This is a genomic window from Cupriavidus sp. UGS-1, from assembly GCF_021213615.1.
Taxonomy (GTDB): Bacteria; Pseudomonadota; Gammaproteobacteria; order Burkholderiales; family Burkholderiaceae; genus Cupriavidus.
Window position 1 is genome coordinate 115,344 of record NZ_JAJQJF010000012.1, and the last position, 57,671, is coordinate 173,014.

46 protein-coding genes and 4 tRNA genes (2 of these 50 cut by a window edge) are annotated in these 57,671 nt (G+C 67.8%); 17 read left to right on the forward strand and 33 right to left on the reverse strand.

The window, feature by feature from the left end:
* The 5 genes from LRR16_RS16395 to LRR16_RS16420 form a co-directional block, all read left to right on the forward strand.
* A protein-coding gene (locus tag LRR16_RS16395) for a helix-turn-helix transcriptional regulator (RefSeq protein ID WP_232206535.1) crosses the window boundary here: on the forward strand, positions 1-901 show its 3' portion. The gene continues 65 nt to the left of window position 1, outside the view; 901 of the gene's 966 nt are visible here — the last part of the coding sequence; its start codon lies off the left edge, out of view; its stop codon occupies positions 899-901.
* A gap of 293 nt (positions 902-1,194) precedes the next feature.
* On the forward strand, positions 1,195-7,449 hold the full coding sequence (locus tag LRR16_RS16405; RefSeq protein WP_304524540.1) for an Ig-like domain-containing protein: 6,255 nt from the start codon (positions 1,195-1,197) through the stop codon (positions 7,447-7,449).
* 235 nt (positions 7,450-7,684) lie between these two features.
* Positions 7,685-9,154, forward strand: a complete 1,470-nt coding sequence (locus tag LRR16_RS16410) for a TolC family protein (protein ID WP_006579429.1) — start codon at positions 7,685-7,687, stop codon at positions 9,152-9,154.
* A complete protein-coding gene (locus LRR16_RS16415) occupies positions 9,147-11,447 on the forward strand; it encodes a type I secretion system permease/ATPase (RefSeq protein ID WP_232206536.1) in 2,301 nt (766 codons plus the stop codon). The genes LRR16_RS16410 and LRR16_RS16415 overlap by 8 nt, the downstream gene beginning before the upstream one ends.
* A 4-nt stretch (positions 11,448-11,451) precedes the next feature.
* Positions 11,452-12,624, forward strand: a complete 1,173-nt coding sequence (locus LRR16_RS16420; RefSeq protein ID WP_232206537.1) for an HlyD family efflux transporter periplasmic adaptor subunit — start codon at positions 11,452-11,454, stop codon at positions 12,622-12,624.
* Positions 12,625-12,648: 24 nt separating this feature from the next.
* Here LRR16_RS16420 and LRR16_RS16425 read toward each other — a convergent pair whose 3' ends face one another.
* Both LRR16_RS16425 and acs read right to left on the reverse strand, forming a co-directional pair.
* Positions 12,649-14,700, reverse strand: a complete 2,052-nt coding sequence (locus LRR16_RS16425) for a VC_2705 family sodium/solute symporter (RefSeq protein ID WP_232206538.1) — start codon at positions 14,698-14,700, stop codon at positions 12,649-12,651.
* A 95-nt stretch (positions 14,701-14,795) separates the two neighbouring features.
* Positions 14,796-16,778 carry an acetate--CoA ligase gene (gene acs, locus LRR16_RS16430; RefSeq protein WP_232206539.1) on the reverse strand — a complete coding sequence of 661 codons (1,983 nt, stop codon included), beginning with the start codon at positions 16,776-16,778 and terminating at the stop codon, positions 14,796-14,798.
* Between the two features lie 401 nt (positions 16,779-17,179).
* On the opposite strand from acs, the gene LRR16_RS16435 reads away from it, so the two are divergent.
* The 4 genes from LRR16_RS16435 (at position 17,180) to murI (ending at position 21,691) form a co-directional block, all read left to right on the forward strand.
* Positions 17,180-18,205 (forward strand): DMT family transporter, encoded by a 1,026-nt coding sequence (locus tag LRR16_RS16435; protein WP_370646832.1) that lies wholly within the window; start codon positions 17,180-17,182, stop codon positions 18,203-18,205.
* 87 nt (positions 18,206-18,292) lie between these two features.
* Complete coding sequence (locus LRR16_RS16440) at positions 18,293-18,841, forward strand: TIGR00645 family protein (protein WP_043441654.1); 549 nt, start codon at positions 18,293-18,295, stop codon at positions 18,839-18,841.
* Positions 18,842-19,058: 217 nt separating this feature from the next.
* Complete coding sequence (locus LRR16_RS16445; RefSeq protein WP_006576876.1) at positions 19,059-20,582, forward strand: fumarate hydratase; 1,524 nt, start codon at positions 19,059-19,061, stop codon at positions 20,580-20,582.
* Positions 20,583-20,854: 272 nt separating this feature from the next.
* The gene (gene murI / locus LRR16_RS16450) at positions 20,855-21,691 is read left to right on the forward strand and encodes a glutamate racemase (protein WP_232206540.1); all 837 of its coding nucleotides are present in this window, start codon (positions 20,855-20,857) and stop codon (positions 21,689-21,691) included.
* Between the two features lie 64 nt (positions 21,692-21,755).
* Here the strand turns inward: murI and LRR16_RS16455 are convergent, their stop codons facing one another.
* Positions 21,756-24,056, reverse strand: coding sequence for an AAA family ATPase (locus LRR16_RS16455; protein ID WP_006576874.1), 2,301 nt, complete (start codon positions 24,054-24,056; stop codon positions 21,756-21,758).
* A gap of 590 nt (positions 24,057-24,646) precedes the next feature.
* Here LRR16_RS16455 and LRR16_RS16460 point away from each other — a divergent pair.
* The 4 genes from LRR16_RS16460 (at position 24,647) to LRR16_RS16475 (ending at position 27,135) form a co-directional block, all read left to right on the forward strand.
* Positions 24,647-25,312 (forward strand): energy transducer TonB, encoded by a 666-nt coding sequence (locus LRR16_RS16460; RefSeq protein ID WP_064576004.1) that lies wholly within the window; start codon positions 24,647-24,649, stop codon positions 25,310-25,312.
* A gap of 46 nt (positions 25,313-25,358) precedes the next feature.
* Positions 25,359-26,087, forward strand: a complete 729-nt coding sequence (locus tag LRR16_RS16465; protein ID WP_023263789.1) for a MotA/TolQ/ExbB proton channel family protein — start codon at positions 25,359-25,361, stop codon at positions 26,085-26,087.
* Positions 26,088-26,125: 38 nt separating this feature from the next.
* The gene (locus LRR16_RS16470; RefSeq protein WP_006579474.1) at positions 26,126-26,539 is read left to right on the forward strand and encodes a biopolymer transporter ExbD; all 414 of its coding nucleotides are present in this window, start codon (positions 26,126-26,128) and stop codon (positions 26,537-26,539) included.
* A gap of 239 nt (positions 26,540-26,778) precedes the next feature.
* Positions 26,779-27,135: a hemin uptake protein HemP gene (locus LRR16_RS16475; RefSeq protein ID WP_043437977.1), complete on the forward strand. Its 357-nt coding sequence runs from the start codon at positions 26,779-26,781 to the stop codon at positions 27,133-27,135.
* Between the two features lie 127 nt (positions 27,136-27,262).
* Here the strand turns inward: LRR16_RS16475 and LRR16_RS16480 are convergent, their stop codons facing one another.
* On the reverse strand, positions 27,263-27,670 hold the full coding sequence (locus tag LRR16_RS16480; protein WP_006578772.1) for a heme-binding protein: 408 nt from the start codon (positions 27,668-27,670) through the stop codon (positions 27,263-27,265).
* A gap of 168 nt (positions 27,671-27,838) precedes the next feature.
* On the reverse strand, positions 27,839-28,195 hold the full coding sequence (locus tag LRR16_RS16485; RefSeq protein ID WP_006578771.1) for a hypothetical protein: 357 nt from the start codon (positions 28,193-28,195) through the stop codon (positions 27,839-27,841).
* Between the two features lie 180 nt (positions 28,196-28,375).
* Here LRR16_RS16485 and LRR16_RS16490 point away from each other — a divergent pair.
* A tRNA-Leu gene (locus LRR16_RS16490) sits at positions 28,376-28,462 on the forward strand.
* A 43-nt stretch (positions 28,463-28,505) separates the two neighbouring features.
* Here the strand turns inward: LRR16_RS16490 and LRR16_RS16495 are convergent.
* The gene (locus tag LRR16_RS16495) at positions 28,506-29,594 is read right to left on the reverse strand and encodes a YeiH family protein (RefSeq protein ID WP_232206541.1); all 1,089 of its coding nucleotides are present in this window, start codon (positions 29,592-29,594) and stop codon (positions 28,506-28,508) included.
* Between the two features lie 102 nt (positions 29,595-29,696).
* On the opposite strand from LRR16_RS16495, the gene LRR16_RS16500 reads away from it, so the two are divergent.
* Complete coding sequence (locus tag LRR16_RS16500) at positions 29,697-30,635, forward strand: LysR family transcriptional regulator (RefSeq protein WP_023263791.1); 939 nt, start codon at positions 29,697-29,699, stop codon at positions 30,633-30,635.
* Between the two features lie 36 nt (positions 30,636-30,671).
* Here the strand turns inward: LRR16_RS16500 and ybaL are convergent, their stop codons facing one another.
* The 6 genes from ybaL to uvrC all read right to left on the reverse strand — a co-directional run bounded on the left by ybaL (position 30,672) and on the right by uvrC (position 35,709).
* Positions 30,672-31,904 (reverse strand): YbaL family putative K(+) efflux transporter, encoded by a 1,233-nt coding sequence (gene ybaL, locus LRR16_RS16505; RefSeq protein ID WP_232206542.1) that lies wholly within the window; start codon positions 31,902-31,904, stop codon positions 30,672-30,674.
* 353 nt (positions 31,905-32,257) lie between these two features.
* Positions 32,258-32,331: transfer RNA gene (locus tag LRR16_RS16510), tRNA-Cys, on the reverse strand.
* Positions 32,332-32,435: 104 nt separating this feature from the next.
* Positions 32,436-32,511, reverse strand: a tRNA-Gly gene (locus LRR16_RS16515).
* Between the two features lie 54 nt (positions 32,512-32,565).
* A tRNA-Gly gene (locus LRR16_RS16520) sits at positions 32,566-32,641 on the reverse strand.
* Between the two features lie 159 nt (positions 32,642-32,800).
* The gene (gene pgsA / locus LRR16_RS16525; RefSeq protein ID WP_006578767.1) at positions 32,801-33,400 is read right to left on the reverse strand and encodes a CDP-diacylglycerol--glycerol-3-phosphate 3-phosphatidyltransferase; all 600 of its coding nucleotides are present in this window, start codon (positions 33,398-33,400) and stop codon (positions 32,801-32,803) included.
* Between the two features lie 170 nt (positions 33,401-33,570).
* Positions 33,571-35,709 (reverse strand): excinuclease ABC subunit UvrC, encoded by a 2,139-nt coding sequence (gene uvrC / locus LRR16_RS16530; RefSeq protein WP_232206543.1) that lies wholly within the window; start codon positions 35,707-35,709, stop codon positions 33,571-33,573.
* Positions 35,710-35,822: 113 nt separating this feature from the next.
* On the opposite strand from uvrC, the gene earP reads away from it, so the two are divergent.
* On the forward strand, positions 35,823-37,010 hold the full coding sequence (earP, locus tag LRR16_RS16535; RefSeq protein WP_232206544.1) for an elongation factor P maturation arginine rhamnosyltransferase EarP: 1,188 nt from the start codon (positions 35,823-35,825) through the stop codon (positions 37,008-37,010).
* Positions 37,011-37,185: 175 nt separating this feature from the next.
* Positions 37,186-37,746, forward strand: coding sequence for an elongation factor P (gene efp / locus LRR16_RS16540; protein ID WP_006578548.1), 561 nt, complete (start codon positions 37,186-37,188; stop codon positions 37,744-37,746).
* Between the two features lie 150 nt (positions 37,747-37,896).
* Here efp and nagZ read toward each other — a convergent pair whose 3' ends face one another.
* From nagZ to LRR16_RS16645, 21 genes are all read right to left on the reverse strand, one after another.
* A complete protein-coding gene (gene nagZ, locus LRR16_RS16545; RefSeq protein WP_064575996.1) occupies positions 37,897-38,946 on the reverse strand; it encodes a beta-N-acetylhexosaminidase in 1,050 nt (349 codons plus the stop codon).
* Positions 38,947-38,973: 27 nt separating this feature from the next.
* Positions 38,974-39,402: a holo-ACP synthase gene (gene acpS / locus LRR16_RS16550; protein WP_232206545.1), complete on the reverse strand. Its 429-nt coding sequence runs from the start codon at positions 39,400-39,402 to the stop codon at positions 38,974-38,976.
* Positions 39,399-40,193, reverse strand: coding sequence for a pyridoxine 5'-phosphate synthase (pdxJ, locus tag LRR16_RS16555; protein WP_232206546.1), 795 nt, complete (start codon positions 40,191-40,193; stop codon positions 39,399-39,401). The genes acpS and pdxJ overlap by 4 nt, the downstream gene beginning before the upstream one ends.
* 7 nt (positions 40,194-40,200) lie before the next feature.
* A complete protein-coding gene (gene recO, locus LRR16_RS16560; protein WP_006578552.1) occupies positions 40,201-41,088 on the reverse strand; it encodes a DNA repair protein RecO in 888 nt (295 codons plus the stop codon).
* The gene (era, locus tag LRR16_RS16565) at positions 41,081-42,031 is read right to left on the reverse strand and encodes a GTPase Era (protein WP_232206547.1); all 951 of its coding nucleotides are present in this window, start codon (positions 42,029-42,031) and stop codon (positions 41,081-41,083) included. The genes recO and era overlap by 8 nt, the downstream gene beginning before the upstream one ends.
* Positions 42,028-42,798, reverse strand: a complete 771-nt coding sequence (gene rnc, locus LRR16_RS16570; protein ID WP_006578554.1) for a ribonuclease III — start codon at positions 42,796-42,798, stop codon at positions 42,028-42,030. Before rnc ends, era begins: the two co-directional genes overlap by 4 nt.
* 59 nt (positions 42,799-42,857) lie before the next feature.
* Entirely contained in the window at positions 42,858-43,757 is a 900-nt protein-coding gene (lepB, locus tag LRR16_RS16575) for a signal peptidase I (RefSeq protein WP_006578555.1), read from the reverse strand.
* A 98-nt stretch (positions 43,758-43,855) separates the two neighbouring features.
* Entirely contained in the window at positions 43,856-45,649 is a 1,794-nt protein-coding gene (lepA, locus tag LRR16_RS16580; RefSeq protein WP_006578556.1) for a translation elongation factor 4, read from the reverse strand.
* Between the two features lie 386 nt (positions 45,650-46,035).
* On the reverse strand, positions 46,036-47,520 hold the full coding sequence (locus LRR16_RS16585) for a DegQ family serine endoprotease (RefSeq protein ID WP_064575983.1): 1,485 nt from the start codon (positions 47,518-47,520) through the stop codon (positions 46,036-46,038).
* 146 nt (positions 47,521-47,666) lie between these two features.
* Positions 47,667-48,740 carry a MucB/RseB C-terminal domain-containing protein gene (locus LRR16_RS16590; RefSeq protein ID WP_043436864.1) on the reverse strand — a complete coding sequence of 358 codons (1,074 nt, stop codon included), beginning with the start codon at positions 48,738-48,740 and terminating at the stop codon, positions 47,667-47,669.
* 8 nt (positions 48,741-48,748) lie between these two features.
* On the reverse strand, positions 48,749-49,387 hold the full coding sequence (locus tag LRR16_RS16595) for a sigma-E factor negative regulatory protein (RefSeq protein WP_232206548.1): 639 nt from the start codon (positions 49,385-49,387) through the stop codon (positions 48,749-48,751).
* A gap of 108 nt (positions 49,388-49,495) precedes the next feature.
* On the reverse strand, positions 49,496-50,095 hold the full coding sequence (gene rpoE / locus LRR16_RS16600; RefSeq protein ID WP_006578764.1) for an RNA polymerase sigma factor RpoE: 600 nt from the start codon (positions 50,093-50,095) through the stop codon (positions 49,496-49,498).
* A gap of 173 nt (positions 50,096-50,268) precedes the next feature.
* Positions 50,269-50,679 (reverse strand): hypothetical protein, encoded by a 411-nt coding sequence (locus LRR16_RS16605; RefSeq protein WP_232206549.1) that lies wholly within the window; start codon positions 50,677-50,679, stop codon positions 50,269-50,271.
* 97 nt (positions 50,680-50,776) lie between these two features.
* Positions 50,777-52,009, reverse strand: a complete 1,233-nt coding sequence (gene fabF / locus LRR16_RS16610; RefSeq protein ID WP_006577663.1) for a beta-ketoacyl-ACP synthase II — start codon at positions 52,007-52,009, stop codon at positions 50,777-50,779.
* 297 nt (positions 52,010-52,306) lie between these two features.
* Positions 52,307-52,546, reverse strand: coding sequence for an acyl carrier protein (gene acpP, locus LRR16_RS16615; RefSeq protein ID WP_006577662.1), 240 nt, complete (start codon positions 52,544-52,546; stop codon positions 52,307-52,309).
* A 139-nt stretch (positions 52,547-52,685) separates the two neighbouring features.
* Entirely contained in the window at positions 52,686-53,435 is a 750-nt protein-coding gene (fabG, locus tag LRR16_RS16620; protein ID WP_006577661.1) for a 3-oxoacyl-ACP reductase FabG, read from the reverse strand.
* A 33-nt stretch (positions 53,436-53,468) separates the two neighbouring features.
* Complete coding sequence (gene fabD / locus LRR16_RS16625) at positions 53,469-54,401, reverse strand: ACP S-malonyltransferase (protein ID WP_232206550.1); 933 nt, start codon at positions 54,399-54,401, stop codon at positions 53,469-53,471.
* Positions 54,402-54,500: 99 nt separating this feature from the next.
* Complete coding sequence (locus LRR16_RS16630) at positions 54,501-55,481, reverse strand: beta-ketoacyl-ACP synthase III (RefSeq protein ID WP_006577659.1); 981 nt, start codon at positions 55,479-55,481, stop codon at positions 54,501-54,503.
* Between the two features lie 132 nt (positions 55,482-55,613).
* Positions 55,614-56,693, reverse strand: a complete 1,080-nt coding sequence (gene plsX / locus LRR16_RS16635) for a phosphate acyltransferase PlsX (RefSeq protein ID WP_023263341.1) — start codon at positions 56,691-56,693, stop codon at positions 55,614-55,616.
* A gap of 174 nt (positions 56,694-56,867) precedes the next feature.
* Positions 56,868-57,047 (reverse strand): 50S ribosomal protein L32, encoded by a 180-nt coding sequence (rpmF, locus tag LRR16_RS16640; RefSeq protein ID WP_006577657.1) that lies wholly within the window; start codon positions 57,045-57,047, stop codon positions 56,868-56,870.
* A gap of 133 nt (positions 57,048-57,180) precedes the next feature.
* A protein-coding gene (locus tag LRR16_RS16645) for a DUF177 domain-containing protein (protein WP_006577656.1) crosses the window boundary here: on the reverse strand, positions 57,181-57,671 show its 3' portion. The gene runs 106 nt beyond the window's last position; 491 of the gene's 597 nt are visible here — the last part of the coding sequence; its start codon lies beyond the right edge, outside the window; its stop codon occupies positions 57,181-57,183.

Genomic DNA, 57,671 nt, shown 5'->3' on the forward strand with positions numbered 1-57,671 from the left:
GCTCGCCCGCCACTATCCCGGCATCACGATCGAGGCCGATGGCGCCCAGCTCCGGCTCGAAATCCAGATCGACTATCTCGACGGCATGGCCGTGCATACGCTGGCCACCGACACCGCGCTGTGCCTGCGGCTGCCTTGCCAGCACGACGGCTATCTGTTGTACACACAGGCCGAAGGCCAGCTCGCCCTCGCCACCGAGCAGGACGGGCTGCGGACCTTGCCGGCCGGCACCACCGTCGCCGACGCCAGGCGGGTCACCGCCTGGGGCTTCGGCCCGGGCCGCTACGAAGCCATCCTGATCGATGCGGCGAGCCTGCACGGGCGGCTATCGCAGTCGATCGAACGGCCGGTGACGCAACGCGTGAAATTCGCCCCGCCGGAAGGCAACGTGCCGTCCGGCGTGCGCTTCGCGGGTGAGCTGGTGCGGGCGGCGCGGCGCTATTCGAACGCGGACGGCAGCCCGCACGCGATCGCCCCGGACATCGTGCAAAGCCTGCAGGACGCCGTGATCTTCGCCATGCTCAAGGAGATTCCGCACAATTATTCGGTCTACCTGGCGCGCCGCCATGCCGGCCCGTCGCCGCGGCATGTGCGCCGGGCCATCGAGTACATCCACGCCAACGCGACGGCGGCGCTCGGACTGGCCGACATCGCGATGGCTGCCCGCGTCAGCATCCGCACGCTGCAGGCCGGCTTCGCCAAGTTCAAGGGCTTCACGCCGATGGGCTATGTCAAGCGGGTGCGCCTGGAAGGCGCGCACGCGGACCTGCGTACCGCCAGCGCGGAACAGTCGATCGCCGACATCGCGCGGCGCTGGGGCTTCAGCCACCTCGGGCAATTCGCTCGGGACTACCGCATGGCCTTTGGCGAAACCCCGTCCGAAACGCGCCGCGGAGATTGACGGCAGCGCCGGCTGGAATTGTCGACAACAAAATAAATAGCGCTTAAATCAGATTTAATTGAATTTGTAATTTAATACCCCTGCGCCTACCGGCGTAGGGGTATTTTCTTTTATAAATCCCCGCCCGCATTAATGCCTTCTCCGCAATTCATTATCAAAAAAACGCAGGCCATATCAATCGCACGCACTATATCGCTTGCCGCACAGACGAAGACATACCGCCACTTGGGAATCACTTATACGCTCCACTTCCAATAGTGAGCAGTAGTTCCGATCGACCCAAGGAGATAGGCATGGCTTCGTCAGCTGTTCTGCAAAACCACATCGATGTCGCGGTGCCCGCGGGGACCAGGACCGTCGCGGCGCCGGAGGGTGCCGCCAATTTCCTGGTCGCCGGCAACAAGGACAACGTCGCCAACTATGCGCGCGAAGGCAACGACCTGCTGATCGAGTTCAAGGATGGGCAAACGGTGCGCATCCAGGGCTTCTTCGCCAATGGCGTCAACTTCAACAACCTGGTGTTCGTCGACGGCGAGTCGCGCTGGCTCGCGACCTTCGACCAGGCGCTGATGGCAGGCGGCGACAACGTCCTCGAATCGGCGGTGGTCTACGAGCCGATCGCCGATGGCAGCGCGGCGCTGCTGGGCATCCTTGGCCTGGCCGCTGGCGCCGGCGTGATCGCCGCGGCCGCGGGCGGCGGCGGCGGTGGTGGAGGCGGCGATGACCGCCAGCCGACGGCGGCGCGTCCGACGGTCAGCCTGATCGACGACCAGGCGCCGGTCACCGGCGCGATCGCCAATGGCAGCGCAACCAATGACGCCACGCCGACGCTGCAGGGCACCGGCGCCATACCCAACGGCCGCATCCAGATCTCGATCGACGGCCAGCCGCCGGTGACCATCAACGCCGACGCCAACGGCAACTGGAGCTACACGCCACCCGCACTGCCGTCGGGCCAGCATCAGATCGTCGTCACGCAGACCGGCAGCGATGGCAAGACCAGCGAGCCCACGGTGATCGACGTGACGATCGACACCACGGCGCCCGCCACGCCGACGCTCAACCCCAGCAATGGCGCGACGCTCAGCGGGACCGCCGAGGCCGGCAGCACGGTCGGCATCGACCTGAACGGCGACGGCACGCCCGATGCCACGGTCGTCGCCGATGGCAACGGCAACTGGACCTATACCCCGACCTCGCCGCTGCCGGACGGCACCAAGGTGACCGTGGTCGCCACCGACCCGGCCGGCAATACCAGCGAGCCCGCGACGACGACCGTCGACGCCCAGCCCCCGGCCACCCCGACCGTCAATCCGACCAACGGCACCACGCTGAGCGGCACCGCGGAAGCGGGCAGCACCGTCGGCATCGACCTGAACGGCGACGGCTCACCGGACGCCACCGTCACCACCGACGGCGGCGGCAACTGGACGTACACGCCGACCTCGCCGCTGCCGGACGGCACCACGGTCACCGTCACGGCAACGGACCCGGCCGGCAATACCAGCGGCCCCGCGACGACGACCGTCGACGCGGCCGCGCCTGCCGCGCCGGCGATTTCCGGCGTCACCGACGACACCGACCCGGTCAGCGGTCCGCTGACCTCGGGCGGCAGCACCAACGACACCACGCCGACGATCGCCGGTACCGCGGAAGCGAACAGCACCGTGCAGATCTTCAACGGCGCCACGCTGCTCGGCACCGTGACCGCCGACGGCATCGGCAACTGGACCTTCACGCCGACCACGCCGCTGGCCGACGGCAGCTATTCGTTGACGGCGACGGTGACCGATGCGGTCGGCAATGTCAGCGGACCGGGAACCGCCTTCGTCCTCACCGTCGATACCGCCGCTCCTGCCGCCCCGGCCATCACGCAGGCCACCGGCACCACACTGGCCGGCACGGCCGAAGCCGGCAGCACCATTGCGATCGACCTGAACGGCGACGGCACGCCCGATGCCACGGTCACCGCCGATGGCGGCGGCAACTGGAGCTATACCCCCGCCACGCCGCTGGCCGACGGCACCACCGTCAGCGTGACCGCCCTCGATGCCGCCGGCAACAGCAGCGGGCCCGTCACCGCCACCATCGACTCCGTCGCGCCGACGGCACCGTCGATCGGCAGCGTCACCGACGACGTGGACCCGGCCAGCGGCCCGCTGACCTCGGGCGGCAGCACCAACGACGCCACGCCGACGATCGCCGGCACCGCGGAAGCCAACAGCACCGTGCAGATCTTCAACGGCACCGCGCTGCTCGGCACGGTCACCGCCGACGGCAGCGGCAACTGGACCTTCACGCCGACCACGCCGCTGGCCGACGGCAGCTATTCGCTGACGGCCGTTGCCACCGACGCCGCCGGCAACACCAGCCCGGCCAGCGCCGCATTCGACTTCACACTCGATACTGCCGCCCCTGCCGTACCGGTCATCGCGCAGGCCAATGGCACCACGATCATCGGCACCGCGGAGGCATACAGCACCATCGCGATCGATACCAATGGCGACGGCACTGCCGACGGCACCGTGACGGCCGATGGCCAGGGCAACTGGAGCTTTACGCCGGGCGTACCGCTGGCCGACGGCACCGTGGTCAGCGTCACCGCAACGGACGCCGCGGGCAACGTCAGCGCGCCGGCCGACGAGACGGTCGACGCGGCGCCGCCCGCCGTGCCGACCATCGATCCGACCAACGGCACGGTGCTCCAGGGCACCGCCGAGGCCAACAGCACTGTCCGGATCGACACCAACGGCGACGGCACGGCCGACGCCACGGTCACGGCCGATGGCGCGGGCAACTGGACCTACACGCCGGCCACGCCGCTGGCCGACGGCACCGTGGTCAGCGTCACCGCGACGGACGCCGCGGGCAACACCAGCGCGCCGGCGACCGAAACCGTCGATGCCGCGCCGCCCGCACTGCCGACCATCGACCCGACCAACGGCACGGTTCTGCAGGGTACGGCCGAAGCGGACAGCACGGTCAATATCGACACCAATGGCGACGGCACGCCCGATGCCACCGTCACGGCCGATGGCAGCGGCAACTGGAGCTACACGCCAGCCACGCCGCTGCCCGACGGCACCGTCGTCACCGTCACGGCGACCGATGCCGCCGGCAACACCAGCGCGCCGGCCACCGAGACGGTCGACGCCGCGGCGCCAACCGCGCCTTCGATCGACACGGTGGTCGACGACGCCGGTCCGGTCTCGGCGCCGCTGACTTCCGGGGACAGCACCAATGACAGCACCCCGACGATCGCCGGCACCGCCGAAGCGAACAGCACGGTACAGATCTTCAACGGCACCACGCTGCTGGGCACCGTCACCGCCGACGGCACCGGCGCCTGGACCTTCACGCCGACCACGCCGCTGACCGACGGCAGCTACTCGCTGACGGCCACCGCGACCGACGCGGCGGGCAATACCGGCCCGGCCAGCGCGGCGTTCGACTTCACGCTGGACACCGCCCCGCCGGCCCAGCCGTCGGTCGACGACAGCAACGGCACCACGCTGACCGGCACCGCGGAAGCCAACAGCACCGTGCAGATCGATACCGACGGCGACGGCACGCCGGAGGCGACCGTCACCGCCGACGGCAGCGGCAACTGGAGCTACACGCCTGCCACGCCGCTCCCCGACGGCACCGTCGTCACGGTTACTGCCGTCGATGCCGCCGGCAATGTCAGCACGCCCGATACGGTGACGATCGACGGCACGCCGCCGGCCGCGCCGGCAATCGACAGCGTCACCGACGATACCGGCACGGTCACCGGCCCGGTGGCATCGGGCGGCAGCACCAACGACACCACGCCGACGATCGCCGGCACGGCCGAGGCCAACAGCACGGTGCAGATCTTCAACGGCACCACGCTGCTGGGCACCGCGACCGCGGATGGCACCGGCAACTGGTCCTTCACGCCGACCACGCCGCTGGCCGACGGCAACTACGCGCTGACCGCGGTTGCCGCCGACACCGCCGGCAACACCGGCCCGGCCAGCACGCCATTCGATTTCACCGTCGATACCGCCCCGCCGGCCGTACCGCAGATCACCCAGGCCAGCGGCACGACGATCGCCGGCACCGCGGACGCCAACAGCACCATCGCGATCGACACCAATGGCGACGGCACCGCCGACGCCACCGTGAGCGCGGATGCCGCTGGCAACTGGAGCTACTCGCCTGCGACGCCGCTGGCCGATGGCACGGCCATCAGCGTCACTGCGAGCGACGCGGCCGGCAATACCAGCGCACCGGCCACCGACATCGTCGATGCCACGGCGCCGAACGCGCCGCTGATCACCACGGTGACCGACGACGCCGATCCGGCCAGCGGTCCGCTGACCTCGGGCGGCAGCACCAACGACACCACGCCGACGATCGCGGGCACGGCCGAGGCCAACAGCACGGTGCAGATCTTCAACGGCACCACGCTGCTCGGCAGCGTGACCGCCGACGCCAGCGGCAACTGGACGTTCACGCCGACCACGCCGCTGGCGGACGGCAGCTACGTGCTGACCGCCACCGCAACCGATGGCGACGGCAATGCCGGGGCCGCCAGCGCGGCGTTCAACCTGACCGTCGACACCGCTGCGCCCGGCGTGCCGCTGATCACGCAGTTCACCGGCAACACCATCGCCGGCACCGCGGAGGCCAACAGCACCATCGGCATCGATACCGATGGCGACGGCACGGCGGACGCCACGGTCAGCGCCGACGGCAGCGGCAACTGGACCTACTCGCCGGCGACGCCGCTGGCTGACGGCACCGCCATCGCGGTCACGGCGACCGACGCCGCGGGCAACGTCAGCGCGCCGGCGACCGCGACCATCGACGCGACCGTTCCTGCCATCCCGACGATTGCCAGCGTCACCGACGATGTGGACCCGGTCAGCGGCCCGCTGACTTCGGGCGGCAGCACCAACGACAGCACGCCGACGATCGCCGGTACGGCCGAGGCCAACAGCACGGTCCGGATCTTCAACGGCACCACGCTGCTGGGAACCGTCACCGCCGATGGCACCGGCAACTGGACCTTCACGCCGACCACCCCGCTGACCGACGGCAGCTATGCGCTGACCGCCACCGCGACCGATGCGGCCGGCAATACCAGCCCCGCCAGCGCGGCGTTCAACCTGACCGTCGATACCGCGGCGCCCGCCGCCACGGTGGCCATCACTGGCGTCACCGACGACACCGGCACCGCGGGAGACTGGATCACCGGCGATACCACGCCGACCTTCAGCGGGACGCTGAGCGCGCCGCTCGCTGCCGGCGACCGGGTCGAGGTCAGCTACGACGGCGGCAATACCTGGACGCAGGCGAGCGTCAACGGCACCACGTGGTCGTGGTCGGCAAGCAATCATCAGTTCGCCGACGGTAACCACTCGGTGGCGGTCCGGGTCATCGATGCCGCCGGCAATATCGGCAGCAGCACCACGCAGGACTTCACCATCGAGACCGACGTCGCGCCGGAAGTCTCCGCGCAGGAATCGGGCGGGCTGCTGGGCATCGTCGACGCCAACGTGCTGGGGCTGATCGACCTGAGTTCGCAGCAGGTGTTCGGTGCGAGCGACTACAACAACAACATCCAGCAGGTGGTGCTGCGCTACGGCGGCCTGATCGGCCTGCCGCTGCAGCGCCTCGGATACAACGCCGAGCTTTCCGCGGAGCTGGGCATCAACGTGGTTCCGCTGCACGACCCGGGCATCCTGGGCGTGATCGGGGCAGTGTCGACGCTGACGATCACTTCCGCCGACGGCGGGCCGATCGATACGCTGCGGCTCAACGAGCTGCTCGGCTCGGTGACGATCGAAGGCGGCCTGCTGGGCGTCAGCCTGGACCTGCTGTCGAATTTCACGATCACCGCGACCGACACCACGGGGCTGACCGATACCGCCAGCGCCAGCCAGCTGGCAAGCGCCGAGGTACTCGCCGGCCTGCTGGGCTCGAGCCAGTCGAGCGCCATCGTCGAAGGCACGTCGGGGGCCGATACGCGTACCGGCACCAGCGGCAGCGACCGGCTGTACGGCTACGCCGGAGACGACACGCTCGATGGCGGCGACGGCAACGACCTGCTGCGCGGCGGCGCGGGCAACGACACGCTGATCGGCGGCAACGGCAACGACCTGCTGATCGGCGGCGCCGGCAACGACACGATGACGGGTGGCACCGGCAGCGATGTGTTCCTGTACGAGGTCGTCAGCAACGACGGTACCGGCGGCAACGGCAGCGACATCATCACCGACTTCACGGTGGGGACGGCGCCCGGACAAGCCGGCTCCGACGTGATCGACCTGTCGAGCCTGCTGGTCGGCTACACCGGCGATGGCGACGGTCCGGCGCACTACGTCGACGGCGTGGCGACGATCGATGCCGGCGACACCATTGGCGACTACCTGAGCGTGACCACCGACGGCACCAATACGGTGATCCATATCGACCGCGACGGCACCGGGGCTGCCTTCGGCTCGGAAGCGCTGGTCACGCTGAACAACGTCAATACCGATCTGGAGACGCTGCTGGCCAATCGTCAGGTTCTGGTCTGAGCGAGGCGGGCGGCGGTCTCCCCGTTCCGCCGCCCGCTTCGCCGGACCCTTTCCATCGATCCCGTCACCGACCCGTCATCGAGCCGACCACCAGGAGACGCGCCCCACCGCATCGACCCGCCCTGCACTACCCCGTCGGCCGCGACGCTGCCTCGCGACCGATGCGTGGCCACATGTCAAAGCCTTCACCGCGGACCGTGGTGATTTCGTGAAACCGACATCGTTGAGATCCATCGTGGCCCTCCTTGCCAACGGAGCGCGGACCCGGCAGCGCCCGCTCCATTCCCGGCATCGTGCCGGGGACACGCTGCGTACCGCGCCGGTATCGGCGACGCTGTCCGCCTTTGCCGCGCTGGCGATGCTGGTCCTGCCCTGCCCAGGGCCGGCGTCGGCGGCGCCCTACACCGCTTCCACGACGCCGGCGCCGTCGGCGGCCTCCGCCGGCATGCCGAGCCCCTCCACGCCGCAGCGCATCGCCCTCGACGGTCTGACGCTGCGCAACGCGGTGGGCATCGCGATCGCGCGCCATCCCGACATCAGCCGCGCGAACGCGGTGGTCACGCAGAATCTTTCCGAAATCTCGGTCGCCAAGGCCGCCTGGTACCCGAAGATCGAATACGGCGTGCAGCCCGGCTACGGCGGCAGCTTCGGCAGCGGCGGCAACGACCTCGGCTCGCGCGCCTCGGTCGGCGCCAGCCAGTTGCTCTACGACTTCGGCCGCACCCGCAGCAAGGTCTTGGCGGCCGACGCCAATCTCGGCAAGAGCCAGCATCAGCTCGCCGATACCGTCGAGACGGTAGCCGCCAATACCGCCGATACCTTTGTCGAACTGGCCGCCAGCCAGGCCGTGATCGCGGCCGCGCAGCGCCAGGTCGAATCGATGAACGAGACGCGCGCGCGCATCGGCGAGCGCGTGCGCGCCGGCCTGTCGGTGTCGTCCGACCGCGACCTGGCCGAGGTGTCCACGCTGCGTGCCAATGCCGAAGTGCTGAAGGCGCGCAACCGCTTCGACGTCGCCGCCACCAGGCTGGCCGAGCTGATCGGCGCGCGTCCGCAACAGGTGGCAGACCTGGCCAATACCAGTGGCGTGATCGAGCGGATCACGCGCGAAGGCGGCGGCGGCCGCGACGACCAGATCGACGACACGCCGTCGGTGCAGGCGGCACGCGCCGCCGTCGATGCCGCCGCGGCCAATGTCGACCTGGCGAAGGCCGAGCGCTACCCGTCGGTCAGCGTCGGCGTCAGCCGTTCGCTGTCGACCGGGCGCGCCAACGCCAATGACGATACCTGGGTCGGCCTGTCGATCCGCGGCGACTTCTCGCTGGGCCGGCTCGCGCAGCACCGCATCGCCGCGGCGCAGGCGCAGGAGCGCGCCGCCGCCGATGCGCTGGAGAACCAGCGGCTGCGCACGCGCACCGCGCTGTATGCGGCGCAGACCGAGGCGGAAGGCGCGGCCGCGCGGCTGGCCAGCTACCGCAACGTGATCGAGCTGTCGCGCTCTTCGCGCAATCTGTACTGGCAGGAATACATGCTGAACAAGCGCTCGCTGACCGAGGTGATCACGCGCGACCGCGAGATCTTCCTCGCCGAGGAAGAATGGATCAACGCCATGGCCGACGGCATCCGCGCCCGCATCAAGGCGTATGCCGCGGTCGGCAAGTTCGTGGAGCTGCTGCGGCAGCAGGAAGGCGCACGCGATGAATGACCCTACTTCGTTGAGCGCGCTGGCGCAGGCCGCCGGGCAGTCCCCGCAAACGCCCCCGCGGCAGGCCCAGGCCCAGGCTCAGCGCCAGGCCGAACCCGAGGCACAGGCGACGCTGCAGCCATGGATCGATGCGATGCTGCTCGCCGCGCGGCAGCTCAACGTGCAGGCCTCGCCCGAGCAGCTGCGCAATGCCGCGGCGTGGAGCGGGCGCGACGAGGCGCAGCGCGAGACCGCCATCGCCGAGCTGGCCGCATCCGCCGGCCTGTCCGCGCAATTCGTCGCGCTGCCGCCGGCGAAGCTGTCGCCGGTGATGCTGCCGGTGCTGGTGCCGCTGGGCCAGGGCAACACCAGCTCGGTCGGCATGGTGATCGCCGTCGCCAACGGCGTGGCCACGCTGCTGCTGCCGCTGGACGGCAAGCCGGTCGAGCGCAGCCTGACGCTCGATGCGCTGGCGTGCGAAACGAGCGGCCGCATGCTGCTGGTGCAGGCGCGCACCACCCGGCGCGGCGACCGGCTCGACGCGTATCTGCGCGCGGCGCCGGACTCGTGGCTGACCGGCATCTTCACCGCGCACTGGCGCACGATGCTCGACCTGGGCCTGGGCTCGCTGTTCGGCAATCTGCTGGCGGTGGGTACCTCGCTGTTCGCGATGCAGGTGTGGGACCGCGTGGTGCCGGCGCGCTCGCTGCATACGCTGTGGGTGCTGGCCTCGGGCGTGGCGCTCGCGCTGGCGCTCGAACTGCTGATCCGGACCGCGCGCGTCTCGATCACCGACCATTTCGGCAAGCGCGTCGACATCAAGCTGTCGGCGATGTTCTTTGCCCGCGTGCTCGATATCCGCAACGATGCGCGGCCGCGCTCTCCCGGCACGCTGATCGCGCAGCTGCGCGATCTCGAACAGCTGCGCGAGCTGTTGACCTCAAGCACGCTTGGCGTGCTGATCGACCTGCCCTTCGTCGCGGCCTTCCTGTTCATCATCTGGGTACTGGGCGGCTGGCTGGTGGCGATTCCGCTGGCGGCGATCCCGCTGCTGATCCTGCCGGGGTTGCTGGCGCAGATCCCGCTGGCCCGGCTGTCGCGCGAGGGAATGGCCGAGGCCGCGCTGCGCAATGCGATCCTGATGGAGTCGATCTACCGCGCCGAGGACATCAAGTCGCTGCAGGCCGAGCCGCGCTTCCGCGGGCTGTGGGACCACGCCAACCACGTCAACGGCGAGATCGGGCTGAAGCAGCGCTTCATCGCCGGACTGCTGGTCAACGTGTCGCAGACGGTGCAGCAGATCGCCTATGTCGGCGTGGTGATCGCCGGCGTCTACGGCATCCTCGACGGCAACCTGTCGTTCGGCGCGGTGCTGGCCTGCTCGATCCTGACCAGCCGGACCATCGCGCCGCTGGCGCAGATCCCCGCGGTGCTGGGCCGAATCCAGAACGCGCGCGTCGGCAAGAAGGCGCTGGACGAGCTGCTGCGGCTGCCGGTGGACCACGATCCCGACAGGGACACCTATCACAAGCCGGTGCTGCGGGGCGGCTATCGCTTCGAGAACGTGGCCTTCGGCTTCGACCCGCAGGAAAAGCCGGTGCTGACGGTTCCGCAGCTGCGCATCGCGCCGGGCGAACGCATCGCGATCCTGGGGCGCGTCGGCGCCGGCAAGTCGACGCTGCTGCGGCTCGCCGGCGGGCTTGCCGCGCCGACGCAGGGGCGCATCGTGCTGGACGACACGCCGATGGAGCTGATCGACGTCGCCGACATCCGCCGCGACATCGGCAGCGTGCTGCAGGAATCGAGCCCCTTCTACGGCACGCTGCGCGACAACCTGCTGATCGCCAATCCGCTCGCCACCGACGAGCAGCTGCTGCGCGCGCTGCGGCTTGCCTGCGCCGACCAGCTGCTGCTGAACCAGCCGCACGGGCTGGACCTGCGCATCCGCGAGAACGGGCTCGGCCTGTCCGGCGGCCAGAAGCAGGTGCTGGTGCTGGCCCGCACCTTCCTGCGCGACCCGCAGGTGCTGCTGCTGGACGAGCCCACCGCGTCGCTGGACGAGGGTACCGAACTGGCGGTGATCGAACGGATGCGCCAATGGCTGGGCCGGCGCACGCTGATCGTCGCCACACACCGCTATCCGGTGCTGGCGCTGGTCGACCGCATCGTCGTCCTCGAGCGCGGGCGCATCGTCCGCGACGGGCCGAAGGACGAGGTGCTGGCCCAGCTCAAGCGCACGGCAGTGCCACGAACGGCGGCAGCGCAAACGCCGGCCCAGCCGGCGGCGCCGGCCCAGGCAACGGCCGCGGAGTAGCGCCATGGACAAGATCTCGATGGGTGCACGATTCGAAGACGGCGCCGGCGGCGCGCGCCTGCTGCTGTGGCTGGGCATCGGCGCGATCGCCGCCTTCCTGCTGTGGTCGGCCTTCGCCAGCCTGGACGAAGTCGCGGTCGGCGAAGGCAAGGTCACGCCCGCCTCCAAGGGCCAGATCATCCAGAGCCTGGAGGGCGGCATCCTGGCCGAGCTGGCGGTGCGCGAGGGCGATGTGGTCGAGGCCGGCCAGCAGCTCGCCACGCTGGACCCGGTGCAGGCCCGCTCGTCGATGGAGGAGACGCTGGAACGGATCGCCGCGCTGCAGGCGCGCGCCGCGCGGCTGCATGCGGAGATGAACGACGCCGACTCGGTCAACTTCCCCGCCGAACTGGCGCGCGATACCGCCGTGGTCGAGCGTGAGCGGCAGCTGTTCGTCGCCAACCGCCGGGCCTTTCGCGAGAACCTCGGCAATCTGCGGCAGCAGCTGCGCCTGGCCGAGCAGGAGCTGCAGATCGCGCTGCCGCTGCTGCGCACCGGCGCCACCAACGAGGTCGAGATCCTGCGGCTGCGGCAGAAGGTGGCCGAGTTCGCCACCAAGCTCGATTCGACGCAGAGCGAGTACTACGTCGCGCTGAAGGCCGATTACGCGAAGACGATGGCGGACCTGGGCCCGCTGCTGAAGGTGCGCGAGGGACGCGCCGACCAGCTGCGCCGCACCGCGATCACGTCGCCCGCGCGCGGCATCGTCAAGGACATCCGCGTCTCGACGATCGGCGGCGTGATCACGCCGGGCGGTGTGCTGATGGAGATCGTGCCGCTGGGCGACCAGTTGCTGATCGAGGCACGGCTGTCGCCGCGCGACATCGCCTTCATCCATCCGAACCAGGAGGCCACGGTCAAGATCACCGCGTTCGAGCCATCGATCTATGGCACGCTGCCGGCCAGGGTGGATCGCATCTCGCCGGACACCATCGAGGACCAGGTCGACCGGCGCATCTACTACTACCGCGTCTATGTGCTGACCCAGCATGCGTTCCTGGAGACGAAGGACGGCAAGCGCCATCCGATCCTGCCGGGCATGGTGGCGACCGCGGAGATCCGCACCGGCCGCCGCACCGTGATGGACTACCTGGTCAAGCCGCTGAACCGCGCGGCGGAAGCGCTGCGCGAACGCTAGCCCTTGCGCATCAGCCTCGCTCGACTAGCCCTTGCGCAGATAGGTGACCAGCCGGTCGATCACCGGCGCATTGCGCCGCGTCAGCAGGCTGACCACGATCGCGACCGCAAACCCGGCCGGCACGCCGAACGCGCCCGACGCGATCGGATCGACGCCGAACCAGCGGTCGCCGAAGATGCCGGTCATCCGCGTGAAGAACGGGTAGTTGACGAAGATGTAGTAGATCGACACCGACAGCCCGGCCAGCATGCCGGCGAACGCGCCGGCCGCGGTGGTGCGCTTCCAGAAGATCGCCAGCACCAGCACCGGGAAGAAGCTCGACGCGGCCAGCGAGAACGCGGCGCCGACCAGGAACAGGATGTTGCCCGGCCGCAGCGAGGTCACGTAGGCCGCGAACAGGGCGACGCCGAGCAGCAGGATCTTGGCGGTGGTCACGCGCCGCTGCTGGCTCGCGCCCCGGTCGACCATGTGATAGAAGACGTCGTGCGACAGCGCGTTGGCGATCGTCAGCAGCAGCCCGTCGGCGGTCGACAGCGCCGCGGCCAGCGCCCCGGCGGCGACCAGGCCCGAGATCACATACGGCAGCCCGGCGATCTCCGGCGCGGCCAGCACGATCATGTCCGGCTGGATCATCACCTCGGCCCATTGCACGATGCCGTCTCCATTGACATCGCGAATGCCGAACACCGGCGGATCGATGCGCCGCCATTGCGTGACCCAGGCCGGCAGATCGGTATAGGGCGTGCCCACCAGATGGTGCAGGAACTCGTACTTGACCAGCGCCGCCAGCGTGGGCGCGCTGACGTACAGCAACGCGATGAAGAACACCGCCCAGGCCACCGAATTGCGGCTCTCCTTGACCGACGGCGTGGTGTAGAGCCGCGTCAGGATGTGCGGCAGGCTCGCGGTGCCGAGCATCAGGCAGAAGGTCAGCAGCACGAAGTTCAGGCGGTCGGTCTTGCGCTCCGCTTCCGACGGCGACGGATAGGGCTCGGTGGCCGGCACCGGCGGCTGGCTGCGTGCGAGCGCTTCCTCGCGCTGCTGGGTCCATTGCTGCAGGGCGGCGGCCGGGTCCAGCGGATAGTCGGCGCGCTCGCGCTCGACCGCCTTGATCTCGCGCAGCGGCGCATTGCGGGCGCGCAGTTCCAGCAGCCGCGCATTGAGTCCGTCGCGCACCTCGTCGAACGACTGCGGCAGCCGCGCGATGCGCTCCTGCAGCTCGATCGCCTGCTGCCGGTAGTGTTCGCGCACCGCGAGCTCGGCCGGATCGCCCAGCAGCTCGCGTTCACGCTGCCCGACATCGGTCAGCACCGTGCCGTAGCCCAGCTGCGGCACCGCCTCGCCATGATGCTTCCACGCGATCATCGACACCGTGACCAGGAAGGCCACGATCATCACGATGTACTGCGCGACCTGCGTCCAGGTCACCGCGCGCATGCCGCCGAGGAACGAGCAGACCAGGATGCCGGCCAGGCCGAAGAACACGCCGACGGCGAAGTCGACGCCGATGAAGCGCGTGACCACCAGCCCGACGCCCTGGATCTGCGCGACCAGATAGACGAAGGAACACAGCGAGGCGGCCAGCACCGCGATGCCGCGCACCGGCAGGTTGCCGCCCGGCTTGCCGTTGCCGTAGCGCGCGGCGAGGAAATCCGGAATCGTATAGCCGCCGTACTTGCGCAGATACGGCGCCAGCAGGAAGGCCACCAGGCAATAGCCGCCGGTCCAGCCCATCACATAGGCCAGCCCCTCGTAGCCGGAGGCGAACAGGATGCCGGCGAGGCCGATGAAGGACGCGGCGCTCATCCAGTCGGCGGCGATCGCCATGCCGTTGAACATCGCGGGCACGCGCCGGCCCGCGACGTAGTATTCGTGCAGGTCGGCGGTGCGGCAGATCAGCCCGATGCAGGCATAGATCGCGATGGTGATGAACAGGAAGACGTAGCCGAGCCACAGCGCGTCGGCGTTGGAACGCTCGAGCAGCCCCATCATGCCGATGAAGCCGAACAGTCCGAGCGTGAACAGGCCGTAGTACAGCAGCAGCCGGCGGCGAAAGCGCGACTGGGCCTGGGCCATGGGCGTGGGGTGGGCGGGACGGAGAGGAAGAAGGCGGCGGCAGCCAAATGCGAAGCGGGCGCCGTGATCGCGGCGCCCGCTTCGCGCGGCCCGTCTTACTTGGCCTGCCGCAGCTGTTCGAGGATCGCGGGATTCTCCAGCGTGGAGGTGTCCTGCGTGATCTCCTCGTTCTTGGCCAGCGAACGCAGCAGGCGGCGCATGATCTTGCCCGAGCGCGTCTTCGGCAGGTTGTCGCCGAAGCGGATGTCCTTCGGCTTGGCGATCGGCCCGATCTCCTTGGCGACCCAGTTGCGCAGCTCGTTGGCGATCTGCGCGGCCTCGTCGTCGGTCGGACGCGCGCGCTTGAGCACCACGAACGCGCAGATCGCTTCGCCGGTGGTGTCATCGGGACGGCCGACCACGGCGGCCTCGGCGACGATCGGGTTGGCGACCAGCGCCGACTCGATCTCCATCGTGCCCATGCGGTGGCCCGACACGTTCAGCACGTCGTCGATGCGGCCCATGATCGTGAAGTAGCCGGTTTCCTTGTCGCGCACCGCGCCGTCGCCGGCCAGATAGAGCTCGCCGCCCAGTTCGGCCGGGAAGTAGCTCTTCTTGAAGCGCTCCGGATCGCCCCAGATGGTGCGGATCATCGCCGGCCACGGACGCTTGACCACCAGGATGCCGCCGCTGCCGTCGGGCACGTCCTGCCCGGTCTCGTCGACCACCGCGGCCATGATGCCCGGCAGCGGCAACGTGCACGAGCCCGGCACCAGCGGCGTCGCGCCCGGCAGCGGCGTGATCATGTGGCCGCCGGTCTCGGTCTGCCAGAAGGTATCGACGATCGGGCAGCGGCCGCGGCCGATGTTCTCGTGGTACCACATCCAGGCTTCCGGATTGATCGGCTCGCCGACGGTGCCCAGCAGGCGCAGGCTCGACAGGTCGTACTGCTTCGGATGGACCGCCTGGTCCGCCTCGGCGGCCTTGATCAGCGAACGGATCGCGGTCGGCGCGGTGTAGAACACGCTGACCTTGTGCCGCGCGATCATGTCCCAGAAGCGGCCGGCGTTCGGATAGGTCGGGATGCCCTCGAACATCAGCTGCGTGGCGCCGGCCGCCAGCGGGCCGTAGGCAATGTAGGTGTGGCCGGTGACCCAGCCGATGTCGGCGGTGCACCAGTACAGGTCGTCGGGCTTGATGTCGAAGGTCCATTTCATCGTCATCAAGGCCCACAGCAGATAGCCGCCGGTGCTGTGCTGCACGCCCTTGGGCTTGCCGGTCGAGCCCGAGGTATAGAGCACGAACAGCGGGTGCTCCGCGTCGACCGGCTCGGCCTCGCAGGTCTCGGGCTGGCCGGCGCAGACCTCGTCGAGCCAGCGGTCACGCCCCTCGACCCAGTTGACCTTGCCGCCGGTGCGGCGATAGACCACCACGTGCTTGACCGCCTCGCAGCCGCCCAGCGCCAGCGCCTCGTCGGCGATCGCCTTCAGCGGCAGCGCCTTGCCGCCGCGCATCTGCTCGTCGGCGGTCAGCAGCGCCACCGCGCCGACGTCGACCAGCCGCTCCTGCAGCGACTTGGCGGAGAAGCCGCCGAACACGACCGAGTGCGTGGCGCCGATGCGGGCGCACGCCTGCATCGCACAGACGCCCTCGACCGACATCGGCATGTAGATGACGACGCGGTCGCCCTTCCTGATGCCCAGCGCCTTCAGGCCATTGGCCAGCTGGCACACGCGCGCATGCAGCTCGCGATAGGTGACGCGGCTCACCGTGCCGTCGTCGGCCTCGAACACGATCGCGACCTTGTCGGCGTTGCCGTTCTCGAGATTGCGCTCCAGGCAGTTGTACGAGGCGTTCAACTGGCCGTCCTCGAACCACTTGTAGAACGGCGCATTGCTCTCGTCCAGCACCTTGGTGAAGGGCTTGGACCAGACCAGCTGCTCGCGGGCATGGCGCGCCCAGAAGCCTTCGTAGTCGCGCTCGGCCTCTTCGCACAGCGCGCGGTAGGCGTCCATGCCGGAAATGGCGGCGCTCTTGGCGAACGATTCGGGTGGGGGGAATACGCGATGCTCTTGCATCACCGATTCGATGGCGGACATAGCTCGTCTCCTGAAAGGCCGGATATGGCTTCGATACTTTTGCCGCAACGCTACGCTGCGCGGCTTACTGCAACCTGACGCTGTCCTTGCCTGTCCTTTCCGTCCTCCGCGTCCCTCCCCGCTTTCAGGGCGAAGGCGCATTGCGACGCAGCAATGATGCCGGCTGCGCGGGCGCGCCGCGGGGATGGTCGCGGCGTCCGCATGTGAAGCCTAAGCCTTAAGGCTAGCATAGCTATAATCGCCCGGCGCGTGCGATGGCGCGCGCTGCCGCGCCGATCGAGGCTGGCCTGCGGCCCGCTGGCAGCGCGTTGGCAGCGCGTTGGCAGCCCGTTTTCGCCCAATATGCGGCGCGATCTCGGTCATCGCCCCGCTCGCGCGAAGTGCCACCGAGTACCGAACCCGTGCCCCCTTCCGTTCCCCTGAATGCCCTGCTGCTGGCCGCGTCGATGGCGCTGGTCGGCAGCAATGTCGGCCTTGGCAAGGCGATCGTCGCCCATGTGCCGATCCTGCTGTTCGCGCTGCTGCGCTTCGTGATCGCCATCGTCTGCCTGTCGCCGTGGTACCGGCCCGCGCGGATGCGCCGCGTGTCCCGCCGCGAGTGGTTCAACCTGTTCCTGCAGGCCTTCTTCGGGACCTTCCTGTTCACGCTGCTGATGCTCGGCGGCGTGCGCCTGACCAGCGCGATGTCCGCCGGCGTCATCACCAGCACGATTCCCGCAACGGTCGCGATCCTGTCGTGGCTGGTGCTGCGCGAACGGCTGTCGCGCCGCACCGTGCTGGCGGTGCTGCTGGCGGTGGCCGGCATCGCGGTGCTCAATATCGCCCGCGGCGGCCAGCCAGGCGGCGCGAGCGGCGATGCGCTGCTCGGCAACCTGATGGTGATGGGCGCGGTGGTCTGCGAATCGATCTACGTGATCCTGTCCAGGCGGCTGGCGCAGACGCTGGCCGCGATCGAGATCTGCGCCTATACGCATCTGATCGGCGGCCTGCTGATGCTGCCGCTGGGGCTGGTGCCGCTGCTCGACTTCGACGCGAGTGCCGTGCCGCTGCACGTGTGGGCCATGGTGCTGTGGTACGCACTGTCCGCCAGCGTGTTCTCGTTCTGGCTGTGGATGAAGGGCATCCGCCATGTGCCGGGGCAACTGGCCGGCGTGTTCACCTCGGTGCTGCCGATCGCCGCTGCGCTGTACGGCATCGTGTTCCTCGGCGAAACGCCGGGCTGGGCGCACGGCGTCGCGCTGGTCTGCGTGCTGGCGGGCATCGCACTGGCGAGCTGGCCTGGCAAGTTGGCGCGCGCGGCGGCCGCACGCGGGGACCGCGGAGGCGATGCCGGCGGCATGGAGCCCTCTCGTGTCGAGTCCGCCAGCGTCGAGTCCGCCGGCGTCGAGTCCCGACATGGCGCCACGGTACAATCCCGCGGCCGCTGACCGGCGCGCCGCATGATCGGGCGTCGGCCGGCGCGTCCTTTCCGTACCGAGCAACACAACCCCTTACGCAAAGCTAACGCAACCACCATGGCATCGAACTTATCGCCGGAGCCGCATCGGATGCGCCCGATTCCCCGTCTGATCTTCGCCTCGCGCTGGCTGCAGCTGCCGCTGTACCTCGGCCTGATCGTCGCGCAAGGCGTCTACGTCTATCACTTCCTGATGGAGGTCTGGCATCTGCTGGCCCACGTCACCGAGTACGACGAGAACAAGATCATGCTGGTGGTGCTGGGCCTGATCGACGTGGTGATGATCTCGAACCTGCTGATCATGGTGATCGTCGGCGGCTACGAGACCTTCGTCTCGCGGCTGGGCATCGACAACCATCCGGACGAGCCGGAATGGCTGGACCACGTCAATGCCGGCGTGCTGAAGGTCAAGCTGTCGATGGCGCTGATCGGCATCTCGTCGATCCATCTGCTGAAGACCTTCATCGACGCGGGACAGCGCGACACCCATACAATCATGTGGCAGGTGGTGATCCACGTCGCCTTCCTGTTCTCTGCAATCGCGATGGCGTGGGTCGACAAGATGATCACGCACTCGCATCCGGCGCTGCAGGATCGGGGGCTGTAACTCGAACTGCGCACTGAACAAAAACCGCGGCCGGCGCCGCGGTTTTTTATTGCGCCGCGGTCGTCGACCGTTTGTCCGATATTCGCGCACGATGTGGAATTAACGCAACTTTTAACGGCAGGCAGCCGCCCTCCGTCCGGGACGCGTCTGGCGAGGGGGTGTATGATTCGGGCGGAATTTTCGTCCGCTTTTGTCCGACTGCCCTCCCCCACAAGACATGACCGTCATCAAGCAAGAAGACCTGATCCAGAGCGTCGCCGACTCCCTGCAGTACATCAGCTACTACCACCCGATGGACTACATCACCAGCCTGGGCCGTGCCTACGAGCTGGAACAGAGTCCGGCGGCCAAGGACGCGATCGCGCAGATTCTGACCAACAGCCGCATGTGCGCCGAAGGCAAGCGCCCGATCTGCCAGGACACCGGCATCGTGACCGTCTTCGTCAAGGTCGGCATGGACGTGCGCTGGGACGGCGCCACCATGGGCCTGACCGACATGATCAACGAGGGCGTGCGCCGGGGCTACACCCACCCCGACAACGTGCTGCGCGCCTCGATCGTCAACCCGCCCGAAGGCGGCCGCAAGAACACCAAGGACAACACGCCGGCCGTGATCCACTACGAGATCGTGCCGGGCGACAAGGTGGACATCCAGGTCGCGGCCAAGGGCGGCGGCTCGGAGAACAAGTCCAAGTTCGTGATGCTGAACCCGTCCGACTCGATCGTCGACTGGGTGCTGAAGACCGTGCCGACCATGGGCGCGGGCTGGTGCCCGCCCGGCATGCTCGGCATCGGCATCGGCGGCACCGCCGAGAAGGCGATGGTGATGGCCAAGGAATCGTTGATGGAGTCGATCGACATCCAGGACATCATCGCCCGCGGTCCGAAGGACTGGATCGAGGAGCTGCGCGTCGAGCTGTACGAGAAGGTCAATGCGCTGGGCATCGGCGCGCAGGGCCTGGGTGGCCTGGCCACCGTGCTGGACGTCAAGATCATGGCCTGCCCGACGCACGCCGCGTCCAAGCCGGTGGCGATGATCCCGAACTGCGCCGCCACCCGCCACGTGCACTTCACGCTGGACGGCAGCGGCCCGGCCAGGCTGGAAGCGCCGGACCTGTCGCAGTGGCCGAAGGTCGAGTGGGCACCGAACACCGAAACCTCGAAGCGCGTCGACCTGAACACGCTGACGCCCGAGGAAGTGGCCTCGTGGAAGCCGGGCCAGACGCTGCTGCTGAACGGCAAGATGCTGACCGGCCGCGACGCCGCGCACAAGCGCATCGCCGACATGCTGGCCAAGGGCGAGAAGCTGCCGATCGACTTCACCAACCGCGTGATCTACTACGTCGGTCCGGTCGATCCGGTGCGCGACGAAGTGGTCGGCCCGGCCGGCCCCACCACCGCCACGCGGATGGACAAGTTCACCGAGACGATGCTGTCGCAGACCGGCCTGATCGCGATGATCGGCAAGGCCGAGCGCGGCCCGGTGGCGATCGAATCGATCCAGAAGCACAAGTCGGCCTACCTGATGGCGGTCGGCGGCGCGGCCTACCTGGTGTCGAAGGCGATCCGCGGCGCCAAGGTGCTGGCGTTCGAAGACCTCGGCATGGAAGCGATCTACGAGTTCGACGTCAAGGACATGCCGGTCACGGTCGCGGTCGACAGCAGCGGTACGTCGGTGCACAAGACCGGCCCCGCGGAATGGCAGGCCAGGATCGGCAAGATTCCGGTCGCGGCGGGTTAAGGGTCTGAGTTCGGTGAGTCTGCGGCGATAGCCATCGCCCGCGACCATCGGCCGCCCCTGCCCCTCTCCCCAACCCTCTCCCGCAAGCGGGAGAGGAAGCGCACACCGGGCAGTTTCCAACGCGATTGGTTTCCTCCCTCTCCCGCAAGCGGGAGAGGGAGCACACCCCGGGCAGTCTCCGGCGCGATTGGTTGGCTCCCCTCGCCCGCTTGCGGGAGAGGGGCCGGGGGAGAGGGCAACCGCCCCCTATTCCCCTAAGCAAGCTCTCCCCCGTGTCCCCCTTCCCCATCGGCATCTTCGATTCCGGCCTCGGCGGCCTGTCCGTGCTGCGAGAGGTGCGCGCGCTGCTGCCGCACGAAAACCTGCTCTATCTCGCCGACTCGCGCTATGCGCCCTATGGCGACAAGCCGCAGGCGTTCGTGCAGGCCCGCACGCTGCAGGCCTGCGAATGGCTGGCTGCGCAGGGCTGCAAGGCGCTGGTGGTGGCCTGCAATACGGCCACCGCGCACGGCATCCAGGCGCTGCGCGAGCGCCTGCCCTTGCCGATCGTCGGCGTCGAGCCGGGACTGAAGCCTGCGGTGGCGGCCAGCCGCAGCAAGGTGGTCGGCGTGCTGGCCACCGCCAATACGCTGGCCAGCGACAAGTTCGCGCGGCTGCTGCATTCGCTGGAGGACCAGTGCCGCTTCGTCTGCCAGCCCGGTGGCGGGCTGGTCGCGCGCATCGAACAGGGCGATGTCGACGGACCGCTGGTGCGCGAGCGGCTGCAGACGTGCCTCGCGCCGATGCTGGAAGCCGGCGCCGATACGCTGGTGCTCGGCTGCACCCACTATCCTTTCCTCAGCGAGACGGTGCGCGAACTGATCGGCGAGCGGATGACGCTGATCGATACCGGCGTCGCGGTCGCGCGGCAACTGCAGCGCAAGCTGGCCGAGCACGGGTTGGCGGCCGACGCGGGCAGCGGCGTGGATGCTGGCGCGAATCCGATCGCGGTGGCGCGCTACTGCACCACCAGCGACGCCGAACACCTGCGCCGGATGGCGCGGGCGCTGCTGCATGTCGATGCCGCGGCCGAGACTGTGGTGATCGAACCGGCGCCGATCACGCCCTGATCTCGCGCCTCCTTTCGCGGCTCCTTGCGCGCCTCCTTGCGCGGCGCCGCCCGGCGTTGTTGCCTCAGCGCACGAAGCCGACCTGACGGCGCTCCCTGACCTCCGGCTTGACCGCATGTTCCTGGCGCAGCTGCGCGAGGAATTCGTCGGGCGTCAGCGCCTCGCCCAGCAGCGCGCATTGCCGCTTGACGGTGGCAAAGTCGCCCGGCGTCAGGCCGTCGAGCCCGGCCAGCTCGCGCCGCATCGCCTCGTCGAGCGCGGACGCATCGCCGTCGAGCGCCTCGTCGACGAACATCGATTCGCGCTGCGCCGGCAGCAGCGGCATGAAGCGGATCTTGAACGAGAAGCGGCGCAAGGCGGCCTCGTCGAGCCGGTCGAACAGATTGGTGGTGCAGACGAAGATGCCGTTGAACCGCTCCATCCCCTGCAGCATCTCGTTGACCTCGGACACCTCGTAATTGCGCACCGCCTGCTGCCGGCTCTGCATGAAGCTGTCGGCCTCGTCGAGCAGCAGCACCGCGCCGTCTTCCTCGGCGCGCGCGAACATCGCCGCGATCTGCTGCTCGGTCTCGCCGACGTACTTGCTCATCAGGTCCGAGGCCCGCCGCATCATCAGCGGCAGCTCCAGCGCGGCGGCGATATGTTCGGCCAGCGCCGTCTTGCCGGTGCCAGGCGGGCCGTAGAAACACAGCGTGCCGCGGCGCCGCGCCTGCAGCGCCTGGATGATGCGCTCGACGCGATAGCGCGTCTCCAGGTTCAGCCGGTCGAGCCGGTAATGCGTGACCACCGGCCGCGTCTCCGCTTCCGGCCGCAGGCCCATCGCGCGGTCGGCGTGCTCGAGCTGGCGCAGGATCAGCGTCTCGACCGGCTCGCCGATGCCGGGCTGGGCCAGCTGGACGAAGCGCGCAGCCGATTGCACCTGCGCCGGCGTCAGCGTGCGGCGCGCCGCCAGCGACGCGATAAAGCCATCGCTGACCGCCAGTCCGCCCAGATGCTTGCGGATGATGTTCTCGCGTACCTGCGGCGGCGGAATGCGCAGCTCCAGATGGAACTGGAAGCGGCGCAGATAGGCGGGATCGATCTGCCGGATCGAATTGGAGATCCAGATCACCGGCACCGGATTGCGCTCGAGCGTCTGGTTGACCCAGGCCTTGCCGTTGACCGAACCGCGCGTGTCCTCCTGGCCGAACAGGCTCATCAGCTCGCGCGCCGAGCCCGGGAACACGTCCTCGACCTCGTCGAACAGCAGCGCGGTATTGGCGCGGCCGCGCAGGAAGGCCTGCGACACCTGCAGCGAGCGGTAACGGTCCTTGCCCGACAGGCTGTTGCCGTCGCGGTCCAGGCAGTCGACCTCGTACAGCTCGCAGCCGGCCTCGCGCGCGAGCAGCCGTGCAAATTCGGTCTTGCCGGTGCCGGGCGGCCCGTAGATCAGCACGTTGACGCCCTCGGCATGCTGGCGCGTGGCGTTGGCCAGCAGCGCGGTCAGGTAGCGGGCATCGCTCTCGACATGGGGATAGTCGGTGCTCGACAGCGTCGGCGGCGCGGCCGGCCGGGTGAACACCGCCATCATCTCGGCCTCGTCGGCGTAGTTGCCGAGCAGCACATGCAGCAGCCGGTCGGACAGCCGCATCAGGTCGCCCAGGTCGGTCACGCTGTTCTCGGGCAGCGGCTGCTCGATCAGGTTCAGCGTCTCCAGCCGCGAGCCCGGCCGCAGCGAGGCGGCGACCTGGGCCGCGGTGGCGCCGGTCAGCCCAGCCAGGATCTGGAACGCCTCCTGGCTGTGCGCGACCTTGCAGTCGACCATCACGGCGCGCAGGTCGCGCTTGTACTTGGCCAGCGCGGCGAACAGCAACAGCTTGCGCTCGTGGTCGGGCAGGTCCAGCACATGGCTGAGCATGTCGATATTGCGGACCAGCAGCACGCGCTCGCCGTCGAGCCGCGCGGCCAGCGCGGCGGCCGATACCTCGAACACGGTGAACATGTCCTTGGCATGGTGCTTGACGTACTCGTCCAGGTAATAGAACAGCGCCCCCTCGTCGAAGGCGCTGTTCCACTGGCCGTGCCGCTCGAGAAACTCCTCCGGAGCGAGCCGGCCGGCGCCGCGCCAGGCCGGCATGTCGGCGCAGCGCGCGGCGAGAAAGCGCTGCACGCGCATTACCACGCCATAGGGCCAGACCAGTTCCTGCGCGCTGACCGTCAGCACGTCGTTGATATTGCTGCGCAGATTGAAACGCGGCCCGAGCGCGCAGACCACGCGCAATGCGAACTGGGCGCACATCCAGTCGAGCGCCGTGGTGGCGCCCGCCCCGGGGGCCGCGCGCAACAGCGCCGGCCGGTCCTCGTCGATGCTGCGGGTGAAATCCATGGGCAAGGCTCCTCGTCCCGGACGAGCGACGGGGGACCGTCGCCGCCGCTTCCTTCGCCGTTTTTTTCGCTTGGTTCTCGGCCTGCTTTGCCGCTGTTCCTGCCGCGTGCTCTGTTATCGACCGCGATCGCCTGCTGTTTCGCCTGCTTCTACCGTTTGTCGCGCCGGCTGCCTGCCAGTTCACCGGGCCCTTTTTTCGTATGCTAGCTCGCTTTGCCGGGGGCGGTTAGTCGGGGCGACCCCGCAGGCATGGCCGGCAAACGACCCGGCCTTCAGCAGGGTCAAGTGGCGAGAAGGCCGACAAATAGGAATCATTATCGTTTATACTCACGCGCTGACACGCTGCCAGAGAGTGGCGCTCCCCCGGGCTTTGACTTTGAAGGAGCGTTTATCATGGAACTGCTGATTAGCCTGCTGGTTGGTTGCGGTATTTCGCTGGTGCTGTTTCGCCGTAAATAGATTGCTGGAACGGCTGCAGAACAGCCTCGGAACAGCCCAATCGCCGCGCCGCTCGCGCCCGACACACCGATGCCGCCTTCGGGCGGAAGGCCGCGCCTGCAACGCCGGTTAGCCGAAATTTGTTGTCTCACATGTTCGATCAACGTTTCCTCAAGATCACGCTTGCCGTTCTGCTTTTCCACGCCGGCCTGCTGTATCTGATTCAGAGTGGGCTCGCGCGCAAGATGACCGAAGCGGTGATCGCGCCCGAAATCATCGCCCGTATCATTCCGCTGGAACCGCCACAGCAGCCGGCACCGGAGCCGCCCAAGCCGCAACCGAAACCCGAGACGCCGCCCAAGCAGGTCAAGGTCACCAAGCCGACGCCGCAGCCCAGGCCGCAGCCGAAGCCCGAACCGCGGATCGAGCCGACGCCCGCGCTGCCGCCGACGCCGACCGCGGTCGAAGCGCCGCCCGCACCGCCGGCCCCGCCCGCTCCTCCGCCGCCGCCCGAGCCGGCACCGGTCGCCACCGGTCCGCGCGCCGTCGGCATCGGCGAGATCCAGTGCACGCCGCCGCAGCCGACCTACCCGTCGCAGTCGCGGCGGATGGGCGAGACCGGCAAGACCGTGGTGCGACTGACCACCGACGATACCGGCAAGGTCGTCAAGACCGCGGTGGTCAGCTCCAGCGGTTCGTCGCGACTGGACCAGGCGGCAATCGACGCGGTCCAGCGGATGCGCTGCAAGCCTTATGTCGAAAACGGCCGTGCGATCGCGGTCACCGCGCAGCAGCCGATCGCTTTCGAGCTGAACTGATTTGAACTGAACCCTCCATACGATTTACGACTTACCAGGAACCATCATGCAGGACCTCGGACTCAGCCATCTGTGGGCGCAAGGCGATTTCGTCATGCGTGCGACCGCCATCATTCTGCTCGTCATGTCGCTGGCGTCATGGATCGTGATTCTCACCAAGGCGTGGGATCTGGTCCGCCTGAAGAAAATGGCGCAGGGCGCGGAAAAGCGCTTCTGGCATTCGGACGATTTCGACCACGCGCTCGAAACGCTCGGCAGCAGCGAATCGAATCCGTTCCGCACGCTGGCGCTGACCGGCAAGGAAGCGGCCCAGCACCATCGCGCCAGCCAGCCGCAGCTGCATGACGTGATGGATATTTCCGACTGGCTGACCCGTTCGCTCAAGAGCGCGATCGACGACGCCGTCTCGCGCATGCAGTCGGGCCTGGCGATCCTGGCCTCGGTGGGCTCCACCGCGCCGTTCGTCGGCCTGTTCGGCACCGTCTGGGGCATCTACCACGCGCTGATCGGCATCGGCGCCTCCGGCGTGCCGACCATCGACAAGGTCGCCGGCCCGGTCGGCGAGGCGCTGATCATGACGGCCTTCGGCCTGGCGGTGGCGATCCCCGCGGTGCTCGGCTACAACGCGCTGACGCGCGGCAACAAGGCCGTGATCTCGAAGCTGAACCGCTTCGCCCACGATCTGCACGCCTACTTCGTCACCGGCGCCCGCGTGCGCCCGACCGGCGCGCGCACTGCCGACGACAACGCGGTGCGTCTCGCGGTCAAGAACTGAACTGACGCGGACCGCCCTCCGCTCGAAAGGAAGTCATCATGGCATTCGGTACCCTCGACGATGACGATGACGCAGTGATGAGCGAGATCAACATGACGCCGCTGGTCGACGTCATGCTCGTGCTGCTGATCATCTTCATCATCACCATCCCGGTGATCAATCACGCGGTCAAGATCGACCTGCCGCGTGCGACCAATCAGCCCAACGATCCCAAGCCGCAGAACATCAACCTGTCGATCGACGCGGCCGGCAAGGTGTTCTGGAACCAGCAGGAGATCGACGACGCGACGCTGCAGAACAATATCGCGCAGGCGGCGCAGCAGCAGCCGCAGCCCGAGCTGCATCTGCGCGCCGACCGCGACGTGCGTTACGAGCGTGTGGCCGAAGTGATGGCCGCCGCCCAGCACGGCGGTCTCGGCAAGATCGGCTTCATCACGGAGCCGAAGCAATAAGACCCCCAGCGGCGCGCAGTGCCGCGCCGCTTTCCCCAAGCCCCACCCGTGCGGTGGGGCTTTTTCTTTTGTGTTTCGAATGAAACCAAATGCGTTTTTTGGCCGTGTTGCCTGGTCCGGCCCGATATCATGCACAGAGTCGTTGTAATGATAACGATTCTCATTTAATATCAACACAACGACCGCAGCCCCGATCCTGGTGCCGCGAAACCGACCATCCCCGAACAGGAGCCCCATCGATGAGCACCCTAGCCTTGCCGCTGACGCAACCGCGCGAAGTCACCCGCCGCCGCCTGTCGCTGCGCCGCGTGGTGGTGAACCAGAATCCGGCGCCCAATGCGCGCCGCGAGGCCGCGGCGCCGTCGGCGATGGCGACGGTCAAGTCGGCGGTGGCCCGCCTGGAAGCGCTGGTGCGCGACAATCGCGGCGCCACTGCGGCCGCTCATGCGGCGGCTCATGCGGCCCCGGCACCGGCGGCCGAGGCGGTGCCGCTCGAAGCGCTGATGCGCGGCGCGACCACGCTGCCGATCCTGCATAACGGCGAGGTCTACACGCTGCGCAAGACGCGCTACGGCAAGCTGATTCTGACGAAGTAAGCCGCCCGCCGGGGCATGCCGCATGGTTCGGCATCCCGGCTTCGGGCTACCCGCTCCAGGACGGAGCGGGCCCGGCCGCCGCAACCGCCGGCGGCCGATGAAGAACGATCAGGCGCAGGCCGCCCGATCAGAGGCCCAGCGCGGCGATGCCGGCACGGCCGATCTGCGCATCCTCGCTGGACTTGACGCCCGACACGCCGACCGCGCCGACCACCTGGTCGCCGGCGATGATGGGCACGCCGCCTTCCAGCATGCCTTGCAGCACCGGCGCGGTCATGAACGAGTTGCGGCCGTTGTTGATCATGTCTTCGTAGATCTTCGATTCGCGGCGGCCCAGCGACGAGGTGCGGGCCTTCTCGGTCGCGATATAGGCGGAGATCGGCGCTGCGCCGTCGAGCCGCTGCAGGGCCAGCAGGTGGCCGCCATCATCGACGATGGCGATCGACACGGCCCAGTGATGGGCCTTGGCCTCGGCTTCGGCTGCGGCCATCACCTTCTTCACGTCTTCCGCAGTCAGCACGGACTTTTGCTGCATACCACTCTCCTGAATCGATAAACAATGAGCCGGCAGTATAGCGCCGGCACCACTTCGGTGACCATGACGCGCGGCGCCTTTGTCGGGCAAAACAGCCATGCCAAAAACGCAAAGGGCCCCGCAGGGCCCTTGTGATTCGGTTCGGATTCCGATCGCCGATTCGGCGATCTAGTGGCCGTGATGGCGATGTCCGTGGCCACCATGCCAGTGGCCATGCCGGCCGCCATGATAGTGCCGGCCAGGATGGCCGTAATAGCGCGGCGGGCCATAGTAGTGCGCGGGCGGCGGGCCATAGTAGCGCGGCGGCGGGCCGTAGTAGCCGTAACCAGGCCGCACGACCACCGGCGGCGGACCGTAATAGACCGGTGCGGGCGCAACTACCACGGGCGGCGGGGGATAGTAGGCAGGACCGCCGACCACGACGCCCGGCACGCCGATCACCACGCCGACGTCGACACGGGCCATCGCGGCGCCCGAGGCCATCGCAGCCAGCACGCCAAGCCCTGCGAGCAACCAACGTTTCATGATCTTGCTCCTCGCAAGGTTGATCTTGATACCCGTATTCTAGGCCTACGCCGGATCACAGGTGCAACGGCGAGTTCTACATTGTTACCGCCAGTAACATCCTTGTCGGCAAGGGTACGGGAGCGATCATGCGGCGCTTGCGTCCCGGGCGGCGACCGCCCACAATACCGGGCTTGCCGTGCGGCCGTGGAGAAATTGGTAGACTCAGCAGACTTAAAATCTGCCGCCCTTCCGGGCTTACGGGTTCGAGTCCCGTCGGCCGCACCACCCACGCCGCCAGCCCGCCCTCCTTCCGTTCTCTCCATCCTCCTCAGAGAAGCACCGCGCACAGCAGCGCGCCCGCGCCGACCAGGAATACAAACAGTAGCGCCGCCAGCAGCATCGGCTTGCGGCCCGCGCGCAGCAGGTCGCCGATCCGGGTATGCAGGCCGATCGCCAGCATCGCGCAGGCCAGCAGCCAGTTGTCGAAGGCAACCAGGCCCGGCTTCCATTCGCCCGGCACCAGACCGAAGGAGTTGATCGCCAGCACGGCGACGAAGCCCAGCGCGAACCAGGGCACCGCCGCGCGGATCCGGGCCCAATCGACGCCGCGGCGGCCTGCATCCGTGCCATGCGCGCGGTCCTCGGCACGCGGCCACAGCGCCAGCACCAGCAGCAGCGGGCCGAGCGCCAGCACACGAACCATCTTGGCCAGCACGGCGGCATCGCCGGCCGTCTCGCCTACCGCCTTGCCGGCGACGATCACCTGCGCGACCTCGTGCAGCGTCGCGCCGGTATAGATGCCGAAGGCGCGCTCGCCGACCGGCCAGTGCCACACGTTGGTCACCAGTTCGTACAGATAGGGATACAACAGCATGCCGACGGTGCCGAACAGCACCACGGTCGCCACCGCGACCGCGGTCTGCCGGTCGTCGGTGCGCGCGATCGAGGCCACCGCAATCGCGGCCGCCGCGCCGCAGACCGCGCTGCCGGCGCTGACCACCACGGCTTCCCGGCGTGTCAGCCCCAGCCAGCGGGTGCCGACCCAGACGCCGACGCACAGCGTCGCGGCCAGCATCAGCAACGGGGCCACCACCCCGCCAACGCCGAGCGCCTCGATCGAGCCGAAGGTCAGCCGCAGGCCGTACAGCGCCACGCCCAGGCGCAGCAGCGTCTGCCGGGCCAGCTGCATGCCGGGCGCCAGCGGCGCCAGCCAGTGCCGCGGCAAGGTATTGCAGGCGACGATGCCGGCGCACATCGCCAGCATCAGCGGGCTGACACCCAGTTGCGACAGCGCCGGCAGCCCGGACAGCACCAGCGCGAGCCACGCGATCGCGCCGAGCGGCGCAAGCGTCAGCAGTCGGTAACGCAAGGGAATGGCGGTGGCGGGGGCGGCGGCAGGAATCGAGGTGGTCGGCATGGCGCAGGGACGACACGGTCGTGTAGGAATGACGCCAGCGTAACTACCGCCTCTTCATCTGTAAAACAGGTAATATCGTTATTTCTTACCTGGTTTATAGATATGCAACATCGCCCCTTGCGGCTGACGCTGCGTCAGCTTGCCGTCTTCGTCGCCGTAGTGCAGCACGGCAGCACGACCGCCGCCGCCGAGGCCGTGGCGATGTCGCAGTCCGCGGTCAGCGCCGCGCTGGCGGACCTGGAACGCGCACTGGACCGGCGCCTGTTCGACCGCGTCGCCAAGCGGTTGACCATCAACGAGACCGGCCGCCAGTTCTTCCCGCGCGCGCTGTCGCTGCTGGACCAGGCGCACGAACTGGAACGCTTCGCCGCCGACGCCGGCGTGCAGTTGCGGATTGCCGCCAGCAACACCATTGGCAGTTATCTGCTGCCCGCGCTGCTGACCGGCTTCCGTCAGGCCCAGCAACAGCCCTGCGCGCTGGACCTGCGCATCGGCAACACCCACGACGTGTTGCAGGACCTGTTGCGGCTGGACGCCGATATCGGTCTGATCGAAGGGACCTGCCACGAGCCCGAACTGAGCAGCGTGCACTGGTGCGACGACGAGATGGTGGTGGTCGTGGGCGCCGGCCATCCGCTGGCACGGGCCGATGGCGATCTGGACGCGTTGCGGGAGGCGGACTGGCTGGTACGGGAGCGCGGCTCGGGGACGCGCGAGATTGTCGAGCAGCGGCTCGCCCCGCTCCTCGGACCGCTGCGCTTCGCGCTCGAACTCGGCAACGCCGAAGCGATCAAGCGGGCGGTGATGAGCGGCTTTGGCGTCAGCTGCCTGTCGCTGCATGTGGTGCGCGACGAGCTCGAACGCGGCGCACTGGTGGCGCTGCGCCGTGGCCTGCCGCGGCTGGTGCGGCCCTGGCACCTGGTCGTCCACCAGGACAAGTATCCGACCCAAGGCCTGCTGGCCTTTACCGAATACCTGCGCCAGACCGCGCCGCAGCTGGAACTGGAAGAACTGGAAGAACTGGAACAGCAGGAAGGATGAGAGCGCAATCCGGGGCCGCGGCCCCGGATTGGACGGTCAGGCCGCCTGCGCCTCGCCGGCCTCGCCCTGGCGCGCCACGTAGCGGTCCAGCCAGCGGAACAGCAGCGGATTGAGCACGATCGACAGCAAGGCGCCGGCGAGGATCAGGCTCTGCGCGCGCTCCGGCAGGATCTGCAGGAACACGCCGAGGCTCGCCAGAATGAACGAGAACTCGCCGATCTGCGCCAGGCTCGCGGCAATCGTCATGCCGGTCCGGTTCGAATAGCCGAACATCCGCACGATGCCGAGCGCCGCCAGCGACTTGCCGACGACGATGATCGATACGGTCGCCAGCACGCCCCACGGGTCGCGCACCAGCACCATCGGGTCGAACAGCATGCCGACCGAGACGAAGAACAGCACCGCGAAGGCGTCCCGCAGCGGCAGCGACTCCTCGGCGGCGCGATGGCTGAATTCGGATTCGGCCAGCACCATGCCGGCGAAAAACGCGCCCAGCGCGAACGAGACGCCGAACAACGAATAGGCGCCGAAGGCCACGCCCAGCGCGGTCGCCAGCACGCCGAGGCGGAACAGCTCGCGGCTGCCGGTCCAGACGATGCGCTCGAGCATCCATGGAATGAAGCGGCGGCCGATCACCAGCATCACCGCGACGAAGGCCGCGACCTTGCCGAGCGTCAGCGACACCGTCAGCAGGATGTCGGTGACGCTGGCCTCGGGGGCTTCACCGCCGCCGCCGGCCGGCACCAGCAGGCCCGACAGCGCCGGCAGCAACACCAGCGCCAGCACCATCGCCAGATCCTCGACCACCAGCCAGCCGACCGCGATGCGGCCCTGCTCGCTGTCGACCAGGTCACGATCCTGCAAGGCCTTCAGCAGCACCACGGTACTGGCCACCGACAGCGCCAGCCCGTAGACCAGGCCCTGCCCCCAGCTCCAGCCGAAGCCCCAGGCGACGCCCATGCCGAGCAGCGTCGCGATGCCGATCTGCGCCACCGCGCCGGGGATCGCGATCTTGCGCACCGCCATCAGGTCGCGGATGGAGAAATGCAGGCCCACGCCGAACATCAGCAGGATCACGCCCAGCTCGGCCAGTTCCGGCGCCAGCGCCTGGTCGGCGGTGTAGCCCGGCGTATGCGGCCCAACCACCACGCCAGCGCACAGGTAGCCGATCAACGGCGGCAACCGCAATCGCCCCGCCAACGCACCGAGGACAAAGGCCAGGACAATGCCGCCGACGATGGTGCTGATGAGCGGAGTAGCGTGATGCATGCGTGGTGGTTTCCTTCTGATGGCCGACGTAGCGCCGGGAAGTCGAACGGCGATCCGGTCCCGATCCGACGCGGACACGCCGCCATCGACGGAGCCTGATGCCGGCGCCGCCCGGGCGGACAATCTGCGGAAATGAAACCGAATGGGAATCGTCGCCACCGGCAGCGGCGCCCGGGGCGCGAGGCCCAGGCACGTTGCCGGCATGGTCCAGCATCGGCGACGACTAGTGCGATAGACGTAATGTATCACGCGCGCCACGGGTTAAAGCCGCGAAAAGGCGCAAGAAATACATCGTGCAGGAAAGAACCGGAGGCTGGAACCGCGAACCGGTGACGACAGCAGGGAGGAATCGATGGAGGCGGGGGTCGGAATCGAACCGGCGTACACGGCTTTGCAGGCCGCTGCATAACCACTCTGCCACCCCGCCGGGTGACCTGGATGCTGGATTGTAGCCGCTGTGGCTTCCGGGTGCCGGAGACCGATGCGGCAGCATCGCAAACTAAAAAGGGAAGCGCTGCTTCCCTTTCGGACTGGAGCGGGAGACGAGTCTCGAACTCGCGACCTCAACCTTGGCAAGGTTGCGCTCTACCAACTGAGCTACTCCCGCATGACACCTGCTGCGGCGAACCCGGAACATGCTTCCGGATCGACCAGAAAATTCTGGAGCGGGAGACGAGTCTCGAACTCGCGACCTCAACCTTGGCAAGGTTGCGCTCTACCAACTGAGCTACTCCCGCAGTGTCCTGCGTACTGCACATGCAGTAAAACGGCGCTAAATCACTGCATATAGACCGCTTCTTGCTGCATCTCGCTTCGTTCGTTTTGTTTCGTCAGAAGCGAGAACGAAATTATGCAAACATCCGACAATGAAGTCAAGCATATTTTTGCACTGATCCTCACTTTTGCGCGGCGGCCCGGGCGGCGGCCGCACTGCGCTCGCGGATCTGGGGCCAGGCCAGCTTCATGTAGTAGAACATCGACCACAGGGTCAGCACCGCGGCGACATAGATCAGCCAGCCGCCCAGCATGCCGGCGTCGATGCCCAACAGCGGCGCGTCAAACAGCAGCAGCGGGATCGCGACCATCTGGAACGTGGTCTTGAGCTTGCCCAGGAAGTTGACGGCAACGCTCTTTGACGCGCCGATCTGCGCCATCCATTCGCGCAGCGCCGAAATGGTGATCTCGCGGCCGATGATCACCAGCGCGATCAGATCGCTGACGCGGTCCAGCGCCAGCAGCGACAGCAGCGCCGCCGCGACCATCAGCTTGTCCGCGACCGGATCGAGGAAGGCGCCGAACGACGACGTCTGGTTCCAGCGCCGGGCGAGGAATCCGTCGAGCCAGTCCGTCGCCGCCGCCACGATGAAGAACACCGCCGCCGTCAGGTTCTTCGCCGGCATCGACAGCCAGGCGTCGGGCAGATAGAAGACGCCGACCACGAGCGGGATCATGGCAACGCGCAGCCAGGTCAGCAGGATCGGAATATTCATCGGCATAGGCGGGATCGGCAGGTCGAAGACGGGACAATCCCGCGATTGTCGCCGATTCCGACATCAATTGAGCATTTCCCGAAGCGAGCCCGGCCGGTTGCGTTCCGCGCCGGCGTCGGTCGCGCTGGTTGCGCCGGCCGACCGCGCCGATCGCGGCGGGCAGCCGGCGCGCCGCCTCAATGCAACTGCCGGTAGATTTCCTCGGCCAGCGTGCGCGAAATGCCGTCGACGCTGGCGAGCTCATCGACGCTGGCGGCCATCACGCCGCGGATGCCGCCGAAGCGGGTCAGCAGCTTCTGCCGCCGGCGCGCGCCGATTCCTTCGATTTCCTCGAGCCGCGACGTGGTGCGCGTCTTCGCCCGGCGCGCGCGCATGCCGGTGATCGCAAAACGATGCGCCTCGTCGCGGATCTGCGCCACCAGCATCAGCGCCGCGCTGCCCTGGCCCAGCTCCAGTGCGGGACGTCCGTCGGCAAATACCAGCGTCTCGAGCCCGACCTTGCGGCCCTCGCCCTTGGCCACGCCGACCAGCAGCCCGATATCGAGGCCCAGTTCCTCGAACACCTGGCGCGCGACCTCGACCTGGCCCTTGCCGCCATCGATCAGCACGATATGCGGCATCGCGGCGCTGCCCTCCTGGCTGCGCTCGACCAGCTTCTGGTAGCGGCGCGTCAGCACCTGGCGCATCGCCGCATAGTCGTCGCCCGGCGTGATGCCGTCGATGTTGTAGCGGCGGTATTCGCTGTTCTGCATCGCATGGTGATGGAACACCACGCAGGACGCCTGCGTCGCCTCGCCGGCGGTATGGCTGATGTCGAAGCATTCGACCCGCAGCACGCCCAGATCGTCGAGCTCGATGCCGATGGTGTCGGCCAGCGCCCGTGTGCGCGCCTCCTGGCTGCCCTGCTCGGCCAGGCGCCGCGCCAGCGCCAGCGCCGCGCCCTGCTGCGCCATGTCGAGCCAGGCGCGCCGCTGGCCCTGCGGCTGGCGCACCAGCGTGATGCGGCGGCCCGCCTGCATCGTCAGCGCCTCCATCAGCGCGCCGTCGGCCGGCGCGTGGCTGACCACCAGGATCGGCGGCACCGGCTGATCGAGATAGTGCTGCGCCATGAAGGCGGCCAGCACGTTGGCGGCGACGCGTTCGGCCATCGCGGCGCCGGACTCGACCATCTCGGCCCCGACGGTCGCCTCAGCGGCCTCAGCGGCCTCAGCGGTTTCGCCGCCCACGGGCGTGGCGACGATCTCCTCGGCCTCGTCGTCGACGATCATCGCCGCCTCGTCGACATGCGCGGGAAAATACGCCTTGTCGCCGAGGTGGCGGCCGCCGCGAACCATCGCCAGGTTGACGCAGGCGCGTCCGCCCTGCACCGCCACGGCCAGGATATCGATATCGCTGCTCTGCCCGACTTCCTCGACCGCCTGGCGCTTGAGCACCGTGGACAGCGCCCCGATCTGGTCGCGCACCGCGGCGGCCTGCTCGAACTCGAGCCGCTCGGCGTGCTGCTCCATCTTCTGCTGCAGTCCCTCGAGCACCTCCTTCTGCCGGCCCTGCAGGAAGCGCGCGGCATTGCCCACGTCGCGCGCGTAGTCCTCCTCGCTGATCGCGCCGACGCACGGCGCCGTGCAGCGGTGGATCTGGTGCAGCAGGCACGGCCGCGTGCGGTTGTTGAAGACGGTGTCCTCGCAGGTCCGCAGCTGGAACACCTTCTGCAGGATCTGCATGCTCTCGCGCACCGCATGCGCGCTCGGGAACGGGCCGAAGTACTGGTGGCGCTTATCGGTCGCGCCGCGGTAGTACGCCATGCGCGGATAGCGATGCGCCGACAGCTTCAGCAGCGGATACGACTTGTCGTCGCGGAACAGGATGTTGTAGCGCGGCGTCAGCGCCTTGATCAGGTTGTTCTCGAGCAGCAGCGCCTCGGCCTCGCTGCGGACCACCGTGGTGTCGATGCGGGCGATGCGCGACACCATCATCGCGATGCGCGGCGACAGCTGGGTCTTGTTGAAATAGCTCGAGACGCGCTTCTTCAGGTCGCGCGCCTTGCCGACATAGAGCACGCCGCCGGCCGCGTCGTAATAGCGGTAGACGCCGGGAAGGCCCGGCAGCGCGGCGATCACCGGGCGGGGATCGAAGCTGGTTTCCAGCTCCGGCTCCGGTCGCGGCTGCGGCTCCTGCGCCGGCGCGCCGGCCTGGGCAGGCACAGCCAAAACGTCGGTGGGCGCTGCACCGGCTTCGGGCAGCGCCGGCTCGGGCGTGTCGATGCGCGGCTCCGCCTCGGCGGGCGTGCCAGTGGGTTGCGGATCCGGACGTGACATCGGGGAAGGCGGCAGGGACATGCGATCGGCCGCCGCGAACGTCGAACACCTGACGCGCGGAGGCGCGAAGGCTCGCGGGGCTCTAAAATCGCAAGTTTAGAGCAATTCCGGCCATGACCATCCGCTCCTGGGACATCTTCTGCACCGTGATCGACAACTTCGGCGACATCGGTGTCTGCTGGCGGCTCGCGCGTCAGCTGGCCCAGGAGCATGGCCACGCGGTACGGCTGTGGGTTGACGATCTGGCGAGCTTTGCCCGCCTGGCGCCGGCGCTCGATCCCGCCGCCGGCCGGCAGCGGCTGGCCGGCGTCGAGGTGCGCCGCTGGACCGCGGGCAGCGACGCCGGCCTCGGTGAGCCGGGGGAAGAGATCGTGCCGCACGAGGCGGTGGTCGAGGCCTTCGCCTGCGAGCTGCCTGCGTCATTCGTCGCTCGCATGGCGCAGGCCACGCGCAAGCCGGTATGGATCAATCTCGAATACCTGAGCGCCGAGCCCTGGGTGCGCGAGCATCACGGCATGGCCTCGCCCCATCCGCGCCTGCCGCTGGTCAAATACTTCTTCTTCCCCGGCTTCGAGCCGGGCACCGGCGGCGTGCTGCGCGAATCGCTGCTGGGCATGCAGCGGCGCGGCTTCATCGACTCGCCGGCGGCGCAGGCGCGACTGTGGCACCGGCTGGGCGTCACGCCAATCGACGGCGCGCGCCGGGTCAGCCTGTTCGCCTATCCGAATCCCGCGCTGCCGGCCCTGCTGGCCCACTGGCGCGACGGCGACGAGCCGGTGCAGTGCCTGCTGCCGTCCGGCCCGGCGGCGCGGCAGGCCTTCGCCTGGGCCGGCACGGACGCCGCCGCGGCAGCGTCGCCGGCAGCGGTATGCACGCTGGGCCGGCTGCATCTGCAGCAGGTGCCCTTCCTGCCGCAGGAACAGTTCGACGAACTGCTGTGGGCCTGCGATATCAATTTCGTGCGCGGCGAGGACTCGTTCGTCCGCGCCCAATGGGCCGCGCGTCCCTTCGTCTGGCACATCTACCCGCAGGCCGACGACGCGCACCGCGTCAAGCTGGACGCCTTCCTGGCGCGCTACCGGCAGCAGATCGGCGAGCCGGCCGACGCCGAGGCGCTCACGCGCTTCTGGCATGTGTGGAACGGCGCCGCCCCGCCCATGGACGTCGCGGCCGCGTGGGATGGCCTGCGCGCCGCGCTGCCCGGACTGGCGCGCACCGCCCAGCGCTGGCAGCACAGCCTGGCCGCGCTGGGCGACCTCGCAGCGAACCTCGTAGCGTTTTGCGAAAGTCGGGTAAAATAGCGGGTTGATTTGATGGCGACCGGGCTGGACATCCTGGGTTGCCCGCACGGCGCCTTCCGGCGTTCGATCCTGCGGGCCCCGCGCGGAACTGAGCACGGATCGCGAACGCGCCGCCCCGGCGCGCTCTCGCCACGCCGAACTCCCAGACATTCTTAATTCAGGAAGATTAGTTCAGATGAAAACCGCACAGGAACTCCGCGTCGGTAACGTGTTCATGATCGGTGCCGATCCGATGGTCGTGCAGAAGGCCGAGTACAACAAGTCGGGCCGCAACGCCGCGGTCGTCAAGATGAAGTACAAGAACCTGCTGACCGACGCACCGGGCGAGGCCGTGTTCAAGGCCGACGACAAGTTCGAAGTGGTCGTGCTGGATCGCAAGGAATGCACCTACTCGTACTTCGCCGACCCGATGTACGTGTTCATGGACGCCGACTACAACCAGTACGAAGTCGAAAGCGACAACATGGGCGACGCCCTGCACTACCTCGAAGACGGCATGAACGTCGAAGTGGTGTTCTACAACGACAAGGCCATCTCGGTCGAAATGCCGACCACGCTGGTGCGCGAGATCGTCTACACCGAGCCGGCCGTCAAGGGCGATACCTCGTCGGGCAAGGTGCTGAAGAACGCCAAGATCAATACCGGTTTCGAGCTGCAGGTGCCGCTGTTCTGCAACATCGGCGACAAGATCGAAATCGACACCCGCACCGGCGAATACCGCAGCCGCGCCAACTAAGGCGAAGGCAGCGGACGAACCTGACTGTCGTCCCCGCGAAAGCGGGGACCCAGTGACTCGTAAAAAGACGCTGGATTCCCGCATTCGGGGAACGGCGTAAAAAAGGCAGCCAGACCGGCTGCCTTTTTTCATTGCCAAGAGCGCTACGGCTTAGCCGATCAGCGCCTCGTCGCGCAGCTGCCGCAGCGCGCTGCGATAGCCCGCGTCCTGCTCGAGCTTGTTCCAGTCCATCGCCTTGCCGCGCGCGAACAGCCGGCGCACGCGCCGCTGCGAGGCCTTGTCGATCGACACGTCGAGCTCGGCCAGCAACTGGTCGGCGCGCTCGGGATGATTGCAGATCAGTACCATGTCGCAGCCCGCATCCAGCGCGGCGCGCGCGCCCTGCGTGACCGTGCCCGCGACGCTGGCGCCTTCCATGCTGAGATCGTCGCTGAAGATCACGCCCTCGAAGCCGAGCTGGCCGCGCAGGATGTCCTGCAGCCAGTAGCGCGAGAAGCCGGCGGGGTTGGGATCGACCTTCGGGTAGATCACGTGGGCCGGCATCACCGAGGCCAGCGTCATGCCCATCCACTGGTACGGCCGGACGTCCTGATCGAGGATCTCTTCCAGCGTGCGTTCGTCGACCGGCACCGCGACGTGCGAGTCGGCCTCGACGTGGCCGTGCCCCGGGAAATGCTTGCCGCAGTTGGCCATGCCGGCCAGCAGCAGGCCATGGGTCAGATGGTTGGCGAGCATCGCGACCACGCGCGGATCGGCGTGGAACGCGCGATCGCCGATCACGCCGCTGCGGCCATAGTCGAGGTCGAGCACCGGCGTGAACGACAGGTCGATATCGCAGGCGCGCAGCTCGGCCGCCAGCACATAGCCGCAGGCCACCGCGGCGCGGGTCGCGGCCAGCACGTCGCGATCCCACAGCTCGCCCAGCTTCGCCATCGCCGGCAGATGGGTGAAGCCGTCGGTCTTGCAGCGCTGCACGCGGCCGCCTTCATGGTCGATGCAGATCAGCACGTCGTCGCGCAGCGCGCGAATCTCGCGCGTCAGCGACACCAGCTGCGCGCGCGACTCGAAGTTGCGCGCGAACAGGATCACGCCGCCGGTCAGCGGATGCGAGATGCGGCGCGCATCGTCGGCGTCCAGTTGCTTGCCCTTGACATCGAGCACGACCGGGCCCGGTCGCTTGCCTGCGTTCTTCTTGGTCATCGGTGAAGAGAGAAAGAGTTATCCGTGTTATCTGGGTAAGGCCACGCCCGATGCGTCGGCCGGCCCGGTCCGTTCCGCGATCGCAAAGGCGACCGCGTAGTCGTGTTCGTCGCTGACGCTGACGCGCACGGTCAGCCCGCGTTCGCTCAGCCATTGCGCCAGTTCGCCGTGGCAATGCGCATAGGGCTCGCCCGACGGCAGGTTCAGCAGTTCCATCGCGCGCCACGTCATCGGCCAGTGCATGCCCAGGCCGATCGCCTTGGAGAAGGCCTCCTTGGCGGCGAAGCGCGTCGCCAGGAAAGCCAGCCCGCGCTTCTGGACGCGGGCGCGGCGGCGATGATAGACCGCCAGCTCCTGCGGCCCCAGCACCTTCTCGGCGAAGCGCCCGCCGGTGCGGGCCATCACGCCGCGCACGCGCTCGATCTGGATGATGTCGGTGCCGACGCCGTAGATCACGCCGGAGCCTTCGGCGCGGGATAACGCGTGCCGAGCCGGGCGGCGACCATGATCGCCTTCATCTCGCGCACCGCGTTCTGCCAGCCGGCGAATACCGCGTGGGCGACGATGGCGTGGCCGATATTGAGTTCGGTGATGCCCGGCAGCGCGGCGATCGGCTGCACATTGGTGTAGTGCAGGCCGTGGCCGGCGTTGACGACCAGGCCGTGCTTCAGGCCGGTCTCGACACCGTCGGCGATGCGGCGGAATTCCAGCGCCTGCGCATCGGGCGTCTCGGCGTCGGCATAGCGGCCGGTATGCAGCTCGATCACCGGCGCGCCGCTGGCCGCCGCGGCTTCGATCTGGTCGGCCTGCGCATCGATGAACAGCGACACGCGGATGCCCGCGTCGGCCAGCTGGCGGCACGCCGCCTTGACCTGCTCGAAACGGCCGGCCACGTCGAGCCCGCCTTCGGTGGTCACTTCCTCGCGGCGCTCGGGCACCAGGCAGACGTCCTGCGGCCGGATCTCGCAGGCGATGTCCAGCATCTCCTGCGTCAGTGCGCATTCCAGGTTCATCCGCGTCGTCAGCTGGGGCCGCAGCGCGCGCACGTCGGCATCGCGGATATGGCGGCGATCCTCGCGCAGATGCAGCGTGATCAGGTCCGCGCCGGCCTCCTCGGCCCGCAAGGCGGCCTGGATCGGATCCGGATAGACGGTGCCGCGCGCGTTGCGCAGCGTCGCCACATGGTCGATGTTGACGCCGAGCGCGATGAAGCTCGAGTTCGCACCGGGATGAGCGTGGAAAATCATAGGGGGATCACAGGGCTTGCAGGTCGATCAGGATCTGCCGCGTCTTCAGCGGCACGCCTTGCAGATGATAATGCAGAAGAAAGCGCATCAGCGCGCGGCCCTGCGCGACGGTCTGCGGACGGCTGTAGTCGTCGCGGGACATGTCGAGCAGCGTCTGCCCCGACACCACGGGCCACGACGACGGATCGCTGGCATGCGCGCGCCGCACGCCGCGCTCGGGCTGGTAGACGTAGTCGAGCCCCGGCTGCACCGCCTCGCCGGTCGAGGTACAGCGATCGAAGGCGACCGCGAAGCCGGTCTCCTGCAGCAGCACGCGCTCGAACCCGCGCAGCACCAGTCCGGCCGGCTCGCCCTGCCCCAGCCGCGTCAGCGTCGCCATGTAGTGGCGGAACAGCGCCTCGTGCGCGTCCTCGCGCGGGCAGAAGCGCAGCAGCAGCTCGTTCAGATAGAAGCCAGACAGCAGCGCCTCGCCGGCGAGCGGCGGCATGCCGCCGATCCATTCGGCCTTCGTCAGCGTCTTGACCTCGCCGCGCCCGCTCCACGACAGCGAGATCGGCAGGAAATGCTGCAGCACCGCGCGCAGCGCCGAATGCGGGCGCTTGGCGCCCTTGGCGACCAGCGCCATGCGGCCGTGGTCGCGCGTAAAGACATCGACGATCAGGCTGGTTTCGCGATACGGCCAGGCATGCAGCACGAAGCCCGGCTGATTGACGACGCGCAGCTCGGTGCGCGCCGGCACGATCCGCATCGCGCGATCCATCATCGCGCGCGCGCCGGCCAGCTCGGCGCCGACGCTGTCGAGCACTTCGGCGGCTTCCTCTGCCACCGGGTCCGCGCGGCGCGCGGAGGCGGTCCCGCGCCGCGCAGGCGCCGGGACCGCCGGGCGGTCACTCATATCCGTAGGCACGCAGTCCGGCTTCGTTGTCGGCCCAGCCGCTCTTGACCTTGATCCACAGCTCCAGGTAGACCTTGCCGTCGAACAGCTTCTCCATGTCCAGGCGCGCCTCGGTGGAGATCTGCTTGAGCTTGGCGCCCTTGCTGCCGATCACCATCGCCTTGTGGGCATCGCGCTCGACCAGGATGGTCGCGAACACGCGCCGCAGCCGGCCTTCGGTCTCGAACTTGTCGATGATGACGGTGCTGGTGTACGGCAGCTCGTCGCCGGTCCAGCGGAACACCTTCTCGCGGATGATCTCCGAGGCGAGGAAGCGCTCGCTGCGGTCGGTCATCGCATCGGCGTCGTACATCGGCTCGCCTTCCGGCAGATAGGGCCGGATGATGCCGAGCAGCCGTTCGATATGGTCCCGAGTCTTGGCCGACATCGGCACCACCTCGCGGAACGGAAACTGCTGCCCCATCTTCTCGAGGAAGGGGAACATGATTTCCGAGCGCCGCTCGCCGGGCACGCGATCGATCTTGTTGACCACCAGCAGCACCGGCGTATTGCGCGGCAGCAGCGTCAGCACCTTCTCGTCGTCGGGCCCGTACTGGCCGGCCTCGACCACGAACAGCACCAGGTCGACCGACGACAGCGTCGAGGTCACGGCGCGATTGAGCGAGCGGTTCAGCGCGCTGGCATGCCGGGTCTGGAAGCCCGGCGTGTCGACGAACACGTATTGGGTGTCGTCGGTGGTCTGGATGCCGACCAGCCGGTGGCGCGTGGTCTGCGCCTTGCGGGAGGTAATGCTGATCTTCTGGCCGACCAGCGCATTGACCAGGGTCGACTTGCCGACGTTGGGCCGTCCGACGATGGCCACGGTGCCGCAGCGGAATGCCGCGGGCGGATTTGCCGCGGCGGAGTCGGTGGACTCCGGCTGCGGGCGGTTCGATTCGGTCATTCCTTCAACCTGAGAGACAACTGCGGATCCGGGGGAACGGGCTGCTTGCGGGTCTTGCCGGTGCGTTCGGCGCGGCTGCGCTTGAGCAGCTGGGGCACCAGCCGCTGCACCTCTTCCAGCGCCAGCTTGGCGGCCGCCTGTTCGGCGGCGCGGCGCGAGGCCCCGGTGCCGAATACCTGCACCTCCAGTTTAGGCACGATGCATTCGACTTCAAATTGCTGGTTATGGGCGGCGCCATGGGTGGCGATCACGTTGTACTGGGGCAGCGCGATCTTGTGGCCCTGCAGGTATTCCTGCAGCAGCGTCTTGGCGTCCTTGCCGAGCGTACGGGGGTCGACCTGTTCGAGGATCGGGATATAGAGCTTGCGGATCAGGCTGCGGGCGGCCTCGAAACCGGCGTCGAGAAAGACTGCGCCGACGATGGCTTCGAGGGCGTCCGCGAGGATCGAGGGCCGGCGGAAGCCGCCGCTTTTCAGCTCGCCCTCGCCCAGCCGCAGCGACTCGGACAGCTGCAGCATCTGCGCGATCTCGTACAGCGCCTGCTGCTTGACCAGATTGGCCCGCACGCGCGACAGATCGCCTTCGTCGAGCTTGCCGAACATGCCGTACAGCATGTCGGCGACGGCGCAGTTCAGCACCGAGTCGCCGAGAAATTCCAGCCGCTCGTTGTGCTGCGCGCTATGGCTGCGGTGCGTCAGCGCCTGCTGCAGCAATTCGGGCTTGCTGAAACGGTAGCCGAGTCGTTGCTGCAAGGCGTCGAGGTTCATGTCAGTACTGCGTTCCCGAAGAGGTAGTCGAATGGCGCGCTCCGGCCGGCGGCCGCCGTTTATTGGAACGACCCCACCCGGCCCAGGTTGCCGAGATTCATCCAGATCAGGAATGCCTTGCCGACGATGTTCTCGTCCGGCACGAAGCCCCAATAGCGCGAATCCAGGCTGTTGTCCCGGTTATCCCCCATGACGAAATAGTGACCCGAAGGCACCTTGCAGGTCACGCCCTGCTGATTGTAAGTGCAGTTTTCGCGGAAGGGAAAATCCGGGTCGGCGCCCGCCACGAAGGCCGGGCGGTCGGCGTCATTCAGGATGCCATGGGGCGCGCCGCCCGGCAGGGTTTCCTTGTAATGCCTGGAATACGACAGCCGCTCCTCGTCCAGATACTCGGGCAGCGCGTCGTATTGCGCCGGCTTGCCATTGACGGTCAGCCGCTTGTTTTCATAGCTGACTACATCGCCGGGCACGCCGATCACGCGCTTGATGTAATCGAGCGACGGGTCCTTCGGATAGCGGAACACCATCACGTCACCGCGCTGCGGCTCGCCCAGCGACACGATCTTCTTGTTGATCACCGGCAGGCGCAGGCCGTATTCGTACTTGTTGACCAGGATGAAATCGCCGATCAGCAGCGTCGGGATCATCGAACCGGACGGGATCTTGAACGGCTCGACCACGAACGAACGCAGCACGAACACCGCCAGGATCACCGGGAAGAAGCTGGCCGAATATTCGAGCCACCAGGGCTGGCGCAGCTTTTCCTCGGCCAGCCGGCTGCGCGAGGATTCGAACTCGGTGCCGGAGCCATGCCCCGGCATCGCGGCGCGGCGCGCATCGAATTCGGCCAGGGCGGCCTGCGCCGATACGCGGCGCTGCTTCTGAAAGACCAGCTTGTCGGCCACCCAGGCAATACCGGTGATGACCACCAGCACAAAAAGGATCAGTGCAAAATTCATGACGGCTAGATCGTTGGCGAAGTCTTATTGGTGCGGACCGGAGGGCATCGGGGCTGCGCCGGCGTTGCGCCGGTTCGCCACGCTTGCCGTCCGGCGCGTCATTTCTCTTCCACCTGCAGAATGGCCAGGAACGCTTCCTGCGGAATTTCGACCGTGCCGACCTGCTTCATGCGCTTCTTGCCGGCCTTCTGCTTTTCCAGCAGTTTCTTCTTGCGCGAGATATCGCCGCCATAGCATTTGGCCAGCACGTTCTTGCGCAGCGCCTTGACGTTCTCGCGCGCGATGATGTTCGAGCCGATCGCCGCCTGGATGGCGACGTCGTACATCTGGCGCGGAATGATTTCACGCATCTTGGCGGCGACCTCGCGGCCCCGGTACTGCGAATTGGAACGGTGCACGATGATCGAGAGCGCATCGACCTTGTCGCCGTTGATCAGGATATCGACCTTGACCACATCGGAAACGCGGTACTCCTTGAACTCGTAATCCATCGACGCATAGCCGCGCGACACCGATTTGAGCCGGTCGAAGAAATCGAGCACGATCTCGGCCATCGGAATCTCGTAGGTCAGCTGCACCTGCTTGCCGTGGTAGCTCATGTTGACCTGCGTGCCGCGCTTCTGCGTGCACAGCGTGATCACCGCACCGACGTAGTCTTGCGGCATGTACAGGTTGACCGTGACGATCGGTTCCAGGATCGCGTCGATCTTGCTCGGGTCGGGCATCTTGGCCGGGTTCTCGACCTGGGCCATGGTGCCGTCGCGCATCTGCACCTGGTAGACCACCGTCGGCGCGGTGGTGATCAGGTCCATGTCGAACTCGCGCTCGAGCCGCTCCTGCACGATCTCCATATGCAGCAGGCCGAGGAAGCCGCAGCGGAAGCCGAAGCCCAGCGCCTGCGAGACTTCCGGCTCGAACTGCAGCGAGGCATCGTTCAGGCGCAGCTTTTCCAGCGATTCGCGCAGCGCCTCGTACTGGTTCGCCTCGACCGGATAGAGGCCGGCGAACACCTGCGGCTTGACTTCCTTGAAGCCGGGCAGCGGCGCCTCGGCCTTGCGCGCCACCGTGGTGATGGTGTCGCCGACCTTGGCGGCCTTCAGTTCCTTGATGCCGGCGATCACGAAGCCGACCTGCCCCGCCGACAGCGCCTCGCGCTGGATCGACTTGGGCGAGAAGATGCCGACCTGCTCCACCAGATGCTGCGAGCCGTTGGCCATCAGCAGCACCTTGTCCTTGGGACGCAGCGTGCCGTTGACCACGCGCACCAGCATGACCACGCCGACGTAGTTGTCGAACCACGAATCGATGATCAGCGCCTGCAGCGGCGCGTCCGGATCGCCCTTGGGCGGCGGCACCTTGGCGATCAGCGCCTCGATCACGTCCTCGACGCCCTGGCCGGTCTTGGCCGAGCACGGGGTCGCGTCGTGCGCGTCGATGCCGATCACGTCCTCGATTTCCTGGATCGCGTTGTCGGGATCGGCCTGCGGCAGATCGATCTTGTTGAGCACCGGCACCACTTCGACGCCGAGCTCGATCGCGGTATAGCAGTTGGCCACGGTCTGCGCCTCGACGCCCTGCGAGGCGTCCACCACCAGCAGCGCGCCCTCGCAGGCGGACAGCGATCGGCTGACTTCGTAGCTGAAGTCGACGTGTCCCGGGGTGTCGATCAGGTTCAGGTTGTAGACCTTGCCGTCGCGCGCCTTGTAGCTGAGCGCCGCGGTCTGGGCCTTGATCGTGATGCCCCGCTCCTTTTCGATATCCATCGAATCCAGGACCTGGGCCTCCATTTCGCGGTCGGAAAGGCCTCCGCACAGCTGGATGATGCGATCGGCCAGGGTCGATTTCCCGTGGTCGATATGGGCAATGATCGAAAAGTTACGGATATGGTCCATCGGTTGGTCAGGGGAGCGCCGCGGCAGCGCATTGGCAACGGGCGATGGCGACGTACGCGCATCCGGCCGCGGCACAGCATGTCATGGGCGGAGGGACGGGCGGCCCGCCGGGCGCGCCTGGGCCCGGCCGCAGGTTGGTGGCGCGCGCCCGACCGTTCCCACGGTCGGCGGCTTTCGCGCCAGACGGCGATTTTACCGGATTTTCAAGGGGGTCCCGCAGCTCAATCGCGCAGCGGAACGGGAAAATGCGGAGCGGCCGAAATCGGTGGGGTGATCCCGTCGTCCCCACGCAGCGGGAAACCCGGCGGCGCGCGCGATGTGCGCGCGGAAAGACGCCAGGCCCCCGCCTGCGCGGCGACGACGGTGGGACGACGCGGGGACGGCGGTCAGCGCGCTGCGCCGCCGTTCGGGCGCAGCGTCAGCACCTGGGTCGCGTCGCCGCGGCGCACGAAGATCGCCGCCATGCGGCTCTTGTCCAGGCCCCGCACCAGCTCGTTGAACTGGCGGGCGCTGGTCACATCGGTGTCGCCCAGGCGCAGGATCACGTCGCCCGGCCGGATGCCGGCGCGCGCCGCGACCCCTTCGGCCGCCTGAACCTCGACGCCCGACTTGATCTTCAGCTCGCGCAACCGGGCCTCGGACAGGTCGCCGACCACGAGCCCCAGCGCATTGGGCTTGGCGCCTGCCGCGCCTTCGTCGCCCGGCGTGGTGCCGGCGCGCGGACGCGGCTTGGCATCCGGCTCGAGCTCGGCCACGGTGATCGTGACCTCGCGCGTCCCCCCCTTGCGCCACAGCTGCATCGGCACCCGCGAGCCAGGCTTGGTCTCGCCGACCAGGCGCGGCAGGTCCGACGCGCGCTCGATATCGCGGCCGTTGAACTTCAGGATGATGTCGCCCGCCTCGATACCGGCCTTCTCGGCCGGGCCGCCAGGCTCGACGCTGCCGACCAGCGCGCCGCGCGCGCGGCCCAGGCCCAGCGAATCGGCGACCTCCTTGGTGACATCGCCGATCGCCACCGCGATCCGGCCGCGCGTGACCTTGCCGGTCGACTTCAACTGCTCGCTGACGCGCAGCGCCTCGTCGATCGGAATCGCGAACGAGATGCCCATGTAGCCGCCGCTGCGGCTGTAGATCTGCGAGTTGATGCCGATCACCTCGCCGCGCAGGTTGATCAGCGGCCCGCCCGAGTTGCCCGGGTTGACCGCCACGTCGGTCTGGATGAACGGCAGGTAGTCGCCGGTGTCGCGGCCCTTGGCCGACACGATGCCGGCGGTCACGCTATTGTCCAGGCCGAACGGCGAGCCGATCGCCAGCACCCATTCGCCGACGCGGATCTTGTTCGAATCGCCCATCTGCAGGCGCGGCAGGCCATTGGCATCGACCTTGAGCAGCGCGACGTCGGTGCGGCGGTCGGTGCCGATCAGCTTGGCCTTGAACTCGCGCTTGTCCGGCAGCGTGACGTAGATGGTCTCGGCGTCGGCGACCACGTGGGCGTTGGTCATCACGTAGCCGTCCGCGCTGATGATGAAGCCCGAGCCGACCCCGCGGCTCTGCTCCTCGCCCTGTGGCGGCTGGCCGCGGCGCGGCGTCCCCGGCGGCGTGGGCGCGCCTGGCATCGGGATGCCGAAGAAGCGCCGGAAGAACTCGGCCATCTCCTCGTCCTCGGGCGTCATGCCGCGCGAACGGACGCGCTCGGTGGTGCGGATGTTGACCACGGCGGGGCTGACGCGCTCCACCAGGTCGGTGAAGTCGGGCAGGCTGTAGTTCGAGGCGGCGGCCTGCGCATGGACCGGCGTGGCCAGCATGGGACCCGCCGCCAGCACGGCGGCCAATGCCATGGTCCTGGCCACGGCGTAATAGTTTGACGACATGGTCGACTCCCGCGAGTTCAGCGTAACAGGGTAAGCAAGCCGGGGCGTCCGGTCCAGTCGGGGCCAGCCCGGAGGGTGTCCGCGGAATATCCGGAGAATGCCCAGCGTGTGCGGGCGGGCGCGCCGGCGGCGCCCCGCAGCCCGGCTCAGCGTGGCTTGGGCGCGCGGTATTCCACCGCGGCCGCGAACTGCTTGACCGTGGCCGCCGGCACTTCGCCGACGACGGTGATCCAGAAATCGGCGACCTTGCGCACCACCACCTGGGTCGCGCCCAGCGAGGCGACGCCCTCGCGCCGCACCCGCTGATCCGATACCGGTTCGATGAAGACCGACAGCCCCGTCAGGCCATCGCTGTAGACGACCTGCAGCACCTCGAACACCTGTTCGCGGCCGCTGCCTTGCGCGCTGCGCAGATCGCCCAGCGGGCGGCGCACCTCGCGAATCTTCTGGAAACCCTTGACCGGCACCGCGATCAGCCAGCCCTCTTCGGCGATATTGGCCGGCTGGTAGTTGATCTCGTAGCGCTGCCAGCTCGCGGCGCTCTTGATCGCGCCGAGGATCTTCTGCTTTTCGGACGGCACGCCGATCTCGATCTGCGAGAACGCGACTTGCTCGAGCACCTTGCCGCCCTCGCCGATGGTCTGCGCGCGCATCAGCAGGCCCGAGTGCTTCTCGGCCCAGAGGCGGACCGCATAGCGGGCGCCGTCGTGCGGCACCAGCGAAAAGACCTCGCACTCCATCCCGGCGACGCGCTCGGGCGACAGCCTGCGCATCTCGTAGAGATCCAGCACATCGCCCTTGTTGGTGGCCAGCAATGCCGGGAAGCGGTCCTTGGCGTCCTGGCGCTCGACGACCACGAGCTTGGCCTCGGGGATCAGGCTATGGACGATGTCGTTCTGGCGCAGCACTTCGCGCGGCTTGCCGTCGAGCGTCTCGAGCCGCTCGTACTCGTTGTGCACCAGATCGCTGAAATGCTGGATGCGCGACGCATGCATGACGCTGCCGCGCTGGTAGATCAGAGTACCGACGTAGTTTTCGCGCTGCGCGGCGCGGTGGATCTTGCCAAGCCAGGCCGCGGCATCGCGGCGCGCCAGCGTGGGCTCAGGCGTTTGCGCCGTCGCCACCGCGGCCGTCAGGCACAAGGCGAGAAAAAAGGACCTCCTCAGGGCCCTTATTCCTTGTGCGCCCGCTGCATGGGCGGGCGCCCATCCTTTTTGCATGTCCGGCATTATTCCTGCGTGTTGTCCTGAGAGAAGCTTGCACTATTGGCGACGTTGCGCATGGTCGGCACCATGGCATTGGTCGTCACGGACACCCGGTGAGCCCGCAGGTACTCGTCCAGGCGCGGATCGCGAATCATCTGGCCGGCGTCGGCGGCGACGGTCAGCACGCCGCTGGCCTTGGGCGCCGTGGGCACGCCTTCACTGGTGCTGGCGACGATGGCGCCGGGCGCGGCCGGATCGGCATCGCGCATTTGCGGCACGACCACCCAGCTGACTGCAGCGACGGCAGCCGCGATCGCGGTGCCCGGCATCACGCGGCGCACCCACGACGGGCGCAGCAGAAGACGATGGCGGCGCACCGGCGCATCGGCCAGCGCGGCGGGCGCCAGCAGGTGCGGCTCGTCCTCGAGACGGCTTGCGAAGCGCGACACGAAGGCCGCGGTCGAGCCGGCATGGGCGAGTTCCTCGGAACGCAGCGTGTCGCCGATCAACTGGAACACCGACCATTGCTCCTGGCCCGGCTCGCTCTTGGCGAGCGCCAGCACGGCTTCGAATTCATGCGGCGCCAGTTCGCCGTCGATCAATGCGGAAATCTGCTCCGCTGCCTCGGGCGCATGAACCGATTGCCTGTGAGCCTGACCCATTTCCAACCCCTCGATAACCATCGAACACCGAACAATCCCGTCACAATACTGTCGCTTCTCGATGCAGGAGCAGGCTGCAACGCTGGCCGCACGACATGTCTTTGACTTCTACCACCGCTTGCCCTCTGCCGTTCCCAGCAGCGGGCGCAATTTTTCCGCAATCGCTTCGCGTGCCCGGAAGATGCGCGATCTGACCGTACCGATCGGACACCCCATCGCTTCGGCGATTTCCTCGTAGCTGAGGCCTTCGATTTCGCGCAGCGTGATGGCGGTTCGCAATTCTTCCGGCAGGGCCTCCATGGCGCGGTTGACGGTGTCCGCCACCTGGCGCGTATGGAGCATCGACTCCGGCGTATTGATATCCCTTAGTTGCTCACCATCCGCAAAAGTTTCAGCCTCTTCGGCATCGATGTCGCTGGACGCTTCCGGCCGCCTGCCTTGCGTGGCCAGGTAGTTCTTGGCCGTATTGACAGCGATCCGGTACAACCAGGTGTAAAACGCCGATTCCCCGCGGAATTGGGGCAAGGCGCGATATGCCTTGATAAAGGCATCCTGCGCCACGTCCTCCACTTCAGCGGGGTCCCTGACCAGACGCGAGATCAACCGGATGATCTTGCGGTGGTATTTGGCCACCAGCAGTTCAAAGGCCCGCTTGTCGCCCTGCTGGACGCGTTCAACAAGGAGCTGGTCGGCTTCGCGTTCGCTCACGAATAGTTCACCTGCAGTGTATCTCTTGGTATCGCCGTCAAAACAAACGTTGTATTTTACCTACGCCATACCCCGCGAAACGTCCGCAGAGCGAAAAGCGTATTGACAGCCGGGGCGAATGCCACCGGGCGTCAGTATGCATTAAGCGGCACCGCTTGGGCCGCCTATCGCGCTCAAAGCGATCCGGGAGCCCCATGCAACGCGCGCAGCAGCGCCCGCCGCGAGACATCGGCCGCGCAATTCCGGCCATCCGGAGCGCCAGCGCTGCTCATCAGCAGCACGCGCGGCACGCCGGCTTCCGCCGCCTGCGCGGGCACCAACCGCAGCACCGCCGCGATCCCTCCCAATCGCCAGCACGCCACGACACGTGCCCTCGCCTCGCCGCCCTCGGGCAACGCGACGACGATCTGCGCCGCCGAACCGCCCGGTGCAATGCCGACAAAGCGGCATGCCGCCGCTCGCCATCCGCCTCGCCACGCCCGGACACCCGACAGCACGGCCGCCGCTGCGAGGACCGCCCACCACAGCGGGCCCGTCTCGCCCGCCGCCCAACCCTCCCCCGCCCGCCACAGCAGCCACAGCAACGCGGCAAGCTCGCAGCCCAGGAACGCCGTCAGCAGCCAACGCTGCGGATGACGCCCCGGGGACGGGAAGCAAGGGAGCGGCCGGCGGGCGCCGGCTTCAGGCACGACGGAAGACGAGCGTGCCGTTGGTACCGCCGAAGCCGAAGTTGTTCTTGACGGCCACGTCGATCTTCATTTCACGCGCGGTGTTCGGCACGTAATCGAGATCGCACTCGGGGTCCTGATTGAAGATGTTGATCGTCGGCGGCGCGACCTGGTGATGCAGGGCCAGCACCGTGAAGACCGACTCCAGGCCGCCGGCGCCGCCCAGCAGATGGCCGGTCATCGACTTGGTGGAGTTCACCGCGATCTTGTAGGCATGGTCGCCGAAGGCCAGCTTGATCGCGTCGGACTCGTTCTTGTCGCCCAGCGGCGTCGAGGTGCCGTGCGCGTTCAGGTAGTTGACTTCGTCCGGGTTGACGCCCGCGTTCTTCAGCGCGTTGACCATGCAGCGGCGCGGACCGTCGGTGCTCGGCGCCGTCATATGGAACGCGTCGCCGCTCATGCCGAAGCCCGACAGCTCGGCGTAGATCTTCGCGCCGCGCGCCTTGGCCGACTCGTATTCCTCGAGCATCATCACGCCGGCGCCCTCGCCGAGCACGAAGCCGTCGCGGTCGACATCCCACGGGCGCGAGGCAGCCGCCGGATCGTCGTTGCGGGTCGACAGCGCGCGTGCCGCGGCGAACCCGCCGATACCGAGCGGCGACACGGTCGATTCCGCGCCGCCGGCCAGCATGGCGTCGGCGTCGCCAGCCTCGATCAGGCGCGCGGCCAGGCCGATGCTGTGCAAGCCGGTGGTGCAGGCGGTCACGGCGGCCAGGTTCGGGCCCTTCAGGTTGTGGTTGATCGACAGGTGGCCGGAGATCATGTTGATGATCGAGCCCGGCACGAAGAACGGCGAAATCCGCCGCGGACCGCGATTGGTCAGCTCCGCGTGCGTGTCCTCGATCATGGGCAGGCCGCCGATGCCCGAGCCGACCAGCACGCCGATGCGATCGGCGTTGGCCTCGGTCACTTCCAGGCCGCTGTCGCGCAGGGCCTGGGTGCCGGCCGCGATGCCATAGTGGATGAAGGTATCCATATGGCGGGCTTCCTTCGCGGGAATGTAGTCCTCGACGTTGAAGCCCTTCACTTCGCCGGCGAAATGCACGGCCAGCGCGGAGTGATCGAATTTGGTGATGGTGGCAATGCCGGACTTGCCGGCAACCAGATTGGCCCAGCCTTCGGCAACCGTGTTTCCGACCGGAGACACAAGGCCGAGCCCGGTGACGACGACGCGACGACGGCTCACTATGATTTCCTACGGGTGGATGAGGCAAGGCGGAACGGGCGGCAGCCCGCGGCACCGTCAAGGCGCCAAGGCGATTCCGCCGCGCCGGCAGGCCGGCGCATCGGCCAGCCTTCCGGCCGGACTGACGGCGCGAATCCCCGCCGGCAGCTCAGCGGCACGATGGCCGATGATGGAGCCAGCTTCGGCCCCACCGCAACTCCGCTTGCTCGAACAAACGAAAGCCACAGAAAACGGCACAACGGGATCTGACGACCCCTCCGCCCGTTTTCTGTGGCCCGGAATCCGGATACGACAGGCTTAGGCCTTGACGTGCGCCGACGCGTAGTCGATGGCCTGCTGCACGGTCGTGATCTTTTCGGCTTCCTCATCGGGAATTTCCATGCCGAATTCATCTTCCAACGCCATCACGAGTTCGACCGTGTCGAGCGAGTCGGCGCCGAGGTCGTTCACGAACGAGGATTCGTTCTTGATGTCGGCTTCGGCGACGCCGAGTTGCTCTGCCACGATCTTCTTGACGCGTTGTTCGATATTGTCCATTTAGCCCTCCAGGGAAGTTCGACAAAAAAGTGGGCGCATTTTAGCAGGTTTGGCCTCTGAAAATGCCGTCCGCAGTCTTTCGCAAGAAATGCACCCGTTCTTCTAAAAAAGGGGGTGACGCCAGGGCGTCGCGCCCCCCTCAGTTCATATACATGCCACCGTTGACATGCAGCGTGGTGCCGGTCACATAAGCCGCCTGCGGACCGGCCAGGAAAGCCACCGCATTGGCGATGTCCTCCGGCTGACCGAGCCTGCCGAGCGGAATCTGGGTCTTGAGCGCGGCATGCTGCTCTTCCGACAGCACCTTGGTCATATCGGTATCGATGAACCCCGGTGCGACGCAATTGACAGTGATGTTGCGGCTGCCGATTTCGCGGGCCAGCGCGCGCGTCATGCCTTCCACGCCCGCCTTGGCCGCAGCATAGTTCATCTGGCCCGGGTTGCCGGTCGAACCGACCACCGAGGTGATGTTGATGATGCGTCCGCCGCGGGCCTTCATCATCGGCCGCAGCACACCGCGCGACAGGCGGAATACCGCCGACAGATTGGTGTCGATCACCGCGCTCCAGTCCTCGTCCTTCATCCGCATCGCCAGCTGGTCCTGCGTGATGCCGGCATTGTTGACGAGGATGTGGATGCCGCCGTGATTCTTGACGATCTCGTCGATCAGCGCCTCGCAGCGCGCCGCGTCGTTGACGTCGAGCACCGCGCCGGCGCCCTTGAGCTGCTCGGCCGCCAGGTATTCGCCGATCGCGGCGGCGCCCTTCTCGCTGGTGGCCGTGCCGATCACCAGCGCGCCCTGCCGGGCCAGTTCCAGCGCGATCGCGCGGCCGATGCCGCGCGAGGCGCCCGTCACCAGCGCGACCTGATTATCCAGGGTCTTGCTCATCCCGTTGTTTCTCCTTGTTGCGGTGCGTGCGGATCAGCCGCCCACCAGCACCAGCGTGTCCTGCAGCGAGGCCGGATCGACGATGGCGCCGCCGGCCAGATTGCCGTCGATGCGCTTGGTCAGCCCGGCCAGCACCTTGCCCGGACCGCATTCGATCACATGCGTGACGCCGTCGGCGGCCATCTTCTGCACCGACTCGACCCAGCGCACCGGCGCCGCGGCCTGACGCACCAACGCGTCCTTGATCGCCTCGGGATCATCGACGATGGCGACGTCGACGTTGTTGATCAGCGGAATCGACGGCGCCGAGAACGTCAGGCCGGCCATGCGCTCGCGCAGGCGGTCCGAAGCGGGCTTGAGCAGCGACGAATGGAACGGCGCCGACACCGGCAGCGGCAGCGCGCGCTTGGCGCCCTTGGCCTTGGCGATTTCGCAGGCCCTCTCGACCGCCGCCTTGGCGCCGGCGATCACGACCTGCGCCGGGGCGTTGAAATTGACCGCCTCGACCACGCCGGCCGCCGAGGCCTCGGCGCAGGCGGCGCGCACGTCGTCGTCGGACAGGCCGAGGATCGCGGCCATGCCGCCCTCGCCCACCGGCACCGCTTCCTGCATCGCCTGCGCGCGGAAGCGCACCAGCGGCACGGCGTCGGCAAACGCAATCACGCCGGCGGCGACCAGCGCCGAATACTCGCCGAGGCTATGGCCGGCCACCAGCGCCGGAGCCGGACCGCCGGCGTCGAGCCAGGCACGGTAGATCGCCACCGCGGCGGTCAGCATCACCGGCTGGGTGTTGGTGGTCAGGTTCAGCTCTTCGGCCGGACCTTCGGCGATCAGGCGCGCCAGGTCCTGGCCGAGCGCGTCGGACGCTTCCTGCAGCGTCGCGCGCACCACCGGGTTGTCGGCGAAGGCATTGAGCATTCCGACCGACTGCGAGCCTTGGCCGGGGAAGACGAATGAGAATTTCATCGGTTTCCGATCGGTTTGAAAATGGAATCGTCGGCGCCATCGCGCATCGGCCGCGCACCTCATCGTGCCGCGCCCCGATACCTGGCACCGGCTTGCGAATTACATGCGCAGCAGCACCGCGCCCCAGGTGAAACCGCCGCCCACGCCTTCCATCAGCACGTGGTGGCCGGGGCGGATGCGTCCGTCGCGCACCGCGACGTCGAGCGCCAGCGGGATCGACGCGGCCGAGGTGTTGCCGTGTTCATGCACGGTCGCGATCATGCGCTCGAGCGGCAAGCCGAGCTTCTTCGCGGTGCCCTGCATGATGCGGATATTGGCCTGGTGCGGAATGAGCCAGTCGAGCTTCTCGGCGGGGAAGTCCGCCGCGGCCAGCGTCTCGCGCGCGACCTTGTCGAGCACGCTGACGGCGAGCTTGAACACCGCCTGTCCATCCATGTGCAGGAAGGCATTGCCGGTGATATTGCCTGCCGCGACATTGCCCGGCACGCACAGGATATCGACGTGGCTGCCGTCGGCGTGCATCGCCGAGGACATCACGCCGGGTTCGTCCGACGCGGTCAGCACCACCGCGCCGGCGCCGTCGCCGAACAGCACGCAGGTGGTGCGATCGTTGAAGTCGAGGATGCGCGAGAACACTTCGGCGCCGATCAGCAGCACGTTGCGATGCGAGCCGCTGCGGATGAACTTGTCGGCGGTGGCCAACGCATAGGCAAAGCCGGAGCAGACGGCCTGCAGGTCGAACGCCGCGCAGTGGTTCGTGATGCCGAGCTTCTGCTGCACCAGGCAGGCGGTGCTCGGGAACACGTAGTCGGGCGTCGACGTGGCGACGATGATCAGGTCGATCTGCTGGCGGTCGATGCCGGCCGCTTCCAGCGCGCGCTCGGCCGCCTTGACGGCCAGATCGCTGCTGGTCACATCGGGCTCGGCCCAGTGGCGCGCCGAGATGCCGCTGCGAGAGACGATCCACTCGTCGCTGGTCTCGATGCCCTTCTCGGCCAGCTGCGCCGCGAGCTCGTGATTGGTGACGCGCCGCGGAGGCAGGTAGCTCCCCGTGCCGATGATTTTTGCGTAGCTTGTCATGTGGTGTCGGATCGTATTGCCGGACTCAGCGCGACCCCGGCGCGGCGGCTTGCCGGCCTGGCCGGTGCTGGCGCGCGGGGCGTGGGACCAGGGGCACCGGCGTCGCCGCTGCCTCGGTGATGCTGGGCAGGATCATGCGGCGTGTGCGCTGCGACCCGCGCTGGGCGGGTCCGTCTCCTGGCCCGCGGATGCGGTGCCCGCGGTGCTCGTCTTGTTGGCGAACGCCTGCGAAATCCGGGCGATGACGCCATTCCTGGCCGCATCATACCCGCGTTTGATTGCCCACTCAAAAGAGTGGGCATCGGCGGAACCGTGGCTCTTGATCACCAGCCCGCGCAGCCCGAGCAGCGAGGCGCCGTTGTAGCGGGCCGGATCGAGCCGGCGCGCCAGCCGCGTCAGCACCGGCATCGCGATGCCGGCCAGCAGCTTGGTGAACCAGGAGCGGGTGAATTCCTCCTTGATCATGCTGCCGATCATCTTGGCCAGGCCCTCGGTGCTCTTGAGCGCCACGTTGCCGACGAAGCCGTCGCACACCACGATGTCGGTGGTGCCCTTGAAGATGTCGTTGCCCTCGACGTTGCCGTAGAAGTTCAGCTCCGAGGCGCGCAGCAGCTCGCCGGCGCGCTTGACCACCTCGTTGCCCTTGATCACTTCCTCGCCGATGTTCAGCAGGCCGACCGTCGGGTGGTCCTTGTGGTCGACCACCGCGACCATGGCCTCGGCCATGCGGGCAAATTGCAGCAGATGTTCGGGTTCGCAGTCGGCGTTGGCGCCCAGGTCCAGCACCGTGGTGCCCCAGCCCTGCTCGTTCGGAATGGTGGTGGCGATGGCCGGGCGCTCGATGCCCTCGAGGGTCTTGAGCACATAGCGCGACACCGCCATCAGCGCGCCGGTATTGCCGGCCGAGATGCAGGCGTCGGCGGCGCCTTCCTTGACCTGGGTCACCGCGACGCGCATCGACGAATCCTTCTTCTTGCGCAGCGCGACCTCGACCGGGTCGTCCATCGTGATCACTTCGGTGGCGGCCACCACGGTCACGCGCGGATGGTTCTGCGCGTGCAGCTTGCGCAGCTGCGGCTCGATGGCATCCGGCCGCCCCACGAGCACCATCTCGGCATCCTCGTGGGCGGCAAGAAAACTGATCGCCGCCGGCACCGTCACGGATACGCCGTGATCGCCGCCCATGCAGTCGATAGCGAGTTTGATCGTCATTGTTTGCTGATGCGCGAGGCGCCGAATCCGCGCTGCGGAGGCCTCGCAGGGAATGCCGCGCCAGCGTCCACGCTTGCCGCGGCCAACAAAAAAGCGGCAAGGAGTTTGCCGCTTCTTTGTATGTCTTCTACCTGCAAGCGCGTGCGGGACGCAGCGTCACGCCGAGCGAATGCTTCAGTCGTTCTTGGTCTTGACGACCTTGCGGCCACGGTAGTAGCCGTTCGGGCTGACGTGGTGACGCAGGTGCGTTTCACCCGTGGTCGGCTCGACTGCCAGCGGCGCGACGGACAGGTGATCGTGCGAACGATGCATGCCGCGCTTGGACGGCGACTTCTTGTTCTGTTGAACAGCCATGATGACTCCTTGGAGAATTTGCGGATATTAACACACGCATCCTGCACGAGGCGTAGCCGGGCCCGGCCGGATGCTGATTAGGGGTACGACGTTGCTACTGCCGAAGCGCGCCGCCGCGGACCGTGTCCGCGCGTCAGTGCTTCGTCTTCAGACTGGCCAGCGCCGCGAAGGGCGACGGCCGCTTTTCCTCTTCCTGCTCGGCCTCGGGTTCCGGTTCGACGCTGCCGTCGGCTCCGGTCACCAGGCTCTCATGCACCTGCGGGCAGACCTCGTGCTTCGGCGCCACCGGCAGCGACAGCAGGATCTCGTCCTCGATCAGCGCCAGCAGATCGAAGCGGCGCGAGCCCGCGATGACATCGATCTCGTCGTCGTCCATCGGCGCGGCATCGGCCTCGGCTTCGCTGGCCATCACCTCGAACCGGGTCGCGGTCGCGATCGGCTCGGCGTAGACCGCCAGACAACGCTGACAGTTCAGCCACATGCCGCCCTGCACCGCCAGGTCGAGGAACAGGCGCCGGCGCGCCGGCTTGCCGGGCTCGGCCGCTTCGTCCTGGACGGAACCGCTCATCGTGTAGCGGAACAGTTCGTCCGGGGCCGAGGCTGGCGCTTCGGCGGAGGTCTCGG

What these genes read in the sequence shown, in the direction of transcription:
- LRR16_RS16405 (WP_304524540.1), top strand. Translation starts at nt 1,195, where the DNA reads ATGGCTTCGTCAGCTGTTCTGCAAAACCACATCGATGTCGCGGTGCCC.
- LRR16_RS16415 (WP_232206536.1), top strand. Translation starts at nt 9,147, where the DNA reads ATGAATGACCCTACTTCGTTGAGCGCGCTGGCGCAGGCCGCCGGGCAG.
- LRR16_RS16420 (WP_232206537.1), top strand. Translation starts at nt 11,452, where the DNA reads ATGGACAAGATCTCGATGGGTGCACGATTCGAAGACGGCGCCGGCGGC.
- LRR16_RS16425 (WP_232206538.1), bottom strand. Translation starts at nt 14,700, where the DNA reads ATGGCCCAGGCCCAGTCGCGCTTTCGCCGCCGGCTGCTGCTGTACTAC.
- acs (WP_232206539.1), bottom strand. Translation starts at nt 16,778, where the DNA reads ATGTCCGCCATCGAATCGGTGATGCAAGAGCATCGCGTATTCCCCCCA.
- LRR16_RS16440 (WP_043441654.1), top strand. Translation starts at nt 18,293, where the DNA reads ATGGCATCGAACTTATCGCCGGAGCCGCATCGGATGCGCCCGATTCCC.
- LRR16_RS16445 (WP_006576876.1), top strand. Translation starts at nt 19,059, where the DNA reads ATGACCGTCATCAAGCAAGAAGACCTGATCCAGAGCGTCGCCGACTCC.
- LRR16_RS16455 (WP_006576874.1), bottom strand. Translation starts at nt 24,056, where the DNA reads ATGGATTTCACCCGCAGCATCGACGAGGACCGGCCGGCGCTGTTGCGC.
- LRR16_RS16460 (WP_064576004.1), top strand. Translation starts at nt 24,647, where the DNA reads ATGTTCGATCAACGTTTCCTCAAGATCACGCTTGCCGTTCTGCTTTTC.
- LRR16_RS16465 (WP_023263789.1), top strand. Translation starts at nt 25,359, where the DNA reads ATGCAGGACCTCGGACTCAGCCATCTGTGGGCGCAAGGCGATTTCGTC.
- LRR16_RS16470 (WP_006579474.1), top strand. Translation starts at nt 26,126, where the DNA reads ATGGCATTCGGTACCCTCGACGATGACGATGACGCAGTGATGAGCGAG.
- LRR16_RS16475 (WP_043437977.1), top strand. Translation starts at nt 26,779, where the DNA reads ATGAGCACCCTAGCCTTGCCGCTGACGCAACCGCGCGAAGTCACCCGC.
- LRR16_RS16480 (WP_006578772.1), bottom strand. Translation starts at nt 27,670, where the DNA reads ATGCAGCAAAAGTCCGTGCTGACTGCGGAAGACGTGAAGAAGGTGATG.
- LRR16_RS16485 (WP_006578771.1), bottom strand. Translation starts at nt 28,195, where the DNA reads ATGAAACGTTGGTTGCTCGCAGGGCTTGGCGTGCTGGCTGCGATGGCC.
- LRR16_RS16495 (WP_232206541.1), bottom strand. Translation starts at nt 29,594, where the DNA reads ATGCCGACCACCTCGATTCCTGCCGCCGCCCCCGCCACCGCCATTCCC.
- LRR16_RS16500 (WP_023263791.1), top strand. Translation starts at nt 29,697, where the DNA reads ATGCAACATCGCCCCTTGCGGCTGACGCTGCGTCAGCTTGCCGTCTTC.
- ybaL (WP_232206542.1), bottom strand. Translation starts at nt 31,904, where the DNA reads ATGCATCACGCTACTCCGCTCATCAGCACCATCGTCGGCGGCATTGTC.
- pgsA (WP_006578767.1), bottom strand. Translation starts at nt 33,400, where the DNA reads ATGCCGATGAATATTCCGATCCTGCTGACCTGGCTGCGCGTTGCCATG.
- uvrC (WP_232206543.1), bottom strand. Translation starts at nt 35,709, where the DNA reads ATGTCACGTCCGGATCCGCAACCCACTGGCACGCCCGCCGAGGCGGAG.
- earP (WP_232206544.1), top strand. Translation starts at nt 35,823, where the DNA reads ATGACCATCCGCTCCTGGGACATCTTCTGCACCGTGATCGACAACTTC.
- efp (WP_006578548.1), top strand. Translation starts at nt 37,186, where the DNA reads ATGAAAACCGCACAGGAACTCCGCGTCGGTAACGTGTTCATGATCGGT.
- nagZ (WP_064575996.1), bottom strand. Translation starts at nt 38,946, where the DNA reads ATGACCAAGAAGAACGCAGGCAAGCGACCGGGCCCGGTCGTGCTCGAT.
- pdxJ (WP_232206546.1), bottom strand. Translation starts at nt 40,193, where the DNA reads ATGATTTTCCACGCTCATCCCGGTGCGAACTCGAGCTTCATCGCGCTC.
- recO (WP_006578552.1), bottom strand. Translation starts at nt 41,088, where the DNA reads ATGAGTGACCGCCCGGCGGTCCCGGCGCCTGCGCGGCGCGGGACCGCC.
- era (WP_232206547.1), bottom strand. Translation starts at nt 42,031, where the DNA reads ATGACCGAATCGAACCGCCCGCAGCCGGAGTCCACCGACTCCGCCGCG.
- rnc (WP_006578554.1), bottom strand. Translation starts at nt 42,798, where the DNA reads ATGAACCTCGACGCCTTGCAGCAACGACTCGGCTACCGTTTCAGCAAG.
- lepB (WP_006578555.1), bottom strand. Translation starts at nt 43,757, where the DNA reads ATGAATTTTGCACTGATCCTTTTTGTGCTGGTGGTCATCACCGGTATT.
- lepA (WP_006578556.1), bottom strand. Translation starts at nt 45,649, where the DNA reads ATGGACCATATCCGTAACTTTTCGATCATTGCCCATATCGACCACGGG.
- LRR16_RS16585 (WP_064575983.1), bottom strand. Translation starts at nt 47,520, where the DNA reads ATGTCGTCAAACTATTACGCCGTGGCCAGGACCATGGCATTGGCCGCC.
- LRR16_RS16590 (WP_043436864.1), bottom strand. Translation starts at nt 48,740, where the DNA reads ATGCAAAAAGGATGGGCGCCCGCCCATGCAGCGGGCGCACAAGGAATA.
- LRR16_RS16595 (WP_232206548.1), bottom strand. Translation starts at nt 49,387, where the DNA reads ATGGGTCAGGCTCACAGGCAATCGGTTCATGCGCCCGAGGCAGCGGAG.
- acpP (WP_006577662.1), bottom strand. Translation starts at nt 52,546, where the DNA reads ATGGACAATATCGAACAACGCGTCAAGAAGATCGTGGCAGAGCAACTC.
- fabG (WP_006577661.1), bottom strand. Translation starts at nt 53,435, where the DNA reads ATGAGCAAGACCCTGGATAATCAGGTCGCGCTGGTGACGGGCGCCTCG.
- fabD (WP_232206550.1), bottom strand. Translation starts at nt 54,401, where the DNA reads ATGAAATTCTCATTCGTCTTCCCCGGCCAAGGCTCGCAGTCGGTCGGA.
- LRR16_RS16630 (WP_006577659.1), bottom strand. Translation starts at nt 55,481, where the DNA reads ATGACAAGCTACGCAAAAATCATCGGCACGGGGAGCTACCTGCCTCCG.
- plsX (WP_023263341.1), bottom strand. Translation starts at nt 56,693, where the DNA reads ATGACGATCAAACTCGCTATCGACTGCATGGGCGGCGATCACGGCGTA.
- rpmF (WP_006577657.1), bottom strand. Translation starts at nt 57,047, where the DNA reads ATGGCTGTTCAACAGAACAAGAAGTCGCCGTCCAAGCGCGGCATGCAT.